Origin of the sequence: Azospirillum himalayense (genome assembly GCF_042657465.1) — a bacterium.
In the GTDB taxonomy this organism is placed as follows: Bacteria; Pseudomonadota; Alphaproteobacteria; order Azospirillales; family Azospirillaceae; genus Azospirillum; species Azospirillum himalayense.
On record NZ_JBHSLC010000112.1, the window covers coordinates 1 to 57,671 of the forward strand.

At 70.5% G+C, this 57,671-nt stretch carries 42 protein-coding genes (1 of these 42 running past the window's edge); 16 read left to right on the forward strand and 26 right to left on the reverse strand.

Annotation, left to right across the window (positions count from 1 at the left end; all coding sequences use genetic code 11):
• The coding region (locus ACFPMG_RS30455; protein ID WP_376998273.1) for a pyruvate formate lyase family protein at positions 1–896 on the forward strand (896 nt) is incomplete at its 5' end.
• A 164-nt stretch (positions 897–1,060) separates the two neighbouring features.
• On the opposite strand, the gene ACFPMG_RS30460 is transcribed toward ACFPMG_RS30455, so the two are convergent.
• Positions 1,061–2,497: a sigma-54 interaction domain-containing protein gene (locus ACFPMG_RS30460; protein ID WP_376999266.1), complete on the reverse strand. Its 1,437-nt coding sequence runs from the start codon at positions 2,495–2,497 to the stop codon at positions 1,061–1,063.
• A 202-nt stretch (positions 2,498–2,699) separates the two neighbouring features.
• Here ACFPMG_RS30460 and ACFPMG_RS30465 point away from each other — a divergent pair, with 202 nt between their 5' ends.
• Both ACFPMG_RS30465 and ACFPMG_RS30470 read left to right on the forward strand, forming a co-directional pair.
• A complete protein-coding gene (locus ACFPMG_RS30465) occupies positions 2,700–3,275 on the forward strand; it encodes a sigma-70 family RNA polymerase sigma factor (RefSeq protein ID WP_376999268.1) in 576 nt (191 codons plus the stop codon).
• On the forward strand, positions 3,272–3,925 hold the full coding sequence (locus ACFPMG_RS30470) for a ChrR family anti-sigma-E factor (protein WP_376999270.1): 654 nt from the start codon (positions 3,272–3,274) through the stop codon (positions 3,923–3,925). Before ACFPMG_RS30465 ends, ACFPMG_RS30470 begins: the two co-directional genes overlap by 4 nt.
• A gap of 69 nt (positions 3,926–3,994) precedes the next feature.
• Here ACFPMG_RS30470 and ACFPMG_RS30475 read toward each other — a convergent pair whose 3' ends face one another.
• The 14 genes from ACFPMG_RS30475 to ACFPMG_RS30540 all read right to left on the reverse strand — a co-directional run bounded on the left by ACFPMG_RS30475 (position 3,995) and on the right by ACFPMG_RS30540 (position 28,048).
• Complete coding sequence (locus ACFPMG_RS30475; protein ID WP_376999272.1) at positions 3,995–5,602, reverse strand: alpha/beta hydrolase-fold protein; 1,608 nt, start codon at positions 5,600–5,602, stop codon at positions 3,995–3,997.
• Positions 5,602–12,768 (reverse strand): amino acid adenylation domain-containing protein, encoded by a 7,167-nt coding sequence (locus ACFPMG_RS30480; protein ID WP_376999274.1) that lies wholly within the window; start codon positions 12,766–12,768, stop codon positions 5,602–5,604. Before ACFPMG_RS30480 ends, ACFPMG_RS30475 begins: the two co-directional genes overlap by 1 nt.
• A 122-nt stretch (positions 12,769–12,890) precedes the next feature.
• A complete protein-coding gene (locus tag ACFPMG_RS30485) occupies positions 12,891–13,097 on the reverse strand; it encodes an MbtH family protein (RefSeq protein WP_376999276.1) in 207 nt (68 codons plus the stop codon).
• Positions 13,098–13,122: 25 nt separating this feature from the next.
• A complete protein-coding gene (gene dhbA / locus ACFPMG_RS30490) occupies positions 13,123–13,878 on the reverse strand; it encodes a 2,3-dihydro-2,3-dihydroxybenzoate dehydrogenase (protein ID WP_376999278.1) in 756 nt (251 codons plus the stop codon).
• Positions 13,875–14,750, reverse strand: a complete 876-nt coding sequence (locus ACFPMG_RS30495) for an isochorismatase family protein (RefSeq protein WP_376999280.1) — start codon at positions 14,748–14,750, stop codon at positions 13,875–13,877. Before ACFPMG_RS30495 ends, dhbA begins: the two co-directional genes overlap by 4 nt.
• Positions 14,747–16,384: a (2,3-dihydroxybenzoyl)adenylate synthase gene (locus ACFPMG_RS30500; protein ID WP_376999282.1), complete on the reverse strand. Its 1,638-nt coding sequence runs from the start codon at positions 16,382–16,384 to the stop codon at positions 14,747–14,749. The genes ACFPMG_RS30495 and ACFPMG_RS30500 overlap by 4 nt, the downstream gene beginning before the upstream one ends.
• Positions 16,381–17,586 (reverse strand): isochorismate synthase, encoded by a 1,206-nt coding sequence (locus tag ACFPMG_RS30505; RefSeq protein WP_376999284.1) that lies wholly within the window; start codon positions 17,584–17,586, stop codon positions 16,381–16,383. Before ACFPMG_RS30505 ends, ACFPMG_RS30500 begins: the two co-directional genes overlap by 4 nt.
• A 231-nt stretch (positions 17,587–17,817) precedes the next feature.
• Positions 17,818–20,967, reverse strand: a complete 3,150-nt coding sequence (locus ACFPMG_RS30510; RefSeq protein WP_376999286.1) for an efflux RND transporter permease subunit — start codon at positions 20,965–20,967, stop codon at positions 17,818–17,820.
• Positions 20,968–21,128: 161 nt separating this feature from the next.
• A complete protein-coding gene (locus ACFPMG_RS30515) occupies positions 21,129–22,229 on the reverse strand; it encodes an efflux RND transporter periplasmic adaptor subunit (RefSeq protein ID WP_376999288.1) in 1,101 nt (366 codons plus the stop codon).
• Positions 22,226–23,476 (reverse strand): enterobactin transporter EntS, encoded by a 1,251-nt coding sequence (entS, locus tag ACFPMG_RS30520; RefSeq protein WP_376999291.1) that lies wholly within the window; start codon positions 23,474–23,476, stop codon positions 22,226–22,228. Before entS ends, ACFPMG_RS30515 begins: the two co-directional genes overlap by 4 nt.
• A 121-nt stretch (positions 23,477–23,597) precedes the next feature.
• Entirely contained in the window at positions 23,598–25,601 is a 2,004-nt protein-coding gene (locus ACFPMG_RS30525; RefSeq protein WP_376999293.1) for a TonB-dependent receptor domain-containing protein, read from the reverse strand.
• 136 nt (positions 25,602–25,737) lie between these two features.
• Positions 25,738–27,378 carry a PepSY-associated TM helix domain-containing protein gene (locus tag ACFPMG_RS30530; RefSeq protein WP_376999295.1) on the reverse strand — a complete coding sequence of 547 codons (1,641 nt, stop codon included), beginning with the start codon at positions 27,376–27,378 and terminating at the stop codon, positions 25,738–25,740.
• A 43-nt stretch (positions 27,379–27,421) separates the two neighbouring features.
• A complete protein-coding gene (locus ACFPMG_RS30535; RefSeq protein WP_376999297.1) occupies positions 27,422–27,739 on the reverse strand; it encodes a hypothetical protein in 318 nt (105 codons plus the stop codon).
• A gap of 3 nt (positions 27,740–27,742) precedes the next feature.
• Complete coding sequence (locus ACFPMG_RS30540; RefSeq protein WP_376999299.1) at positions 27,743–28,048, reverse strand: hypothetical protein; 306 nt, start codon at positions 28,046–28,048, stop codon at positions 27,743–27,745.
• Positions 28,049–28,261: 213 nt separating this feature from the next.
• Between ACFPMG_RS30540 and ACFPMG_RS30545 the strand changes: the two genes are divergently transcribed.
• The 3 genes from ACFPMG_RS30545 to ACFPMG_RS30555 all read left to right on the forward strand — a co-directional run bounded on the left by ACFPMG_RS30545 (position 28,262) and on the right by ACFPMG_RS30555 (position 32,164).
• Positions 28,262–30,331: a hypothetical protein gene (locus ACFPMG_RS30545; protein WP_376999301.1), complete on the forward strand. Its 2,070-nt coding sequence runs from the start codon at positions 28,262–28,264 to the stop codon at positions 30,329–30,331.
• Between the two features lie 146 nt (positions 30,332–30,477).
• Positions 30,478–31,677 carry a DNA polymerase IV gene (locus tag ACFPMG_RS30550; protein WP_376999303.1) on the forward strand — a complete coding sequence of 400 codons (1,200 nt, stop codon included), beginning with the start codon at positions 30,478–30,480 and terminating at the stop codon, positions 31,675–31,677.
• 94 nt (positions 31,678–31,771) lie between these two features.
• Entirely contained in the window at positions 31,772–32,164 is a 393-nt protein-coding gene (locus ACFPMG_RS30555) for a DUF4280 domain-containing protein (RefSeq protein WP_376999305.1), read from the forward strand.
• Positions 32,165–32,307: 143 nt separating this feature from the next.
• On the opposite strand, the gene ACFPMG_RS30560 is transcribed toward ACFPMG_RS30555, so the two are convergent.
• The 11 genes from ACFPMG_RS30560 to ACFPMG_RS30610 all read right to left on the reverse strand — a co-directional run bounded on the left by ACFPMG_RS30560 (position 32,308) and on the right by ACFPMG_RS30610 (position 45,079).
• The gene (locus tag ACFPMG_RS30560) at positions 32,308–32,988 is read right to left on the reverse strand and encodes a toxin-antitoxin system YwqK family antitoxin (protein WP_376999307.1); all 681 of its coding nucleotides are present in this window, start codon (positions 32,986–32,988) and stop codon (positions 32,308–32,310) included.
• 1 nt (position 32,989) lies between these two features.
• Entirely contained in the window at positions 32,990–35,065 is a 2,076-nt protein-coding gene (locus tag ACFPMG_RS30565) for a type VI secretion system Vgr family protein (RefSeq protein ID WP_376999309.1), read from the reverse strand.
• Between the two features lie 16 nt (positions 35,066–35,081).
• Positions 35,082–37,697, reverse strand: a complete 2,616-nt coding sequence (tssH, locus tag ACFPMG_RS30570) for a type VI secretion system ATPase TssH (protein ID WP_376999311.1) — start codon at positions 37,695–37,697, stop codon at positions 35,082–35,084.
• A complete protein-coding gene (gene tssG / locus ACFPMG_RS30575) occupies positions 37,694–38,797 on the reverse strand; it encodes a type VI secretion system baseplate subunit TssG (RefSeq protein WP_376999313.1) in 1,104 nt (367 codons plus the stop codon). The genes tssH and tssG overlap by 4 nt, the downstream gene beginning before the upstream one ends.
• Positions 38,761–40,557, reverse strand: coding sequence for a type VI secretion system baseplate subunit TssF (gene tssF / locus ACFPMG_RS30580; RefSeq protein WP_376999315.1), 1,797 nt, complete (start codon positions 40,555–40,557; stop codon positions 38,761–38,763). The genes tssG and tssF overlap by 37 nt, the downstream gene beginning before the upstream one ends.
• A 14-nt stretch (positions 40,558–40,571) precedes the next feature.
• The gene (gene tssE, locus ACFPMG_RS30585) at positions 40,572–41,045 is read right to left on the reverse strand and encodes a type VI secretion system baseplate subunit TssE (RefSeq protein WP_376999317.1); all 474 of its coding nucleotides are present in this window, start codon (positions 41,043–41,045) and stop codon (positions 40,572–40,574) included.
• Positions 41,046–41,222: 177 nt separating this feature from the next.
• The gene (locus ACFPMG_RS30590) at positions 41,223–41,738 is read right to left on the reverse strand and encodes an Hcp family type VI secretion system effector (RefSeq protein WP_109071735.1); all 516 of its coding nucleotides are present in this window, start codon (positions 41,736–41,738) and stop codon (positions 41,223–41,225) included.
• Between the two features lie 38 nt (positions 41,739–41,776).
• A complete protein-coding gene (tssC, locus tag ACFPMG_RS30595) occupies positions 41,777–43,246 on the reverse strand; it encodes a type VI secretion system contractile sheath large subunit (protein ID WP_040134770.1) in 1,470 nt (489 codons plus the stop codon).
• A 49-nt stretch (positions 43,247–43,295) separates the two neighbouring features.
• Positions 43,296–43,832 (reverse strand): type VI secretion system contractile sheath small subunit, encoded by a 537-nt coding sequence (gene tssB / locus ACFPMG_RS30600; RefSeq protein WP_094306710.1) that lies wholly within the window; start codon positions 43,830–43,832, stop codon positions 43,296–43,298.
• A gap of 168 nt (positions 43,833–44,000) precedes the next feature.
• Positions 44,001–44,636 (reverse strand): hypothetical protein, encoded by a 636-nt coding sequence (locus ACFPMG_RS30605; protein ID WP_353859696.1) that lies wholly within the window; start codon positions 44,634–44,636, stop codon positions 44,001–44,003.
• A gap of 128 nt (positions 44,637–44,764) precedes the next feature.
• Positions 44,765–45,079 (reverse strand): hypothetical protein, encoded by a 315-nt coding sequence (locus tag ACFPMG_RS30610; protein ID WP_014198567.1) that lies wholly within the window; start codon positions 45,077–45,079, stop codon positions 44,765–44,767.
• Between the two features lie 182 nt (positions 45,080–45,261).
• On the opposite strand from ACFPMG_RS30610, the gene ACFPMG_RS30615 reads away from it, so the two are divergent.
• From ACFPMG_RS30615 to ACFPMG_RS30660, 10 genes are all read left to right on the forward strand, one after another.
• Positions 45,262–46,011 (forward strand): hypothetical protein, encoded by a 750-nt coding sequence (locus ACFPMG_RS30615; RefSeq protein WP_376999322.1) that lies wholly within the window; start codon positions 45,262–45,264, stop codon positions 46,009–46,011.
• Complete coding sequence (locus tag ACFPMG_RS30620; protein ID WP_376999324.1) at positions 46,008–47,951, forward strand: hypothetical protein; 1,944 nt, start codon at positions 46,008–46,010, stop codon at positions 47,949–47,951. Before ACFPMG_RS30615 ends, ACFPMG_RS30620 begins: the two co-directional genes overlap by 4 nt.
• Positions 47,948–49,972 carry a SpoIIE family protein phosphatase gene (locus tag ACFPMG_RS30625; RefSeq protein WP_376999326.1) on the forward strand — a complete coding sequence of 675 codons (2,025 nt, stop codon included), beginning with the start codon at positions 47,948–47,950 and terminating at the stop codon, positions 49,970–49,972. Before ACFPMG_RS30620 ends, ACFPMG_RS30625 begins: the two co-directional genes overlap by 4 nt.
• 197 nt (positions 49,973–50,169) lie before the next feature.
• A complete protein-coding gene (locus ACFPMG_RS30630) occupies positions 50,170–50,733 on the forward strand; it encodes a lytic transglycosylase domain-containing protein (RefSeq protein ID WP_376999328.1) in 564 nt (187 codons plus the stop codon).
• A gap of 10 nt (positions 50,734–50,743) precedes the next feature.
• Positions 50,744–51,262 carry an SPOR domain-containing protein gene (locus ACFPMG_RS30635; RefSeq protein ID WP_376999330.1) on the forward strand — a complete coding sequence of 173 codons (519 nt, stop codon included), beginning with the start codon at positions 50,744–50,746 and terminating at the stop codon, positions 51,260–51,262.
• Between the two features lie 217 nt (positions 51,263–51,479).
• Positions 51,480–52,232, forward strand: coding sequence for an SPOR domain-containing protein (locus tag ACFPMG_RS30640; RefSeq protein WP_376999332.1), 753 nt, complete (start codon positions 51,480–51,482; stop codon positions 52,230–52,232).
• 35 nt (positions 52,233–52,267) lie between these two features.
• Entirely contained in the window at positions 52,268–52,699 is a 432-nt protein-coding gene (locus ACFPMG_RS30645; protein ID WP_376999334.1) for a hypothetical protein, read from the forward strand.
• A gap of 27 nt (positions 52,700–52,726) precedes the next feature.
• Complete coding sequence (gene tssK / locus ACFPMG_RS30650) at positions 52,727–54,070, forward strand: type VI secretion system baseplate subunit TssK (protein ID WP_376999336.1); 1,344 nt, start codon at positions 52,727–52,729, stop codon at positions 54,068–54,070.
• Between the two features lie 8 nt (positions 54,071–54,078).
• Positions 54,079–54,960 (forward strand): DotU family type IV/VI secretion system protein, encoded by an 882-nt coding sequence (locus tag ACFPMG_RS30655; protein ID WP_376999338.1) that lies wholly within the window; start codon positions 54,079–54,081, stop codon positions 54,958–54,960.
• A 15-nt stretch (positions 54,961–54,975) separates the two neighbouring features.
• Positions 54,976–57,671, forward strand: partial view of a type VI secretion protein IcmF/TssM N-terminal domain-containing protein gene (locus tag ACFPMG_RS30660; RefSeq protein ID WP_376999340.1) — the 5' portion only. The gene runs 1,438 nt beyond the window's last position; 2,696 of the gene's 4,134 nt are visible here — the first part of the coding sequence; its start codon is at positions 54,976–54,978; its stop codon lies beyond the right edge, outside the window.

The window sequence follows — 57,671 nt, forward strand, 5'->3', positions numbered from 1 at the left end:
AGGTCGGCCCGGCCTTCGCGCCGATCACCGGCGACGTGCTCGACCACGACACGGTGGTCGCCCGCCTGCTGCCGATGATGGAGTGGCTGGCGCGCGCCTACATGAACACGCTCAACGCCATCCACTTCATGCACGACAAGTACATGTACGAGCGGCTGGAGATGGCGCTGCACGACCGCGACGTGCTGCGCACCATGGCCTGCGGCATCGCCGGGCTGAGCGTGGTCGCGGACAGCCTGTCGGCGATCAAGCACGCCACGGTCAAGGTGGTGCGTGACGAGCGTGGTCTCGCCACTGACTTCGTCATCGAGGGCGACTATCCGGCCTTCGGCAACAACGACGACCGGGTCGACGGGATCGCGGTGTGGCTGGTGGAGACCTTCATGGGTCTGCTGCGCAAGCAGAAGGCCTATCGCGACGCGGTGCCGACGCAGTCGGTGCTGACGATCACCTCGAACGTGGTCTACGGCAAGAAGACGGGCAACACGCCGGACGGGCGCAAGGCCGGCCAGCCCTTCGCGCCGGGGGCCAACCCGATGCACGGGCGCGACCGCAAGGGGGCCATCGCCTCGATGGCGTCGGTGGCCAAGCTGCCCTACGCCCACGCCCAGGACGGCATCAGCTACACCTTCACGATCGTGCCCGGCGCGCTGGGCCCGACCGAGGGTGAGCGGGTGGCCAATCTGGTGGGCATGCTCGACGGCTATTTCGGCCAGGGTGGCCACCACATCAACGTGAACGTCTTCGACCGCGAGACGCTGCTGCATGCCATGGACCATCCGGAGCTGTACCCGCAGCTGACCATCCGGGTGTCGGGCTACGCGGTGAACTTCATCAAGCTGACCCGCGAGCAGCAGATGGACGTCATCAGCCGCACCTTCCACGGCGCGCATTGAGAAGCGTCTGAGCAGCGAGGCATTGCCCCCACCCTGACCCTCCCCCGCTGACGCGGGGGAGGGGATGAACTCCCTCCCTTGCGAAGCGGGGGAGGGAAGGGGCCCACGGCGGAGCCGTGGGAAGGGTGGGGGCCCTTGCTCCAGAACCGTCAGGGGCAGCCCCCTCACACCGTCCCCTGCGTGTCCTCCTTGATCCCCAGCGCCTGCATCCGCTCGTAGAGCGAGGCGCGTGAAATCCCCAGCAGCTTGGCAGCCTTCGCCTTCACTCCGCCGGTGCGCGACAGGGCGCCGACGATGGCGGCGCGCTCCGTGTCCTTCAGCACGTCGCTCAAGGGACGGTCGCCACCCTCCGCCAGCCGTTCGCCTGAACCGGCGGGACCCGCCGCGCGCGGCAGGGCGCCGCGGATGTGGTCGGCGGTCAGGACCGTGTCGTCGGTCATCGCCGACACCCGTTCCAGCACGTTGCGCAACTCCCGCACATTGCCCGGCCAGTCGTAATCCTCCAGCACGGCGATGGCCCCGGCGGTCAGTTCCCGCGACGGGGCGGCGGTGGTGAAGGCCAGCTCGTCGAGGATGCGGTCGGCGATGCTGCCGATGTCCTCCGTCCGGTCGCGCAGCGGCGGCAGGGTGATCGGAACCACATTCAAACGGTAATAGAGGTCGGCGCGGAACTGCCGCTCGCGGACCAGGGCATCGAGGTCGCGGCTGGTCGCCGCGATGACGCGCAGATCGACGCGCACGACCTTGTTGGAGCCGACCGCCTCGAACTCCCGTTCCTGCAGCACGCGCAGCAACTTGGCCTGGAGCGGCAACGGCATGTCGCCGATCTCGTCCAGGAACAGGGTGCCGCCGTCGGCCAACTGGAATTTGCCTTCTCGCATCTTGCGGTCGGCGCCGGTGTAGGCGCCGGGGGCGACGCCGAACAGCTCCGATTCCAGAAGGTTCTCCGGAATCGCCGCGACGTTCACCCCGACGAAGGGCGCGTTGGCGCGCGGGCTGGCGGCGTGGATGCCGTGGGCCAGCAGTTCCTTGCCGGTTCCGGTCTCGCCCAGCAGCAGGACGGTGCTGTCGAGCTGCGCGGCGCGACGGGCCAGGCGCTTCACCTCGCGCATGGAATCGCTGTTGCCGATCATCTGCGACAGGGAGTATTTTGCGCGCCGCTCCTGCGCCAGCTCCTGCCGGGCGCGGGTCAGCTCCTCCTGAAGCTTCTGGTATTTCGACATCAGCGGGCGCAGCCGGTCGGCCCGGTCGAACAGGGCGAAGCCGATGGCCCCGATCAGCGTCCCGTCCTCATCGCGCAGCGGCAGGCGGGTGACCACGATGGTCCGCTCCCCGATGTCCATGAGGTCGAGCAGCATGGTCTGCCCGCTCTCCACCACATGGCGCATCTGGCTGTTGGGGATGACCTCCTCCACCGGGCGGCCCAGCGCGTCGTCCGGATTGCCGGAATAGCCGAGCAACTCCAGGTAGCGCTCGCCGATCCAGGCGATCCGCGCGTTCTGGTCGACCACGATCAGCCCGACGCAGGCGTCCGCCAGATGCTGGAACAGCGATTCCACGGCCCTGGCCCGCAAATGTTCGAAGTTCGGTTCGAGGCTCATGCCTTCTTCCTTCTTGGTTGGGGCTTGGTGGAGGGCGTCGCGGACCTAGCATCAAGTGGGGGCACCATACCAGGGAATCCAGTTGGGGGATGCCTGGGCCATACGCACGACGGTGATCCTATGCCGAATTACGCCGTGTGCGGCGGGATACGCTGTTGTATGGTGCGGCACGACGTTGACCGACCGAAGACTTGTCCCTGGCATGCTGCCGAAGGCCGATTCGAACGACCCGACCATGCCGGACCACGAGCAACTGCTGCTTGCCGTCGCGCGCAACCGCGATTCCACCGCCTTCCGCACGCTGTTCGATCATTTCGCGCCGCGGATCAAAGCCTACATGCGCCGTCTGGGCGCCGACAGCAGCGCGGCGGAGGAGTTGGTCCAGGACGTTATGATGGCGGTGTGGCTGCGGGCGGACCGTTTCGACCCGGCGCTGGCCAGCGCCTCCACCTGGATCTACACCATCGCCCGCAACCGCCGGATCGACCGCGTCCGACAGGAGCGGCGTCCCGAGCTTCAGCCTGACGACTTGGTGCCGGACGGTGGGGAGGAGCCCACGCCCGACCATCATTTCGAGGCCGCCGAGACGGCCTTCCGCCTGCGCGCGGTGATCGGCAGTCTGCCGCCGGAGCAGGCCGACGTGCTGCGGCTCGCCTATTACGAGGACAAGGTCCATGCGGAAATTTCCGCCGAACGCGGCATCCCGCTCGGCACCGTGAAGACGCGCTTGCGGCTGGCCCTCGTTCGCCTGCGCCGGGCTTTCGGGGAGGGGGCGTGATCGTGCCGGTCCATCATCCCGCCCCCGAACTGCTTCTCGATTATGCCGCCGGCAGCCTCCGCGAGGTGCAGTCCCTGCTAATCGCCGCGCATCTCGCCTATTGCCCCGACTGCCGCGCGCAGGTTGCGGAGCTGGAGGCCTGCGGTGGAGTCCTGCTGACGGATCTGCCGCCCGAACCGGTGTCCGACTCGTTGTTCGGCACCCTGATGACCCGGCTGGACGCGACGGCCGCCGCTCCGCCGCCCGTTCCCGCGCCGGCCGGAAAGAGCGTGTTTCCCGGCCCGCTGCGCCGCGCCATCGGTGCGGAACCGGAGGCGCTGGAGTGGGTGCGCGTCGTTCCGGGGGTCCACCTGTCCGCCTGGGGCCTCGGTGCCGGAACGGCCTCGGCCTGCCTGCTGCGGATGGCGCCGGGGGCGCGGGTGCCGGCCCACCGCCACACCGACAGCGAGATGCTGCTGGTGATGAAGGGTGGCTTCACCGACGAGTTCGGGGCCTATCGCGTCGGCGACGTGGCGTCCTACGACACCGGTACGCCGCACCACGCCGTGGCCGACGCGGACGGCGAATGCCTGTGCCTGCTGGTGCAGGACCGACCCTTGGTGTTCACCGGTCCGCTCGGCTGGCTGCTCAACCGCGGGTTCCGCTTCTGATCGGCCAGCGCTTGGCCATGCGCGCGATTTGCGACGCCGCGCCGCACACGCCACAACGGAGCCGTCGCCTCAACGCCCGAACAACGCGATCAATCCGTCGCCGAGCGCGCCGCGCCAAGCGAACCGGTCGTGCCCGGCGGCATAGTCGCGGTAGGTGACCTCGTAGCCCTTGGCTTCCAGCACGTCCCGCAGATGGCGGGAGCTTTCCAGGATGCCGATCTCGCCGTCGCCTCCGGTTTCAAACAAGCCCGCGCTGAGAAAGAACCGCACCGGGCGATGGTCGCGCGACGCCACCAGAGCGGCCACATGCTCCGGGCGATCCGGCGGCGCGTCGGCCGGATGCCACCAGAAGGAGCCGGACAAGGAAAGCGCGTTGCCGAACCGGTCCGGATGGACCAGCGCCGCGGACACCGCCGCCAGCCCGCCATAGCTGGACCCGGCCAGAACCGTGCGGTCGGGCCGGGCCCGGATGCCCATCCGCTCTCTCAACCAGGGAAGAAGCTCATCGGCGAGCATCGCGGCGAAAGCGGTGTTGACCGGCAGTTCGCGCTCCCGCGCCTCGGCGGTGGGGTTGGCGATGAACACGGCGACGATCGGCGGCAGGCGGCCATCGCCGGTCAGCCGGTCGAGCATGGTTGGAACCGGTGCGTGCCGGTTGAGATAGTCCGGCCCGTCGAACAGCAGCAGCAGGACCGTGTCCTTTCCCGCCGGATCGACCGCGGGCGGCGCATAGACCGCGATGTCGCGCGTGTTGCCCAGGATGCGGCTGGTGAACCGTTCGGCGACGAGTTGTCCGGCCGGTTCGGCCCACCCGCCTTCGAGGCCGGGCTGGGGTGGGGCACCGGGCAACTCCACCAGGGAGACCTGATTGAAGGGATCGGGCGCGTCCGGCGGCCAGGGGTGTCGGTTCATCGGGTCGGCCTGAAGCTGCGCCATGATCGCCATCCGGCATTCGCGGCAGGTTCCGGGGAAGTCCGGCACGTCCGGCGCGATCTGGTAGGACAGTCGCGTGGAGGCGGGAACGACGAAGCTCTTGAACCAGACGTCGCTCCGGCCCAGCCGTTCGAGGTTCTCGTGGTTGGAGGTCGGTCCTCCGAGCAGGCGCACATTGTGGCGGGCGCCCCGCGCCAGGAAGGTCATCGTGACCCGGTCCGATTCCGGCACGCCCGTCAACGGTTCCACCAACGGCGTGCCGCGCCGGGCGATGTCCTGCCAGAAGGCATCGGTCCCGCCGTCGCGCTTCACCGTTTCCGCCAGGGCGGCGATGGTCGGGCTCAGATGCCCCTGAAGCACAGGATGCTGGTCCGTCACGGCGATGCGGCGGGTCAGCGCCAGCCGATAGCCGCCGGTCCCGCGCAGCGTGACCCGCAGCGCCGCCATGCCGGGCCCGGCGACGAAACGGAAGACCTCCCGCCCCGCCGTGCCGTTCAGGAGCAGCCGGACGGGGCGCCCTTCCTGATCGATCAGCCGCAGCTCCGCGACGTCCGTGCCCGAATCGAGCACGCCCTCCACATAATCGCCGTCGTTGAGGTCCAATCGATGGACGGCGCTGCGCTCCGTCCCGGACACGGGAACGTCCAGGACAAGCGGGGAACTGTCCGGCACCCCCGCGCAGCCGTTCGGAGCCATCATCGCCATTCCCAGGAGCATCAGGCGCTTCACGCGTTCAAAGAGCATCAGGCGCGCCACGCGCCCGCCGCGGCACGGACCGGTTCCGCGTCAGCGGTGGCGGCCGCGATCACCCGGTCGAGCAAGGGGCCGACGATCCGAAGGGAGGCCGGGGCGATGATGTCCTCGTGCGAGCAGTGGGACAGCCGGTGGACCGACAGGCGCCCGACGCGGCCCGTCCAGCTTCCCTCCGGGTCGATCTCCGGTGGGATCGATTTCTCCGCCACGAACAGCGTCAGCTCACCGTCGTAGGACGGGGTTCGCGCCTTCGACAGAACCCGCACGGCGTCCTTGTAGTTGCCGAAGATGTGCCCGAACATTTCCACCTTCTCCCGCCGCAGCGCCTCGTCCATCACATCGGCCAGGGCATCGCCGAGGAACTGTTCCTGCTCCCGCTCCGCCGCTTGGTCGGCGTCGGTTCGCCCGAGGCCGCTCCAGTCGTGGGCTTCCGCCGGGTAGGTGTCGAGCAGGCCGAGGAAGGCCACCCGCTCGCCCAGCCTCCGCAGCCGGACCGCCAGCCCATAGGCCACCGTGCCGCCCAGCGAGTAGCCGAGCAGGTGATAGGGCCCCCGCGGCTGCACCTCCCGCAGGATGGCGAGCTGGCGATCGCACAGGTCGTCGAGGTCGGCGCTGAGAGCCAGCGGGCCGTTGGGGCGCGGCGATTGCAGCCCGACGATGGGCCGGTCGCCGCCCAGGTAGCGCGACAGGACGCTGTATTGCCAGGACAGGCCCGATCCCGGATAAAGGCAGATCAGCGGCGGCCCCGACCCGTCGCGCAGACGGATCACCGGGGCGAAGCCCAGATTTTCCGGCGCGTCGCGCTCCGCCGTGTCGGCCAGAAGGGCGGCCAGCCGGGCCACCGTGGGGGCGACCATGATCTGGCTGACCGACAGCGGCCGCCCCAGGTCGCGGCGGACCCGCGCCGCCAGCCGCATCGCCAGCAGGGAATGGCCGCCGATGGCGAAGAAATCCTCGTCCGCGCCGACGCTCTCCCGTTCCAGAAGTTCGGCGAAGACGGCGGCGAGGCGGCTTTCCAGCCCCGGCGCCGGGGTGCGGCCCGCCCGACCCGTCGTGCGCTCCGGAGAGGGCGGGGGAAGGGCCTTGCGGTCCAGCTTGCCGTTCGGCGACAGGGGCAGGGCGTCCAAGGCCACATAAACGGCGGGCTGCATGTGCGGCGGCAGGGTGTCCCTCAAGGCGGCGCGGATGGCCGTCTCGTCCAGCACCATGCCGGCCGCCGGCACGAGATAGGCGACAAGCTGGCGCCGGTCCATGCCGGGTTCGGAGGCGCCGTCACCCAGAACCGTGGCGGTCACCACCGTCCGGGCCACGCCGGGCAGGTCCGCCAGCGCGCTTTCGATCTCGCCCAGCTCGATGCGCTGGCCGCGGATCTTCACCTGATGATCGGTGCGGCCCAGATACTCGACCGAGCCATCGGGCAGCCACCGGGCGAGGTCGCCCGTGCGGTACATGCGCTGCCCCGGATCCGAGGGATCGGCGACGAAGCGCGACGCGGTCAGGCCGGGCCGTCCGAGATAGCCGATGGCGAGCTGGTCGCCGCACAGATACAGCTCTCCCACCGCGCCCGGCGGAACCGGGCGCAGGGCGTGGTCGAGTATGCGTAGCTGCGTGTTCCACACCGGCTTTCCGATGGGAACGCCGCCGTCCCCCTCGATCCAGGCGCCCGAGGCCGAACAGTAGGTGACGTCCACCGCGGCCTCGGTCGGGCCATAGAGGTTGTGCAGCTCCGCGCCGAAGCGGTCGGTGAAGGCGCGCGACAGGCCGCGCCCCAACGCCTCGCCGCTGCAGAAGACGCGGGTCAGGCTGGCACAGAGCGGGGCGTCGGGCCCGTGGCTTTCGACGGCGCTGGCGGTGAACAGGGCCAGCATCGACGGCACGAAATGGAGCGTGGTGATGCGGTGATCCTCGATCAGCCGGACCAGGGCCGCCGGATCGCGGTGGGCCTCGGGCGGCGCCATGACCAGCCGCGCTCCGACCAGGAAGGACCAGAAGAACTCCCATACCGACACGTCGAAGCCGCAGGGAGTCTTTTGCAGGATCGCGTCCTGCGGCCCCAGCGGGTATTCGTTCTGCATCCACAGGATGCGGTTCACGATGGCTCCGTGCGACACCGCCACGCCCTTGGGCCGCCCGGTGGTGCCGCTGGTGTAGATGACATAGGCCGGATGGTCCGCCGTCAGCCCGTCATCGGGTGTCGGAGATGGGAATGCCGCGTCCTCATCGACGGACAGCACCGGAACCGCGTCGCCGAACAGCGGGCGCGACGCCGCATCGGTCACCAGCGCCCGCGGGCGGGCGTCGGACAACATGAAGGCCAGGCGGTCCGCCGGGTAGCCGAGGTCGAGCGGCAGATAGGCCGCCCCGGCCTCGACCGCTGCAAGGATCGACAGGCTGAGCGCGGCGGAGCGCGGCACGCCCACCGCCACCACGTCTCCGGGCCGCACCCCCAGGGCGCGCAGCCGCCCGGCCAGAGCGGCCACCCGTTGCCGGACCTCGCGGAAGGTCAGGCTCTCACGCTCGTCGACCAACGCAACCGCGTCCAGCGTGCGCGCCGCCTGCGCAGCCAGCAGCGCTCGCAGGGTGGTCCGCGGCACCGCCCGCCCGGTGGCGTTCACCGCAGCGAGGTGCCGCCGCTCCGTCTCGGTCAGGGTCGGCAGGGCGGCCACGGGCGTCGCGGGACAGCGGAGCAGCGCCTCCAACAGGCCGCGGACCCGCTCCGCCAGCGCCCGCGCGCCGGGCACGGCGCCGCGATTCTCCACCAGAAGGGTCAGCTCCCGACCCGGCAGGACCAGCAGGGCCAGCGGGTAATGGCTGTAGCCGCGGTTGTGCACCCCGGTCACCCGGACGCCGCCGAGGCCGTGGGACCCGTAATCGCTGTCCGGGTAGTTCTCCACGACCAGCAGCGTGTCGAACAACGCGCCGCCGCCGGCCATCGCCTGAAGCTCCGGCAGGCCCAGACCGTCATGCTCCATCAGCGCGATGTGGCGCTCCTGGATGGCCGGAAGCTGCGCCCACAGCGGCCGCACCGGGTCGAGCGCCATCCGCACCGGCAGTGTGTTCAGGAACAGGCCCACCTGCTCCTCCAGCCCGGGAACGGCGGCGGAGCGTCCGGAGACCGGTGTGCCGAACAGCACGTCGTCCCGCCCCGCCAGATTGCTCAGCACCAGTCCCCACACCGCCTGCATCAGCGCGTTCAGCGTCAGCCCCTCCGCCCGCAGCCGGGAGAGGAGGGCGTCGGTCAGCTCCGCGGGCAGGGCCAGTTCCGCCTCGTCCATCGGCGCGTCGGCGCCGGGCCGGGCGGGATCGAAGAGCACGGTCGGGGTGGCACCGGCCAGCGCTTCGTTCCAGGCGGCCCGGCTCGCGGACATGTCGCGGGCGAGCAGGCCTTCCACCACCGCCGGATAGCCGATGGCGGGCGGCGTCAACGTCTTGGCGCCGCGTCCATAGGCGGTCAGCAGATCGCGCAGCAACAACGGCGTGGACCAACCGTCGACCACCAGATGATGCACGGCGATCAGCAGCCGGTGACGGTCGGGCGCCGTACGGACGAGAACCGCCTTCACCAGCCCCAGGAAGCGGTCGGTCGGGTTGGCGCATTCCGCCGTCGCCGCTTCAATGCGGGCCAACTCCGCGGCGCGGGCGTCCGGCGTCCGATCCGACAGGTCGTACCGCTCGAAGGGCCACAGCCCGGCGCCGCCGTCCGGCAGGGCGGGAATGACCAGCAGCGGCTCGCCGTGCCCGTCATGGTCGAACAGACCGGCAAGCTGCGGGTGGCGGCGCAGCACCGCGTCGAAGGCCCGTTCAAGCCGCGCCGCGTCCAGCGGCCCGTCGAGGTCGAGCGCGGTGAAGGCGTTGTAGGCGCTGGCCTTTCCGCCGAGCTGGCTCTGGAACAGCATGCCTTTCTGCAAGGGCAGCAGCGGCACCGCTGCCACGACCGGGCCATGGCGGGCCTCCAGCGCGGCGAGATCGGCGGCGGGCCGCGCCGTGTCCGTCCGCTCGCCCGTCGGAAGCGCCTTGAGCGCGAGCGCCATGCGCCGCGGGTCGCGGCCGGCGAAGACGTCGCGCGGGCGCAGTTCGAACCCTTGGGCGCGCAACGCGCTGCCCAGTGCGATGGCGCTGATGCTGTCGCCGCCCAGCGCGAAGAAATCGGAGTCGGCGCCCACCGCCGCCACTCCCAGCACCGTCGCCATGGCGCGGCAGAGCAGCGCCTCCGCCGGGGTGGCCGGAGCCTCGCCGCCGCCGTCCGCCGCCGGGGCAGGCAGGCGGGCGCGGTCCACCTTGCCGTTGACGGTCAACGGAAAGGCGTCCAGCACCACCAGCGCCGAGGGCACCATGTAATCGGGCAACCGCTCGCGCAGGCCGTGCAGCAGGGCGCGGGAATCCGCCGGCACGCCGTCGGCCAGGGTGCAGTAGGCGATCAGCCGGTGACTGGCGTTCACCGCCTCCGCCACCACCAGCGCGCCCGACACGCCGGGCAGGCGGTGCAGGGCGGCCTCGACCTCCGGGATCTCGATGCGGTAGCCGCGGACCTTGATCTGGTGGTCGGCGCGCCCGATGAAGTCGATCTGCCCGTCGCCGGTCCAGCGCACCAGATCGCCGGTCCGGTAGAGACGCCCGCTGGACTTGAAGGGATCGGCGACGAAGCGCTGGGCGGTCAGTCCCGGACGGCCCACATAGCCCGCTGCCAGACCGGCGCCGCCGATGTACAGCTCGCCCACGGCGCCGACCGGAACCGGGCGCAGCCGGGGGTCCAGCACATGGACCCGCACATTGCCGACCGGGCGTCCGACCACCGGCCGCTCCGCCACCGTGACGGGCGCGCGCAGCGTGTCCACGGTGTTCTCGGTCGGGCCATAGAGATTCACCGCCATCAGCTCGGCATGGCCGCGGAGGTCCGCCCACAGGGCGGGGGAGGCCGCCTCGCCGCCGATCAGGATGAGGGTCGGGTGATGGTGCCCCGGCTGCGTCAGGCCGCAGGCGAGCATCTGCGCGCAGAAGGAGGGCGGCAGGTCCATGGCGTCGATGCGCCGGCTCCGCACCTCCTGCACCAGGGCGTGGGCGTCGCGCCGCATCTCCTCGTCGAAGACGTGAAGCTCCTGCCCCAGCAGCATCCAGAAGATCTGCAGCCAGGAGGAGTCGAAGGCGAAGGAATGGGTGTGCGCGGCCCTCAGGGCCCGCGCGCCGTGGCGACGCCGGACGGAGTCCAGCGCCGGGCCGTAGACCGTCGCCGTGTGGGACAGCAGCAGGTTCAGCAGCGCGCCGTGGGTGTTCATCACCCCCTTCGGACGCCCGGTGGAGCCGGAGGTGAAAATGATGGTCGCGATGTGGGTCGGCGTCAGCGGCGCCTTGCGCTCCGCGACCGCAACGGGTCCGCCGGGCAGGGCGGCGCAGGCGGCCAGCAGATCGGCGTCGTCCAGGCACAGCGCCTCCAGCCCGGCGGGCAGCCTCCCGGCCACCGAGGCCCAGGTCAGGGCGCAGCGCGGCCCGGCGTCCTCGCACATCATCGCCAGCCGCTCGCTGGGGTAGTCGAGGTCCAGCGGCAGGTGGGTGGCGCCGCTCGCCAGAACCGCCAGCATGGCGACCACCGCGTCGGCGGAGCGCGGAATCGCCACCGCCACCACGTCGCCGGGACCGACGCCGCGCGCGATCAGCAGCCGCGCCAGCCGCGACACCGCGCCCGACAGCTCCGCGAAGGTGATGCGGGTGTCGCCGAACACCAGCGCCGTGGCTTGGGGCGTCTCGGCGGCTTGGCGGTCCAGAACCTCCACCAGGGTCGCCGGGCGCTCCGGTGCGGCGAAGACGGGACCGATGGACCAGGCGGCGATGGCCGTACCTTCGTCGGCGTCCATCACCGGCAGGCTGTCCAGCGGAGCGCCGATCACCGCGGCGTCGAGCAACCGGATCAGGCGCCGGGCGTGGCGGGCCAGTTCAGCGGCGTCGTAGCGCGTGCGGTCGGCGCGCAGCTCCAGCGCGATGCCGCCGCCACGGGTCATCAGCCCGAATTCGAAGTCATCCACCGGGCCGGTCGCCAGATGGTGGGTGACCGCCTCCACACCCGCGAAGTCGAGGTCGTAATCGAACAGGCGGTAATTGACCACCGGGCCGTAGAGCGCCTTGCCCGACCCGACCTGCCCCAGGTCGCGGGGGATGCGCTCCGCGTCGTAGCGCTGGTGCCGGCGTGCCTCCCGCAGCGCGGCCCGCACCCGCCCGGCGGCCTCGGCCAGCGTTCCGGCTCCGGTCAGGTCGATGCGCACCGGCAGCACGTTGACCACCGGCGCCATGGCGTGGACGGCGGCGGAGCCCATGCGCCGCATGAAGGGCACGCCCACCACCGGGCGGGGATCGCCGGACAGCCGGTGCAGATAGACGGCGATGCCGGCCATCGCCAGATCGGCGACCGACACGCCGCAAGTCTCCGCCAGCCCGGCGAGCGCGCGGGCCAGAGGATCGGGCAGGGCGGCGGTGTGGGCCACCACCTCCGACGTGGCCTGCTGCTCGGTCGGCTTGGCGCCTTGGACCGAGAGGGTCAGCGGCGCCGGAAAGTCCCGGCACAGCCCGCTCCAATAGGCGCGGTCGCGAGGCAGCGCGTCGGACGCGAGATAGGCCGCCTCCTCCTCCGCCACCGCGGCGACGGAGACGAAGGGGCAGGGGGCCGGCATCCGCCCTTCGATCGCCGCGCCGTACAGATCCGCGATGCGGCGGGTCAGCGCGTTGAAGCTGTAGCCGTCCAGCATGATGTGGTGGTAGCGCTGGTACCAGATCCAGCGCGGCGCCCCATCCGCCCCGGTGACGTCGAACAGGATCTGGCGGCACAGAGGGCGGTCCCCGTCGGCGGGCAGGTCGCCGGCCAGATCGTCGGCCATGACGGCGCGCGCCGCAGCCTCCGGGTCGGTGGCCGCGGTCAGGTCCACTCGTTCCGGCTCGGCCACCGCACCACTGTCCGGAATCTGGACGACGCGTCCGTCCCGCTCGGCGAAGCGCGCGGTCACCGTGTCGGCCTCCGCCAGCCCGTCGCGGATAGCCTGCGACAGGCGCGCGGCGTTGATGGCGCCGTTCAACTCGATGGCGTGGGCGATGACATAGGCGTTCTTCCGGGCCGCGACCTGATCCGCCAGCCAGATGCCCAGTTGTGTGCCCAGCAGGGGGATGATGCGCATGGCCCTGTCCTTGATATGAAACGGTGAATCCCATCTCCCCGCTTTCGGCGGACCGAAGGTCCGCCTGCCGCGTCAGCGCAAACGAAGTTTGCGCGTGAGCGGAGGGGATAGGGCTATGAAGCTCAGGCGGCGGCGGGGGTGAGGTCGGTCCAGGCGGCCTCGATGTGGTCGAGGCAGGCGGCGCGTCCGGTGGGGCCGAAGACCGCCGTCCAACCCTCCGGCACCGCGGCGAAGCACGGCCACAGGCTGTACTGGCCGGCCCCGTTCACCAATGCCAGGAAGTCGTGACGCTCGTCGTCAAAGGGATTCACATACTGGTCGTTGGTCATCGGGTGATTCCTGGAAATAAGAGGATCAGCGCCCGAGCGTCGCCCCGCCGTCCACCAGCAGGTCGGCCAGGGTGATGTGGCCGGCGGCGGGGGAGGCGAGAAAGACCACCGTCTCCGCCACGTCGCGCGGGGTGGCGAGCTTGCCGAGCGGGATGCCGAGCTTGTGCTGGCCGGGGTTGCCCTGGATGGTCTGCGCCGCCCCGTCCGGCCCGTTCCACAGCGCGCGCTGCATCGGCGTGTCGGTGGAGCCGGGGGAAACGACGTTGCAGCGCACGCCGTAGGGCGCCAGTTCCAGCCCCACCGTCATGGTCAGGCTGGTCAGCGCGGCCTTCGACGCGCCGTAGGCGGCCATGCCGATCCGCGGCACATGGGCGGCGTTGGACGAGACGCTGACGATGGCGCCGCCGCTCCCACCGCTTTTGAAGGCCGGGATCACCGCCCGCATCATGTGGAAGGGACCGGCCACGTTGACGGCGAAGCTGTCGCGCCAGTCGGCGTCGGTCGTCGTCTCCACCGGTCCCATGCGCAGGATGCCGGCGACGTTGGCCAGCACGTCGATCCGCGTGCCCTCGGCGAACAAGGCCTCACAAGTTCCGGCGACCGCGTCGGCGTCGGCGATGTCCAGCGTCACGGTGCGGTAGGGCCGCTCCCCGCTGTCGTGCCAGTAGCGGTCGAAGGCGACGACGATGGCACCGCGGGCATGGAACAGGTCGGCCACGGCCCGCCCGATCCCTTGCCCGGCGCCGGTCACCCAGGCGGTCCGACCCGCGAAGTCCATCATGCCGCCACGCGCCCGGAAGCGGCCAGCCGGGGCTCGATCAGCGCCCACCAGCCGTTGACGCTCGGCTGCGCGGCCAGTTCGGCGAAGCCGACCTCGACCCCCGCAGCCTTCCAGCGGTCCACCACCTGCATCACCGCGATGGAATCGAGGCCGAAATCCATCAGGTTGTCGTCGTCCCCCGGCACCTCCTCCAGCGAGGCGAGCAGGATGCGCCGCAGCCCCTCCTTGCTCAGCACCGCCGCGGGGGCGGCCAGCACACTGTCGGAATGGATCGTCCGCCCGGCGTTGCGCGCGACGAAGCGCAGCGCCATCATGTGGTCCTCGCGCGAGAAGTCAGCGATGGCGTCGGCGATCAGGAAGGGCTTGATGCCGCGCATGAAGGCGTCCAGCGCCGTCTGCATCACGCCGATGTGCGCGTAGATCCCGCAGATCAGGAGCTGGTCGCGTCCGGCCTCCGCCATCATCTCGGCCAACGGGGCGCGGAAAAAGGCGCTGTAGCGCCATTTGGTCAGCACCCGGTCGTCGGCGTCCGGAGCCAGCGGAGCGACGATGCCCGCCAGATCCGGCTTGGCCGTCAGGCCCGGCCCCCACATATCATTCAGCAGGCCGCGGTCGGCGTCGGACTGCACCGGCGGCTGGGCCGTGTAGACGACCGGCACGCCCAGCGCCTTCAGATGGCGCTTCAGCCGGATGATCCGGTCGATGCAGCTGACGATGGCCGGATTCGCCGCACCGTAGAAGCCGACGAAATAGTCCTGCATGTCGTGGATCAGCAGAACCGCGCGGGCGGGGTCGACGTTCCAGGATACCTTGTCCTGCGGCAGGTCCGCCGCGGTGGGCAGGGCGTAGGGGGCGATGGATCGGATGGTCATGATGCGGTCGTTTCCATGGAGACGTTGTCTTTGCGCGCCCGCTCGCGCAGGGTCTGCTTGTCGACTTTGCCGACGGCGGTCTTGGGCAGGTCCGGGACGAAGACGAAGCGGTCGGGCAGCTTGAAGTCGGCCAGCCCCTGGCCGCGCAGGAAGCGGCGCAGCTCCGACGGCTTGGTGCCGGGCGGGGCGATGACGAAGGCGCAGGACCGCTCTCCCATCAGCGCGTCGGGCATGGCGACGACGGCGGCGTGGCTCACCGCGGGGTGGGCGGCCAGCAGGTCTTCGACCTCCTGCGCGTCGATCTTTTCGCCGCCGCGGTTGATCTGGTCCTTGTTGCGCCCGCAGACGACGAGGTTGCCGCCCGGCGCCAGGCTGACCAGATCGCCGCTGCAATAGAAGCCCTCGGCGTCGAAGACGCGGGCGTTGTGCGCGTCGGCCTTGTAGTAGCCGCGGAAGGTGTAGGGACCGCGGGTCCACAGCTCCCCCACCGTGCCGGGCGGGACCGGGTGGCCGGCGGCGTCGAGAATGCGGATCTCGTCGTCGGGGCTCATCGGGCGGCCCTGGGTGTTGACCACCGTCCAGGGATCGTCGTCGAGCCGCGTGTAGTTCACCAGCCCTTCCGCCATGCCGAAGACCTGCTGGAGACGGCAGCCCAGCCGCTCCGGCACCCGCTCGGCGACGGCGGGGCTGAGCTTGGCGCCGCCCACCTGGACGACGTCCAGGCTCGACAGGTCCTCGGCGGCGGCAGCGGCCTCCAGCCAGACCGACAGCATCGGCGGAACCAGCGCCGCCCAGGTGACGCGGTGGCGCGCGATCAGTGGGAAGCAGGTTGCGGGGCTGGGGTCGCCGGCCATCACCACCGTGCCGCCGGCGTGGAACACGCCGAGCGCGCCGGGCGAGCTGAGAGTGAAGTTGTGCGGCGCCGGCAGGGCGCAGAGGAAGCGGCAGGTTTCGTCCAGCCCGCAGATCTCGACGCTGCGGCGGACGCTGTAGAGATAGTCGTCGTGGGTGCGCGGGATCAGCTTCGGCGTGCCGGTGCTGCCGCCGGACAGCTGGAAGAAGGCCACGCCGGATGGGTCGGCGGCCAAGTCGGCGGACGGGCCCGGTCCGTCGGCATCCTCCGCCAGCGCATCGCCATCGGCCCAGGCGAATCCGCCGACCCCGTCGTCGGATGGAGCGCCGAGCAGGAGCAGCCGCTCCGCCCCGACCGTCTGCGTCATCAGGGTGACCAAAGCCTGGTCCGCCGCCGGCAGGATGGCCAGCGCCGGTTCGATCTGGCGCGCGTAGGCGGCCAGCTCATAGACGCCGTGGCTGTTCAGCGCGTTGACCGGCACCACCCCGCAGCGCAGCAGGGCGAAGAAGACCAGATAGAATTCCGCGCGGTTGGGCAGCCGCACCAACGCCGTGTCGCCGGGCCGCAGGCCGCGGGCGCGGAAGGCCGTCGCCAGACGGAGCGACAGGCGCTGCAGGTCGGCGTAGCGGAACCGGCGTTCGCCGCAGAGGATCGCGGTGGCCTCCGCCGCCGCACCCCGGTGGCGGTCGATCACGTCGGTCAGCGGATCGCCGGTCCAGTACCCCTTGGCGCGGTAGCGCTCCGCGAAGGCGGTGGGCCAGGGCGTGAAGGGAATGGTCACGACGCCAGCTCCACCGGAAGGTCGGTGTTGGAGGGCTGGGCGGACGCGACGCCGAACAGGTTCAGCATGGTGGTCAGCTTGGCCGCCGTCTCCTCCCACTCCGCCGCCGGATTGGAATCCGCGACGACGCCGGCCCCGGCGTAGAGGCGCAGGTGACGGCCCTGGACCAGCCCGCAGCGGATGGACAGCGCCCATTCGCCGTTGCCCCGGCTGTCCATCCAGCCGACCATGCCGCCGTACCAGTTGCGGGCGTAGCCCTCCAGGCGCTCGATGGCGTTGCGGGCGAGGTCGGTCGGCGTGCCGCAGATCGCCGGCGTCGGGTGCAGCGCGTGGGCGAGCCGCAGCGACGACACCGCGGGATCGGCCAACTCACCGGTCAGTTCGGTGGACAGGTGCAGCATGGTCGGGGTGCGGATCACGCTGGGCGCGTCCGGTACGGACAATTGACTGCAATGGCCGGCGAGCGCCGCGCGCACCGCGTCGACGACGTAGCGGTGTTCCGTCCGGTCCTTCGTGGACGCGAGCAGAGCCGCGGTGCGCTGGCGCTCCACCTCGGCGGACGGGCTTCGCGGGGCAGACCCGGCCAGCGGGTTGCTGACCACGGTCCGCCCGGTCCTGCGGATCAGCAGTTCGGGACTGGCTCCCACCAGGGTCTGTCCGTAGGCGACCGGGGCCGCGAAGACGTAGGCGCCGGGATTCTGCCGCAGCAGGGCGCGCAGCAGGCGGCCCGGCGCGAAGGCCTCGCGCGCTTCCACGTCGAGCGGGCGCGACAGCACGACCTTTTTCAAAGCGGTGTCGCGGAACAGGTCGATGGCCTGGGCCACCGCCGCTTCGAAGGCGTGGCGTCCCACCGTCTCCTCGATGGCGTTCAGCGCGACGGGGTCGGGGTCGGCGGCCATACGGACGGCGTCCTCGTGATCGCAATGCTGGGGGATGAACAGGCGGGCGTGCTGGCGTCCGTCGAAGGGGACGGCGCCGACCAGGATGGGATTCTCGACACCTTGGGCCTTGCGGCGGCGGAAGGCGCGGTCCAGCGCCTCCTCCCACCGGCCATCGGCGAAGCTGCGGTCGTCGAGGGCGACGTCCAGCCGCTCATCCACGCCGTAGGCTTTCAGGACACGGCCACGTGAGGCGAAGGCGAAATCCGGATCGGAACGGACGCCGAGCGGCCGCTCCCCGGCGGGCAGGGGTAGAACGTCCATGGAAACACAAGCCTCCACTGTCCATCCGCCAGCGCGGACGACGTTGACATGTTCGGAAAAAGCGCGCCGTTGACGGTCCGGGCGGGCGCGGGAATCGCCACCGGCCTTCTGCCGGGACCGCAGTTTGCGTTCGCATATATTGCGAATAATTCTCATTCGCAATATAGGGTTATGCTTCAGGGTGCGCAAGTATTTTTTGCATTACGGAATATGTTTCTCTCGCTTTCGGACTCAGTCTCCCGCTTCCGCCGTCCTCCGGTCGTGCATAATGGCGCCCAGACGGTCGGACAGGCGGAAGACCAGCGACAACACCACGGGCAGGACCGTCACCGTCACCAGGCTGGAGATCAGCAGGCCGCACAGAACGACCAGCCCCAGCCCGCGGTACAGCTCCGTCCCGGCGCTGGACACCGCGACCATCGGGATCAGGCCGGCGACGGTCGTCACCGTGGTGATCAGGATGGGGCGCAGTCGGCTCTGCAAGGCGTCGGCGATGGCCTCCGCCCCGGACATGCCGTGTGTCCGTCGGTTCACGGCGGCCTGCTCGACGATCAGGATGGGGTTGTTCACCACCGTCCCGACCAGAACCAGGAAGCCCATCATCGTCAGCACGTCGAAGGGCTGGGGTGGGCCGAAGCCTCCGGGCAGACCGGCGGCGAGGTTGTAGAGCCACAACCCGACCAGCCCGCCGCCGATCCCCGTGGGCACCACCGCCATGATGATCAGCGGGTAGCCCCAGTGCGAGAAGACGGCGACCAGAACCAGATAGGTGATGGCGAGCGCCAGCAGGAACCCGCCGGCCAGGGCGGAGCGCAGCTCGTCCAGCGATCCGCCGGCCCCGGTGATGCGGGTGCTCATCCCGTCGGGAATCACGCCCTCGGCGCGCAGCCGGTCCACCAGATCGATGCGCACCGCGGCGATGCCGGATTCCAGCGCCACCGACCGCGGCGGGATGATGGTCAGGGTGACCGTCCGGAACCCGTCGATCCGTGCGATGCTGGAGGAACCCACGGTTTCCCGCAGTTCCGCCAAGCTGGACAGCGGCACCGGGGCGCCGCGGCCGGTGTGGAGCACCAGATCGGCGAAGCTCTGACGGTCGCGGCCCATGCCCCCGGCGACCCGCAGATAGACGTCCAGCGTCTCGTCGTTCAGCAGATACTCGTCGGCGAAGGCACCGTCCGAATAGGCGCGCAGCGTGTAGCCCAGCTCGGCCAGCCCGATGCCCATCTCACCCGCGCGCTCCCAGTTCGGGTGCAGTTCCAGGAAGGGCTGCGACATGGCCAGAGTGGGCGGGGAGGGGTCGCTGTTGACCTGCCCGTCGGGGAACAGATCGCCCGCACGGTCGAGCACCGTCAGCGCCGTGGCGTAGAGCGTGGTCAGGTCGCCGCCGCTCAGCTCCAGCCGGATGGCACGGGCACCGCCGCTGTTGCCGGAGAAGATCGACCCGCGCGCGGCGAAGCCCCGCATGCCGGGAATCGCCCGCATCCGCTTGGTGACGTTGGCGATCAGCGCGTCGGTGTCGGCGGGGTTCATCGGCTCCGTCACGAAGCGGATGAAGCCGGGGCGGATGAAACTGAGATTGACGCGCAGCGGCGGGATGCCGGTCTCGGCGTCGGTGTCCGCAGCACCCACTTGGCGGCTCAGCAGCGGGTCGATTTGCTGCCAGACCTCCTGCATCGACTCCATGCTGTAGCCGGGCGGGGCGGCCATGAAGCTGAAGACGGTGGCCTCCTCGCCCTCCGGCAGATATTCGGCGGGCGGCACCATGGTGAGCATGACGGCCACCATGGCCGCGGCGGAGACGGCGAGGATCGCCAGCTCCCGCCGGGCGCTGCGCAGCATCCAGCGCACCGCCACGCCCAGCGCGCCTTCCTTTGAAGCCTTTGCGGCTGGAGAGGCCACCGACCAGCGCCCGGCGACGACGGGAACCAGGAGCAGGGCGGCGACCATCGACATGACGACGGCGCCGGTGATGGCGATGGCGATGTCGGAATAGAGCTGCCCGGCCTCCGCCGTGATGAACAGCACCGGCAGGAAGACCAGGACGGTGGTGAGGGTGGAGGACAGGATCGCCGGCCACACCTCGGCGATGCCGTCCTCGGTCGCGGCGGCCTTCGATTTGCCCATGCGCAGATGGCGGGCGATGGCGTCCAGCGCGACCACGCTGTTGTCCAGCGTCATGCCGATGGCGAAGGCGACGCCGGACAGCGAGATCACGTTGATGCTGCGCCCGGCTGCCGCCAGGACCAGCAGGGTTGCCAGCGTGCAGACCGGCATGCTGGCCGCCGCCGCCGCGGTCGCCGGGACGGAGCGCAGGAACAGCAGGAGCACCACCGCGGCCAGGACGCTGCCGGCGATCAGGTTGCTCAGCACGTTGTCGATGGACCGTTCCATGTAGCGCACGTCCTCCGACAGCAGCCGCATGGTCAGCCCGCGCTCCTTCAGGGCGTGGCGGTTCAGCTCCTCCACCGCGTCGCTCACCGCCTCCTTGACGGCGATGACGTTGGCGCCGGCCCGCTTGCCGATGGTGACGAGCAGGGTGGGGCGCCCGTCGGCGAAGGCGACGCTGCGCGCCTCCTGGGTCGCCATGGTCACCGATCCGACGTCGCGCAGGTGGATGGCTGTGCCGTTCTCGCGCGCGACGATCAGGTCGGCCAGATCCTCCAGGTCGGCGAAGCGCCCGATGGTGCGCAGGAAATAGCGGCGCTTGCCGAAGTCGCGGTCGCCGCCGGAGACGTCGCGGTTGCGCGCCCGCACGGCGTCGCGCACCGTCCCCACATTCAGATTGCGGGCGGACAGCTTCAGCGGGTCGAGCAGGATGTGGATCTCCTGCGCGGCACCACCGATCACCTCGGCCTTCGCCACGCCGGCCACACGCTCCAGCCGCGGCCGCAGGACGTTCTCAATCCAATTGGTCTCGCGCTGGATGGACACTGGGTCGGTGGCACCATCAAGCCGCTCGACGCCGAAGAACAGGAAAGGCTCCGCCGTCGCGGATTCGGCGACGATGCGCGGGCGGTCCACCGTCTCCGGATAGTCGGTGACCTGCGACAGCGCGTTGTCGATGTGGATCAGCGCCTCGTCGACGGAGGTGCCGGAGGGGAACTCCAGCTCCACCTGACCGCCGCCGAACTCGGCGCTGGAGGACAGGCGGACGAGACCGGGGATGGCGCGCAGGTATTTCTCCTGCTCGATCAGGATTTCCTGCTCGACGTCCTGCGGGGTGGCGCCGGGCCAGTTGGTTTCCACCATGATCCGGCGCGGGCTGATGTCGGGGATCATCTGCACCGGAATGCGGAAGACCGACACCGCGCCCAGCAGGCACAGGATCAGGACCGACACCAAAGCGGCCAGCGGGTTGCGCAGGATCAGGCGGGTCATCGCGACTCCGGATAGGAACTTGTAGTTTTTTTTCCCTCTCCCCTCTGGGGAGAGGGTTAGGGTGAGGGGGCTGTGCTTTTGCCGCACGTTCCGCCGAGCGCACCCCCCTCACCGCCCGCTTCGCGGGCACCCTCTCCCCAGAGGGGAGAGGGCTGAACTCCTCACCCCACCATGTCCGGGACGACCGGCTGGTCGGGGCGCAGGCCCTCGTTGCCCTGGACGACCACCAGATCGTCGGGGCGAAGCTCGGGACTGAGGACTTCCACGTGGTCGCCGGAATGGCGGCCCGTGCGCACCGCCACCGGGCGGGCCACCGCCCCGTCGTCACCGCGCTGGACCACCCAGACGCGGGCGCTGCCGTCGGGATGGCGCTGGACCGCGTCCGCCGGGACCTGGAGCGCGATCTCCGCGGTTCCCGGCGCGGGACCAAGCGCGACGCCGATGCGCGCCGACATGCCGGGCATCAGCCGGCCGTCCGGATTGGGAAGCGCGATGTGGACGCGGAAGCTGCGACTGACCGGATCGGCGGCGGGCACCACCCGCTCGACCGCCGCGGCGATGCCGGCCCCCTCCGGTGCGTCGGCGACCTGAACGGTGACCGGCGTGCCGGCGGTGATTCGCCCGTGCTGGCGCTCCGGCACATCGACGACGACGCGCAGCGGGTCGGTGGCGGTGAGCTGAAGCACGGAGACGCCCGCCCCCACCCATTGCCCGCGTTCGGTGCGCCGTTCGGTCACCACCCCGGCGAAGGGCGCAGTCAGCCCGTGACGTGCCTTCTGTTCCCTTTGAATGGCGACGGCGGCGCGGAGTTGGCGGACCTTGGCCTCCTCGATGGCGGCCTGGGCGAGCTGCGTGCGGTAGCGGGACTGCGAGACGGTCTGCACGCCGGCCAGCGCCTCGGCCTCGCGGGCCAGCCGCAGGGCGTCGCGCTGCAGATGCTCGGCCTCGGCCAGGGAATGCTCCAGCCGCTCCAGCTCCAGCCGGGCGACGGTGTCGTCCAGCCGCAGCAGGGGTTGCCCGGCCTCCACCCGATCGCCGGCCTCGACCATCAGGGCGTCCACCCGGCCCTCGACCTGGGCGGACAAGGCACTGCTCTGCGGCGACACCAGCGTGCCGGGGAGCTGCAGCGTCTGGCGGACGGGGGCGGCGACCACCGCCGTCACCTTCACCCGCGTCTGGGCGGCGGCGGGAAGCGCCGCGGCGAGCAGGGCGGCGGTCAGCAGGATCGGCATGGCGCAGCTCATCATCCGTTTCCCCATCATCCGTTTCCCTCCAGGGCGGGGTCGCTCATCGGCGCTCCGCGCATCGTGGTGGCGGTGGCGGTCACGGCGGCGGCGAGCGCCAATGCGCCCAGGCCCAGCGCCAGGATTCCCACAGCTGGGCTCAGCAGCGTCGCCAGCAGGCCCATGCCGATGGTGCCGGCACCGTCGCCGAACACGTCCTGAGCGGTCCACAGGCTGTTGACGCGGCCCAGCAGCCGGTCGGGCGTGTGGCCCTGGACCATGCTGTATTCGAGAAGCGAGGCGACGGAGGTGGCGTAGCCGAACAGCACCAGCAGCGGCAGCGCCACATAAAGGCTTCCGGCCGCCCCGATCACGGCGACGCAGGCGAAGGCGCTCATGCAGGCGCCGCCCATCGCCAGACCCGGCCGCTCCAGCCGCGCGGCCCAGCCGCTGAGCGCAGCGCCCAGCGTCGCCCCGATGGGAACGGCGCTGTACATCAGCCCGGTTTCGAAGGCGCCGCCGCCGAACACCTCTTCGACCAGAGCCGGGAAGAGGATGCGGATGGAGGTGGCGACCGTGGTCAGGCAACCGAGAGCGACCACGCTCAAGATCACCTTGTGGCCGAACAGGAAGGCGAAGGCCTGCGTCATGGCGCGCAGTGGATTCTCCCCGGCCTCGCCCTGCGGTATCATCCGGGGCAGGCCGAGCAGGGTCAGAACGGTCAGCCCGGTGCCCAGCGCCGTCAGCAGATAGACCCAGCCGACGCCCAGCCCGGCGATCAGCAGGCCGCCCAGCGCCGGCGACAGGATGGTGGCGACGCGCATCGACAGCATACCCAACGCGCGGGCCTGCACCAGATTGGCGCGCCCGACGAGATGAGGCATCGCCGCCAGCAGGGCGTTGACGCCGATGGCTCCGAAGAAGCCGTCCCAGAAGGACAGGGCGTAGATCGCCGGAAGGGACGGGGAGGGCAGCGCCGCGTTGGCCGCCAGCCCGAGGAAGCCCAGGCCGCAGACGCTGCGGGCGAACAGGATCAGCCGGCGTCGGTCCATCCGGTCAGCCAGCACGCCGCCCAGCAGCAGGCCCAGGAACATGCCGACGCCGTCGCAGGCGGCGGCGATCCCGACCTGAAGGCTCGACCCGGTGAGGGCGTAGACCTGAAGCGGCACCGCCACCGACAGCAGGCCGAGCGCCATCAGCGAGATCATCCGGGCGATCAGCACGCGGCGGAAATCGGGGTTGGTTCTCAGAAGGCTGAGATCGACGAAAAGGTTCGACAGGCTCATCAGCGGGCCTTTCCGGGGCGGGCCTTTCCGGCACCGGCGCCCGCGGCAATGGGACCGAGGGCGGCTTTCAGACAGCGGGCGCGCCCGCCCCCGGAGCAGGCCGGGGACGGGCGGCGGCGGATCAGAAGCGGTAGTTGGCAGAGACGTAGTAGTTGCGTCCCACTTCCACCGACGTGAAGTTGACGTTCTTCTCGCTGAGGATGACGTCGGTGATGTTCTTGACGCCGGCCCCGACGGTCAGCGCCTCGGTGACGTCGGCGCTGACGCCCCAGTTCAGCAGGGTGTAGCCGGGCATCTTGCTGGTGCCCTGAAGCTGACGTCCGGTGTAGCTGGTCGACACCGATGTGCTGACGGTGTCCAGCGCCTGCCAGGTCAGGGAGGCGTTGAACTTGTGGCGCGGACGGTAGTCCAGCTCCGCACCGTTGCTCTGTTCGGTGTAGAGGTAGGTGTAGTTGCCCGACAGCAGCAGCTTCGGAGTCAGGCTGACCGAGCCCGTCACCTCGACGCCCGAGATGTCCACGTTGTTGATGTTGCTCCAATTGCGGGCGACGGCCACCGGATCGTAGACCGCCTGGATCATGTCCTTGACCTTGTTGTGGAACAGCACGACGCTGCCGTCCCAGCGGTCATAGCGGGTTTCCAGGCCGATCTCGTAGTTGGTGCTGGTCTCCGGCTCGAGGTCCGGGTTGCCCGACAGGAAGCAGCGGCCGCCGCAGCTCACCACCCGGTATTCGCGGCTGAGCTGGTAGGCGTCCGGCGCCTTGTAGCCCTGGCTGACGCCGGCCTTCAGCGACAACCCATCGGTCAGCGCGTAGACGACGTTGGCGCGGCTGGTGAAGTTGCCGCCGAAGATCTCGTGATGGTCGTAGCGCGTGCCGACCGTCAGGGACAGCCCGTCGATCAGCCCGATCTGGTCCTGGAGATAGACCGCCTTCTGCCCGATCTCCGACTTGCCGGACTGCAGGAAGGTGTTGGGGTCCTCCACCGTCTGCTTGCGGTATTCCGCGCCCGCGGTCAGCCGGTTGAAGCCGAGCTGGAAGTTGCTGCGGCCGTGCAGGAACAGGTTCTTCTCCTTCAGGTGCCGCTGCTGCGGCGCGTTGAAGGACGAGTTGTAGTCGTCGATGCGGCCGTCTTCGTAGTTGGCCTCCACCAGCGTGTCGCCCCAGCCCCAGTTGCCGCGGTGGGCGGCGCCGAAGGTGTTTCGGACGATCTCCTGTTTCTGGGAGGAGAGCCAGCGGTCGTAATAGCCGCGGGGCCGGTTGTCGCGGTTCAGGCCGTAGTTGGCCTCCAGCGTCTGGTTCTCCGTGACGTCCCAGGCAAGCGTGGTCAGCAGGTTCGCCAGGTTCTTCTTTTCAAGGACCGGAACGACGCCGTTGTAGCGGGAGTCGTCGTACCAGGCCTGCCGGTTGAAATACTCGGCGGAGACCGAGGCCGAGACCTTGTCCACGATCGGGCCGGCGGCGTAGAGACCGGTGCGGTACTGGGTGCCGCCGCGGCCCGGCTCGACGACGCGGTAGTCGCCGTTGATCTCACCGGACCATGTGTCGGTCGGCTTCTTGGTGATGATGTTGACCACGCCGCCGATGGCGTCCGATCCGTAGAGCGACGACATCGGGCCGCGCACGACCTCCACCCGCTCGATGGCCGACATCGGGATCGAGTGGTAGTCGAAATCGCCGCCGCGCCACAGCGCGTCGGAGGTGGAGACGCGGCGTCCGTTCACCAGCACCAGCGAGTAGTTCTGGCCCATCCCGCGGATCACCACCTCGTCGCGGCCCGTAGCGTCGGTGCGGTCGTTCACGCCCACCGAGCGGCCCAGGACTTCCGGCAGGCCGGAGGAGGCGACTCCCTCCTTCTTCAGGTCCTCCGACGTGATGACGGTGGTGAAGGCGGGAGCGGTCAGCGTGCTTTGCGCCGTGCCGGTCGCCGTCACCGTCACCGGCCCCAGCGTCTGGACGGCAGCGGGCGACCCTTCCGAGGCGGCCTGCTGGGCCAGCGCCGGCGTTCCCCCCGCCAGCGCCGCCGCCAGAGCCGCACCCACCATGGTTGCGGATTTCACCGCAGCCACCGGACGGCCCGCCGCCGTCCCTTCCTCTGCACACGCCCCCGCTGTGCGAATGGTCATGCTCATATCCCCTGATTAGGCAAATACGTAATTGCTAATGCGAATCATTCTCAACTACGCCTTTCGATTGTTAGTGCATATCCCTTTTCGCTGCAAGGACTATGACTCGGCGGAGTTGTTTTTTAAGCGGGTCCGATCACTCCGCCGGGTGGGCCAGCGGCTGGGTGCCCATCTCCGATTTCGGGCGCTCCACCGCGGCCGCCCAAACGCTGTCCCGCGGGCCGCTGAGGGCGCGCCGCTCCGCTCCCCGGGCCATGGCGGCGAAGGCCAAGGCGCCGGCTAGCGCCACCAGATCGACTCCGATCAGTCCGTCCGACACCCAGAGACCCGGCATGACGAGGCCGAGCAGTGAGGTCGCCGGGATGGCGGCGGTGGCCGCCGCGCTGGCCCACAGAAGCTCCACCCCCGCGCGGGACGCCCCGCGAAGAAAGGCCCAGGCGCACGCCCCCAGGAAGACCGTGTAGTAGACGCCCCAATGCCAGGCGTGCAGGTCGTCCACCAGCCCGCTCAGCCATTTCCCGGCGGCGATGGTCAGCGACAGGCCGGCCACGCAGCCCAGGCAGACTCCGACCGTTCCGGACGCCAGCAGGCGGGTGGCGCGGCTCTGCTCGACCGGACTGCCGGCTGGCCGGCCCTTTGCCTGCCGCTCCGTCCGCCGCCGCGACTCGATCCACAGCAGGTTGCCGGTGTAGAAGAGCGCCGCCCCGGCCAGCCCGAGCAGGAAGTAGGACCAGCGCACGATGCCGCCGCCGAAGCTCCCGAAATGCAGCGCGAAGAAGGCGGAGACGGTCGCCGACCAACCGTTCTGGTGCCCCGGCATGTATTCGGTGTCGATGATCCGGCCGTCCACCGCCCCCATCAGGACGAAGCCCTCCCGCCGCACCAGATAGCGCGGGTCGTGTCCCCAGACGCGCACGGTGGCGGCCCCGGTGCCGGCGTCGTGATACTCCAGGCTGACCGGCTGGAAGCCGGGGGCGAGGCTGTGGACGCGGGTCAGGAACTCCTTGGGCGGCAGCATCCCCGCCGGACCCATATCCTTCGAGACGGTGCGGAAGGGGCTGCTGGCCGCCGCCACGGCGCGCATCTGCCCGCCATAGACCACGCGGTCCAACGTGTCGTAGATGTGGTCGTGCAGCCCGAACACCACCGCCGACAGGGCGATGACGAGGTGGAAGGGCAGGCTGATCAGCCCCAGCAGGTTGTGGGCGTCCAGCCACAGGCGCTTCACGTTCCGGGTGACGCGCAGGATCAGGAAATCCTTGACCAGCGACGGCAGCAGGATGATCACGCCCGACACCAGCGCCACCACATAGAGCGCGCTGGCGATGCCGGTCACCGTCGTGCCGATGTCGAGATCGCCCGGAATGCCCACGGTGCGGTGCAGGAAATCCACCAGCAGCCCGATGCCGGACGGGTTGAGCTGCTCCACCGCCACGCTCCCGTCCGGCGCCAGGGTGGCGGCCCAGGGGGCGGGGTCGAAGCGATCCTCCGTCCAGGTCAGACGCAACGGCGCCTCTCCGGCCAGCGCCGGTTCGACCGCCAGGGTGAAGTCCCGCACCTCCGGCCGCAGGGCGCGCGTGGCGGCGACCAGATCCTCCGCCCGGTCGAGCGTCGCCGGCGTCACCGCCGCCGGCGGCGTGATCCAGCGTTCCAGCGGCTCCTTGAACATCGTCAGGGCGCCGGCATAGAAGCAGACGAACAGGATCAGGCCGGTCAGGATGCCGGTCCAGGTGTGAACCTGACGGTAGATGCGCACGACGTCGGTGCGGATGGCCATGGCTCGGCTCGCGGCTGTGAGGGCGGGACGGGTGGGCGGAGGGTCAATGCAGCAGCGGGCCGCGGGCGGCGAGCAGCGCGGTGTGGGCCAGGACGCTGGCGCAGCCCAGCCACAGCCAGGCTTGGCGCCCGCTGCGGAACAGGAAGCTGAAACTGAACACTCCCAGCCAGATTGGAACGACGAGCCACATGATGAATTGCAGCTTGTTCACCGCGGCCGGCCCGCCGGGGCCGATCCAGGCGAACAGTCCCGACAGAGCGATGGCCAGCGCGAAGCCCAGGACCACCCCGGCCAGGATCTTGCTCCACCAGTCAGGGCGGATCGGCGTCGGTGTGTTGCGGGTGGAGGAGGCGTCGACCAACGCTCAGCCCTCCCGACGTGCGAGCATGGCGCCGCGGGCGGCGGCGGCGAAGGGCAGAATGGTCAGGAGCAGCATCGCCACGGTGAGGCTGGTGAACAATGCGGTCACCGGATGCATCACCACCGACCACAGCAGCCATCCCTCCAGCAGAGCGAGTGTTCCAGCCACGCGGCTGCGGCGTGCTGCCAACGGGCGCGTCAGCCATTGCTGGCGTGGTGCCGAAAGGTAGAAGCCGGTGATTCCGGCCATGGTCGCGGCCAAGGCCAGCCCGTGAAGGGCGGTTCCTGCCATCGATGCGCTGTCAATCATGGCGCGCCACTCCGACATGGTTGATGAGCGTCACGTTTTGCCAATCGGTAATTGAAATTGCAAGTGATTCCTAATTGCACTCATGGGCTTTCCTTCTTTCGGCTCTGCGCGTTCGAGCGAAATTGGTTCTTGCGCCGGTTGGGTTGTCCCCACATGGTCAACCCCTGAGGGTGATCGTGGGGAATGGGCGGCAAGGGACGGGAGGACGGGGGAATGGGTGTGGATGAGAGGAACGAGGCGATCCGTCGGGGGGACCTCTATGCGCTTCTGTCGGTGTGCACCGATTCGGACCTTGAGCCCCTGGTTGCGTGTCTTGCCGAGGCTCAGCCGGACTTCTTCGAGGCGGACGAGGCGTATCGCAGGCTCAAGCCCCGGCATTCGATCTACCATCGTCTGATCGGCGATGCGCTTCGCCGGTGCGGTGATCGTCCCGCAGCCGGTGGAAGCCGTGGGGAAGGGCCCGCCTACGACCGTCTGGTCGTCGACGTCTGCAAGAAGCTCGACGTGCCGCACGAGCCTGGCAACACCGTCAAAAACGAAAGCAATCTCCTCACCCTTCACCTGGGCCAGCAACTGATGGCGCTGGCCCCCGACGAGCAGGCGGCGGTCTTGGCGAAGGCGCGGGAGGAAGCCTCGATCAGCGCGGCCACGATTGTGACGACGGCCAGGGACGGCGCGAACTCACTGCTGTCCCACGCGGCGCATCTCCGTGATCACATTGCCGCGCTGAGCGCGGACGAGCAGACCGCGGTCCTGTCGAAGGCACGGGAGGTCTCCGGCATGGCCGCTTCCGTGGCGACGGCGGCCAAGGCACGAGCCAATTCCCTGTTTTCCCGCGCGCTTCAGGCTGGGGAACGGCTGTCGCCGCTGCGTGCGGAGGACCAGCCGGCCATCGTGGCCAAGGCCGTGGAGTTTACGGGCAAGGCGGCATCGGTAGCGGCCATAGCCTCCGTGGGCGGCTTGCCGGTGCTCTCGCTTGCCGCGCTCCGGTCCTTGGGGCTCGACACCTCGGGGTTCAGCCTGTCAGAACCGCTCTTCAAGGTGACCGTTCCGTGTGTCCTGCATCTCGCTTACCTGCGCAGGAAACACCTGGATCACCTGTCGGCCGGCGGGTCGGCGGTGGTGTCCGATACGGAGCGGACCGATCGTGTCACCGACGACGCGACCGTCCCAGCCGACGCGTCAGCCGCTCGTCTGGTCATCGGCGCCACGGACGGCCGGCCGGTGCTGGCGCTGTCCCGGATTCCCGAGCCGTCGGCGCGAGCCTGGCATCCCGTCTCGGAATCGGACAACGGCATCAGCCGGCTGAACCCGCTGCTCCAGGCGGTTCCGAACCTTGGGACCGCGTTGCACGTTGCGACGACCAACTACATGGAGGTGGTGGTCAACGGGCAACTTGTGCGGGCGGACGGTGGCGGCTTCCGAGGCTGGGTGCACAACGGGAAGGGCGTCTCGGAACAGGCTCGGCTGTTCGAGGCCTCCGACCTGTCCAACATCGTGAACGCGGGGGCCCTGTTCCAGATCGCGTCCGTGGCGGTCGCGCAGAAGCATCTGGCCGACATCAGTCGGAAGCTCTCCGAGATCAAGGCGGCGGTGGACCGCATCCAGCGCTTCCAAAGCAACGAGCGCCGCGCGGTCCTGACCGGTGCCCTCCGCTATTTCGAGCAGATCGCTCCCTCGGTGCTGGCCGGCGAATGGCCAGACGGCATCCGAAACCAGATCGAGCATCACGAGGCGCATCTGCTCCAGGTCCAGGATCATCTGCTGGAGGACATCCGCCACGAAAGCCAGAACATCCTCGATGTCAAGGACAGCGACATGTTCGGCTCGAAGGGCATGCAGGAGGCGATCAAGGCGCACCAGGAACAGCTCGACGATCTGTACCGCCAACTGCTGCTCTGCATCCGCGCCCGCGCTTGCGGCTGGCAGCTTCTGGTCGCTTTCCCGGGCGAGGAGCAGCTGAAGGAGAATCGCAAGCGCAGCATCCAGGAGGCGATCAGGGCGTTGGATGACAGTGGCGATCTCCTCAAGGAGACCGACCGGATCATGCGGGAGAAGGTGAAGGGGCTTTCCTCCCTGTGGAACAGGACGGCGACGTTGAACGAGCGCAAGCTGGCGCTGCTCGCCTGGAACGAAACGCTGGTGAGTGAGGTGGCGTCCTGCCGGGAGCAGATCAGCCTGGACATCCGGGCGGCCGAGACGGTGATGATCGAACGGCTTCAACCGGTGACGATGCTGCTCAAAATCGAGGGCGAACGGGTCGTGGCGGCGTGCGCGACGTGATGGGAGAAATCGTCGCGAACCGGCAGGGACTTCACGCTCCGTTTCACCCTCCTTCCCGCGTTTTAGAACGGTCCTGATCGGAAAAAATGGAACGAGACAGGAACATTCCTGCCCCGCCACGGACGCTCTGCTGCTAGACTGCGGCCATGGCTGTGTTCGACGATTGCAAGGCCCTGTGCCGCGACTGCGCAGCGGCCCTCCGCGGGAGCGAGCCGCGCTGCCCGAAATGCGGCGGCCGGCGGCTGATTCGCCATGAGGAACTGCACGGCCTCGCCATCGGCCACATCGACTGCGACGCCTTCTACGCGACGGTGGAAAAGCGCGACCGGCCCGAATTGGTCAGCCGCCCGCTGATCATCGGCGGCGACCGGCGCGGGGTGGTGGCCGCCTGCTGCTACATCGCGCGGATGGCCGGGGTGCGCTCGGCCATGCCGATGTGGCAGGCGCTGGAGGCCTGCCCGGACGCCGTCGTGCTGCGGCCCGACATGGCGAAGTACAAGACCGTGGGGCGGCAGGCGCGGGAGTTGATGCACGCCTTCACCTCGCTGGTGGAACCGCTGTCCATCGACGAGGCCTTCCTCGACCTGTCCGGCGTGGCCGAGCGTCTGAGCATCAGCCCGGCCCAGGCGCTGGCTGAACTGGTCCGCCGCTTCGAGAACCAGTTGGGCATCACCGCCTCGGTCGGGCTCAGCTACAACAAGCTGTTCGCCAAGATCGCCTCCGACCTTGAAAAGCCACGGGGCTTCTCGGTGATCGGGCGGGGGCAGGCGCTCGACTTCCTGGCGCCCAAGCCGGTGTCGATCCTGTGGGGCGTCGGGCCGGTGCTTCAGCGCAAGCTGCAATCGGACGGCATCCGCACGGTCGGCGACCTGCGCGGCTGGTCGGAGATCGATCTGGTGCGCCGCCACGGCAAGATGGGCCGCCTGCTGCACCGCTTCGCCCGCGGCCAGGACGACCGCCGGGTGGAGCCGGAGTCGCCGAGCAAGAGCATTTCCGCCGAGACGACCTTCGATTGGGAGACCGCCGACAAGGCCGCGCTGAAGGACGCGCTGCTCCCGCTGGCCGAGACGGTGGCGCGCCGCCTGTCCGCCGCGGGGTTGCGGGGGCGCAGCGTGGTGTTGAAGATGAAGACCGCCGATTTCCAGACGATCACCCGCTCCCGCCGCGTCGATCCGCCCGCGCGGTCGGCGGGGCTGATCTGGCAGACCGGCTGCGAGATGCTGGACGCGGAGCCGGCCGGGCGGTCGATCCGTCTGATCGGCGTCGGCTGCACCGACCTGCTCGACCCGGAGACCGAGGCGGAGCCGGGGCTGTTCGACGGACTCGGCCCGTCTCCGCCGGGCTGAAGCGAATTCGGACCATTCCGGTCCAGGGACCGCTTGCCGCGGGGCGGTGGAGAGGCCCACTCTTCCAGCCGTCGTTTCGGGATGGAGGAACGGGATGAGTCAGGCGGTGTGCGCGGGCGCCATGATGAGCTGCAGCTTCGGGGCGGCGCCGTCCGCGCTGGTGGTGCTGCCGCTGAACCGGACGATGGCCGGAGGGCCGCCGATGGCGAACATCATGGACAACAAGCCCATCATGAACATCCCGCCCTTCGGCGTGTGCACCAGCCCGGCCAACCCCGTGGTCGCCTCGATGATTCCGGTGCCGCCGCCGGGCGTGATCAAGCCGCAGCCCTGCGTCCCCTGCACCGTCGCTCCCTGGGTGCCCGGCGCGCCCACGGTGATGGTCGGCAACATGCCGGCCCTGACCTCCACCAGCAAGCTGATGTGCAACTGGGGCGGGGTGATCCAGATCGTCGTGCCGGGGCAGTTCACGGTGCAGACGCCGTGAGGTGTGCGTGGGTTTTGCCCCCACCCTAACCCTCCCCCGCTATCGCAGGGGAGGGGACTGCCGCCGCTTCGCAGAAGGCACCCTCCCCTGCGTCAGCGGGGGAGGGCCGGGGTGGGGGCAACGTCCTCGCTCTCGGAATGCTCTCACCCCGCCGGGGGCTGCAGCACGGCGATCTCCTTTCCGTCCTCCGAATAGGTCCGCAGCGGTTCGATCAGCAGGCCGCGGCGGTAGACGCCGTGCTGCATCAGCGCGCCGGAGGGGAAGAAGCGGCGCAGCACCCCGTCCTGAAGCCCGTCCAGGAAGGCGGCGCGCTCGCTCACCGTGCCGTCGTCGTAATAGCCCAGGACCGGGCCGTGCAGGCGGTCGTTGGCGTAGCTCTCGCGCCGCATCGGACGGCCTTGCGGGCTGTGGAACAGCGCCTCGCCCTCGCGCTTGCCGTCGCAATACTGGAAGACGGCGGCCACCGTGCCGGTCTCGTGGAAAAAGACGGACGGGCCGTTGAGGAGCCCGCCGCTGTAGGTCATGCGGCAGGTCGGGCGGGCGTTGGCGTAGAAGGTGGTCTGGCCGTGCTGAACGCCGTCCGCATACTCCGCCACCTGGACCAGGGCGCCGCCGGGTGCGTAGTTGCGCACCTCCCCGTGCAACTTCCCGGCGCGCAGCCGGGCGCGCAGGATCGGGTGCCCGTCCTCGCCGTAGGCGGTGTAGAGGCCATGGAACTGCTCGTCGCGCATCTCGCCGCTGCGCACGATGCGGCCCTGCTCGTCGCGCTCCTCCACGGGCTGGGGATCGGCAATCCGGGCTTCAGGTGGGCTTTCGTCGGCCATCTCAATTCACCTTCACCAGGGTGCCCTTGACGGTCATGATGGCGCCGGCGCTGACCTCGCCCATGGTCTGGGCCTTCAGGGTGGCGGACAGCCCCTCGGCGGTCAGGGCCATGCCGGCCTTCAGGTTCATCCCCATGCTCGCCTTGATGTCCATGCCCATGCCCGACTTGATCTCCATGGCCATGCCGGACTTCGCGTTGAAGGCGCCGCCGGCGTCGAGCTTCATGTCCGTGCCGGACTTGACGCCGACCTCGCCGGAGGTGGCGGTCACCTTGACCGACTTGCCCTTGATGACCACGTCGCCGGTCACGTCGATGGTCAGGTTGCCTTTCACCGTCAGGGTGTAGTCGCCGTCGGCCTTGTGGATGAAGTCCGCCTTGTTGGTGTGGGTCTCGTTGCCCTTCACCGTCACGGCGCGCGTGCCCTTCGCGACCTCGTGAGTCTCGTTGCCTTCCGACACGGTGATGCTGTGATCGTTCTTCACGGTCAGCTTGCGGTCGTGCTGGATGTCGATGGTGCTATCGTTCTCGACCGTCTCCACCTCGTCGTGCTTCACGAGGCGGGTCACGTCGTTCAACACCTCGACGTTCATGTCCTTCTGGGCGTGAACGAAAATCTCCTCGGCGTCGGCCTTGTCCTCGAAGCGGATCTCGTTGAACTTGCCGGTGCCGTTCTTCGATGTCTGGGTCTTGATGGTGCTCTTGGTCGAATCGTCGGGCAGGGTGTAGGGCACGGTCTGCTCGGCGTTGTAGACGGAGCCGGTGACCAGCGGGCGGTCGGGATCGCCGTCGAGGAAGGTCACCACCACCTCCTGCCCGACGCGGGGGAAGAACATGATGCCGTAGTTCTTGCCCGCCCAGTTCTGCGCGACGCGGACCCAGCAGGAGCTTTTCTCGTCCTTCTTGCCCAGCCGGTCCCAGTGGAACTGCACCTTGATGCGCCCGTACTTGTCGAGCCAGATCTCCTCCCCGCTTTTGCCGACGACGATGGCGGTCTGGGTGGAGTGGATGCGCGGCTTCACCGCCGTGTCGAGCGGGCGGAAGGGCAGGTCGGGCGGGAAGGCGGTGAAATGGGCGTTGAAATGGCCGCTCGCCCCGTCGATGCGCACGGAATACAGGACATACTCGGCGTTCAGGTCGCTCTTGCTGTGGCCGGACACGGTGATGCGCGTTCCCGCTTCCAGCGACCGGCATTCGCCGCTGCCGCGCACCCGGCGTCCGGGGAAGGCCAGCGCCTGCTGGCGCAGCTTGGCCATCGCCTCGCCGTCCGAAGAGGTGGTGTGGCGGCCCATATAGTCGCTGACCGTGCCGAAGCCCGACGCGCCTTCCGCCGTGGCATAAAGGTCGGTCGAGGGCGTCTCGAAATGGTAGCCGTCGATGCCGTAGCTCTTGGTCGTCACGCGCCGCTCGACGCTGAGACCGTTCAGCACATGGTCCTCGTCGTCGTGCCCTTCGGTGGTGCGGTATTCGAAGGCGTCGAGCAGCGTGCTCTTGGCGAAGGCGTTGGCCCCGTCGCCCAGCACCAGCGTGTGCTTCCCGTCCTCATGCGCGAAGTAATAGAAGATGCCTTCCTCTTCGAGCAGCCGGGCGACGAAGTTGTAGTCGGTCTCGCGGTACTGCACGCAATATTCGCGCTTGGCGTAGGTGCCGGTCAGCGACTTCTTGAGATCGGTGTAGCCGGCGCCCTTGCAGACCTCCTCGACGATTTCCGGGACCGTCTTCTCCTGGAAGATGCGGCAGTCGCCGGAATGGGTCAGCATCCACAGCCAAGGGTGAAGCTCCGCCTCGTAATGGGCGACTTGGCCGCGGTCGTCGACATGGGTCAGCTCGATCCGGCCGACGATGGCGTTGATGTAACGCACCGTCTCCTGGTCGCCGAGCGTGATGGCGACGGTCACCGCCTTGCCGACGACGCGGTCGAACGCGATGTCCTCGTCCGACGAGATCATGGTGACGCGGTAGATGAACAGCGACGACAGCCGCTCCTCCCCCACGATGGTGCGCAGCGCCAGCGCGTCCGCCCCCAGCGGGGTGGTGATGGACAGATACTGGCCGTCCTGGGAAAAGCGCTTCGCCATCCTCGCCGCTCCCCGGTCAGGCCGCCGTGCCGTCCACGCCGACGGTGAAGCGGCCGTCCGCGCCGTGGTCCACGGTGATGCGGCCCACCGGCTGGCCGGCGGCGACGCGGTCGAGGATGCGGATCGCCACCTCGGGCACCACGAACTCCGACAGCAGCGTGTCGATCATGCGCGCCCCGGCGTCGGAGTTCAGCGCCCGCAGCACCAGCGCCTCCACCGCCGCGTCGGTCACGGCCAGCTCGGCGCCGCGGTTGCCGGCGGTGCGGCGTTGCAGCTTGTCCAGCTTCATCGTCACGATGCGGCGGATCTGCGCCTCGCTCAGCGGGTAGTAGGGCACGACGGACAGGCGGCCGAGGAAGGCCGGGCGGAAGCGGCGGCGCAGCACGTCGGAGATGGCGGCCAGCCCCTCCTCCCGCGCCTCGCCGATGCGCCCGGCGTCGAGCGCCTCGCGGCCCAGAGCGAACAGCTCCGTGTCGCCGAGGTTGCTGGTCAGCAGGATCAGCGTGTTGCGGAAGTCCACCTCCACGCCCTCGCCGTCCTCCAGCACGCCCTTGTCGAAGACCTGATAGAACATGTCCAGCACGTCGGGGTGGGCCTTCTCGACCTCGTCCATCAGCACCACGGCGTGGGGGCGGCGGCGCACCGCCTCGGTCAGCACGCCGCCGCTGCCGTAGCCGACATAGCCCGGAGGAGCGCCGCGCAGGGTCGCCACGGCGTGGGCCTCCTGATACTCCGACATGTTGATGGTGATCAGGCTGTCCTCGCCGCCGTTCAGCAGCTCGGCGAGCGCCAGGGCGGTTTCGGTCTTGCCGACGCCGCTCGGGCCGCTCAGCAGGAAGACGCCGATGGGGCGGTGCGGCTCGCCCAGCCCGGCGCGGTAGCCGCGCACGGCCCGCGCGATGGCCTGGAGCGCCTGCGGCTGGCCGATGACGCGGGCGGCCATGCGGTCCTCCAGCGTGGCGACCACCTCCAGATCGTCCTTGGACATCGAGCCGACCGGGATGCCGGTCCAGTTCGACACCACGGCGGCGACCACCGCGCCGTCCACCCGGTGCGGGACCAACGGGCTGTCGCCCTGGATCGCTTTCAGCTTTTCCGTCGCGGCGGCGGCCTCCACCGCGTGGCCGGCCTTCAACGCGGCCTCCACCGCATCGACAAGGTCGCGCTCGCGCGTCCAGCGTTCGTCCAGTGCGGCCTTCTCCAGGGCCAGCGCGCCGCGGCGTTGCGAAATCTGCGACAGGCGGGCGTGGTGGGCAGTGCCGGGCTCGGCCTCCAGCCGCTCCGCCTCGCGGGCCAGGATGGCGTCCTCGCGCTCCATCGCCTCGATGGCTTCGGGCTTGGAACTGCGGGCGATGGCGACGCGGGCGCAGGCGGTGTCGAGAACGCTGATCGCCTTGTCGGGCAACTGGCGGGCGGGGATGTAGCGGGCGGACAGGGCGACCGCGGCGGCGATGCCGTCGTCCAGCACGCGGACCCCGTGATGCTCCTCGAAGCGGCGGACGAGGCCCCGCAGCATGGCCGCCGCCGCCGTCTCGTCCGGCTCCGGCACCGAGACGGGCTGGAAGCGGCGGGCCAGCGCCGGGTCCTTCTCGAAATACTTCTTGTACTCGGCCCAGGTGGTGGCGGCGATGGTGCGGAACTCGCCGCGCGCCAGGGCGGGCTTCAGCAGGTTCGCCGCGTCGCCCTGGCCGGCGGCCCCGCCGGCGCCGATCAGCGCGTGCGCCTCGTCGATGAAGACGACCATCGGCACGGGGGAGGCCGAGACCTCCTTGATGATCGACTTCAGCCGGTTCTCGAACTCGCCCTTTACCCCGGCCCCGGCCTGGAGCAGCCCGAGGTCGAGCGTGCGGATGACCATGCCGCGCAGCGGCGGCGGCACGTCGCCCTCCGCGATGCGCAGGGCCAGCCCCTCGACGATGGCGGTCTTGCCGACGCCGGGGTCGCCGACCAGGATCGGGTTGTTCTGGCGGCGGCGCATCATCACGTCGATAACCTGCCGGATCTCGCGGTCGCGCCCGATCACCGGGTCGATCTTCCCGGCCTTGGCCTGGGCGGTCAGGTCCTGGCTGTACTGGTCCAGCATGGCCCGCCCGTCCGACGCGGCGGAGACCGGAGCGGCGGCGGGAGAGGATTCGGATGCAGCGGCGGACGGTCCGCCTTCTTTCAGGACGCGCACCAGCTCCGGCAGGTCGGACGCGGTGCGCTCGCGCGGCAGGGCGAGCAGGGAGGGGGCGGACTCCGTCACCACCGCCCGCACGGAATCGCAGGCGACCGCGGCCCAGAGGATGGCCGGGAGAAGGATCTGCGGGCTGTCCAGATGGGTGACGGAGATCAGCAGCGCCGTCTCCAGCATCTCCGGCACGCGGGGGGAGAAGGCCGGGGTGCGGCTGTTGCCGCGGCGGATGCGGTCCAGCGCCGCGTCCAATTCCGTCTCCAGCCGGCCCGCCTCGACGCCGTAATGGCGCAGGATGCCAGCGACGGTGGCGTCCTTCAGCCGCAGCAGGGCCAGCAGCACATGTTCCGCCTCGACGTCGTAGTGGGTCTGCGAGACGCACAGCGCGGCGGAGCGTTCCAGCACCTTGCGCCCGTCGCGGTCGAGCTTTCCGATGAGGGACTTGATGTCGGCGGTCACGGGACGGCTCCCTGGGGTGACGTTGCGGGCGGGGCGGGGTCGAGGGTCAGGCGCCCGTCCTTCAAATTCGGGCGGCCCGGCGCCCGCAGCCAGGAGGTCCAGCCGAGGCGGCTGCCCTCCGGCGGCTTGGTGGACAGGCGCGTCGGCGGCACCTTGGTGGCTTCCAGCACCAGCACGATGCGGAAGTCCATGCCGTCTCCGGTGTGGAAGCGGGCCAGCGCGCAGAGCGTCTGGTGGTGCCGTCCGTCGGGCAGGAACTCGCGAAAGCGCTCCAGGCTGTCGAGCGTCAGTTCGATGGCGTAGCAGCTCTGCTGGTCCCAGACGCGGCGGCCCAGCACGACGGTGCGGCCGAGGCTGTTGTTGCGCGCGCCGAATCCACCGCCGATGCAGGTCCGGCTTTCCTCGTCCAGCGGCAGCCAACGCCCGACGAAGCTCTCCACCCGTACCTTCACGCGGAAGACGGCGCCGAGGATCGCCTCCAATCCAGCCGACGAGCGGCGCCGGTTGGCGAGGATGCCGGAAAAGGCCAGCAGCATGCGGTCGGGCGTGCCGGGCAGACGCTGCTCCAGGCCGGGCGTGCCGATGCCGGCCAGAGCGCGCAGCACACGCGCCATCAGGGTGCGTTCCGGGTCGCGCTCCAGCAGGGGCAGGCTGCCCTGACGGGTGCGGTAGAAGATCGACATCAGGCGGTGGTTGAAGATGTCGTAGAAGGCCGAGCCCGCCGTGTCGCGCCGGGCCGCCCGCTCGACGAGCAGTTCGGTGGCGACGTAGGGCAGGGGGCCGTTTATGCCCGCCACGCCCAGCACGGGGGAGCGGACGACGCCGCGCCCGTCCTCGGTCCGCCGCGCCTCGACGACGTCGCTGGCTGGGAAGACGAAGCTGGGGTCGTGCTCGATGCGGACGGCCTCCTGCTCCGGGTCGATGCCGGTGCCGAGCGGCGCGTAGCCGGGGGCGGCGCGCTCCAGCAGGGCGATGGCCTGCAGCAGGTCGAAGCCCCAGGGCTCGGTCTCCAGCCGGTCGATCAGGGCGGGAGGGTGGCCCGAGGAGGGGGGAGGGCGCTCCGTCACAGGACCGGCTGGCTGCCGGCAAGGCGCGACCATGCTTTCCACACCCCTTCCCGTTGCACCGAGCGCAGCCGAAGCTGGGCGAAGGCGTTGACGTTGACGTAGAGCCCGAGGAAGCGGCTGAGCACGCCGCCGAAGACCAGCGGGCTGGCGCCGACGAAGTTCCGCTCGTCCAGGGCCACCGTGACCTCCAGGCCGCGCACGAAGCCGCGCCAGGCGTCCTGTCCCATGCGGTGGAGCACCGGGCGGGAGGACAAGCCCTGCACGCCGCGGATCTGGTGCTGGGCGGACGGATCGTCGGGCGCGTGCAGCAGCAGGATCGATTGCAGGGCGCGCAGCCCCTCGGCGTCGCCGGTCAGGCTGAGATGGTTGACCGACAGGTGCGAGATCAGCTTCCAGGCCGAGGAACCGCCCGCCGGGGCGGGGCGGCCGGGCGTCGGCTTGTGCAGGCAGCGGATGGTGGCGATGGGGGCGGATTCCTCGATCATCAGCGCGGCCCCCGCCGGGACCTGCTCGGCCAGCGCCCGGTTGGTGCAGAGGGTGCGCACGAGGAGCGTCTCGTCCGCCGGGTCGGTCGGCGTCAGGTCGAGGTGATGCAGGCTGAGATGCAGGTCGGTGCCCGGCACGTCCTCCCGCTGGGTCGGCTCGCGGGCGGCCAGCCAGAAGCCGCGCGGCTCCGTCTCGGCCTCGGCGTGCTGGTGCGAGAAGAGGGGGACGTAGCGGTGATGCATGCCGTCGCCGTCGCGCAGGCCGCTGACCTCCAGGATGGAGTGGACCTCGGTCGTCCGCTCGCGCAGGGCGTCGGGGACGACGCGGTAGGCGGTGCGCCGGTGGTTCAGCCGGATCGGCTCCGCGGTGCGGTTGAACAGGTTGACGATGGGCGTGCAGCCGAGGACGAAGCTGTCCTTGCGCAGGGTCAGGCGGTTGGGCAGCGGGCGCGACACCGCGATCAGGATGTCGACGACTTCCCCCGACAGCCGCCCCCGGGGAAGCGGCAGGTCGTAGAAGTCGAACTTCTGCGGAAACTCGAAGTATTCCTGCAACAGGCCGTAGGCGGGCTGGGCGTGCCTGGGATGGGGCAGCACCGTCTCGTCCGGACCGAAGCCCACGGGGGCGATCAGGTTCTCGCCGCGCAGCCGGACCGGCGGCTTGCCGGGCTGGACATAGGCGATCTCGACCACGCCGCACAGGAACAGCTCGTGCAGGGCGGAGGTGAGGATCGTCTCGCCGTCGATGAACAGGCGCAGCTTGTCGATCGGCAGATTCTCGAAGGACTGGTTGCGCGTCTCCAGCCGCAGCCGCAGCACCGAGGCGGTGGCGGCGCCGTCGAGGAAGTCGTAGCGGTCGGCGGGCTCCACCGCCGCGTCGGTCACCGCGACCGGCCACAGTGTCACGTCGTAGGCGGTGCGGAAGCGGCAGCGGATGTTGTCCTCGGCCACGGCGTGCAGCGGGGTGCCGCGCGGGACGCGGAAACCGCCGGTCAGCCGCCCCTCGCCGGGTGTCGGCTCCATCCGCGCGATACCCATGGCGGGGATCGGCGCGATCATCTGCGGGTGCAGGATGCCGAGCAGCGCCTCGGAAAAGCGCGGGAACTCGCGCTCCAGATTGAGTTGCAGGCGGCCCGACAGGAAGGCGAAGGATTCGATCAGCCGCTCGACGTTGGGGTCGGCGGCCTGATCCGGTCCCAGCGCCAAGCGGCGCGCGATCTTGGGATAGCTGCGCGCGAAGGCTTCGCCCGCCCGGCGGACGTAGAGAAGCTCGCGTTCGTAATGGTCGAGGAGGTCCTCGCGCCGCATCCTGGTGCGTCCTTTCAGCCGGACTGGCTTGGCTCGGTGGGGGCCGGGCCGCGCAGACCCACGTCGAATTCCAGCCGTTCGGTGACGGTGCCCGCCACGACCTCGCCTGAGATGCTGGTGACCATGGTGCCGCGCCCGGTTCCGGCGCTGACGGTCACCCGCGGGCGCTTCAGCCGCGGCTCGAAATCGATGATGGCCTGCCGCACCATCCGCTCCACCTGACGGCGGTCGGCGTCGGAAGCGGCGTCCAGATGCGTGATGTCGGAAATCCCATACTCCAGCGCCGTTCCGCCGAGGTCGGGGCGTCGGGTGCCGGTGCTGCGGCTGTCGAGGATGCGCGCCACCTCGCGCCGGATCGACGCCTTGAGGTCGGGCATGGACAGCACCGTGGCGGACGGCTCGTCGCCCGTCGGGTGGTCCGGTTCGAAGTCGATCAGCCGTTCGAACAGCAGCGACCGTCCGCCGGTCATCGTCTTGGGCTGGGTCATCGCCGTGTCCGTTGGGGGAGTGAAACGCCATTTTGTAATCCTCTCCCCTCTGGGGAGAGGATGGCCCGAAGGGCCGGTGAGGGGGTTGCGCTTGTGCCGGACGTGCCGACATGCACAACCCCCTCACCCTCCCCTCTCCCCAGAGGGGAGAGGGTTTCCCATCATGGGGAGGCTGGCTCAGCTGTCGGAGACGGTGCCCTTCAGCAGGTTGAACTTCACGCCGCCACCGCCTTCGTGCTTCTGCTCCTCGGTGTAGCGCTTGTAGGTCCAGTAGATCTCGGTGGCGTTGATCTCGATGGTCTCGGTCGTGTCGCCCTCGTTGACGCTCAGGCTGTGCTTGGCGATCAGCGGGTTGGTCAGCTCGATCGTCAGGAACTCGCCCCACTGGTGGGTGTCGCCGATCGGCTTCAGGCAATGGATGGTCCACTGCTTCTTCGCCGTGTCGGAGTTGGCCGAGCGCAGCAGCAGCGAGATCAGCTTGGGCGAGGCCCGGTCCCATTTGCGCTCGAGCGTGATGTTCTCGACCTTCGGGGTGTGGACCGTGCGGCGGGCGTTGGTCGACACTTCCATTTCGACGGTCATGTCCTGCGACAGGGATTCGCACAGGATCATGTCCTTGAACACCACGCCCCCGGCGATCTCCACCGCGGACTCCCCCTGGACGTTGGGGATATCGAGAATGATCATAGACATGCGGATTTACTCCGGACGATGCGTTCGGGGGGAGGGGATCAGGCTTCCGGCGCCGGCAGTTCGGCGACCATGCGGATGGAGGCCGACAGCTCTTCGAGCTGGAAATGCGGACGCAGGAAGATGTTGGCGCGGTAGACGCCCGGACGGCCCGGCACGTCGTAGACGTCGATGCGGGCCTCGCGCAGCGGGAAACGGGCCTTCGTGCCCTGCGACGCCTCGTCGTCCAGAAGGACGTAGTTGGCGATCCAGGTGTTCAGGTGGTCCGTGATGTTGTTGCGCGTCAGGAAGGCGCCGATCTTGTCGCGCAGCATCACCTTCAGGTAATGGGCGAAGCGCGACGACACCAGCATGTACGGCAGCATCGCGGAGATGCGGGCGTTCGCGTTGGCCTCGTCGGTGTTGTAGACCTTCGGCTTGTTGGTGGTCTGGCCGCTGAAGAACGCCGCGTAATCGGTGTTTTTGCAGTGGACCAGCGAGATGAAGCCGAGGTCGTTCAGCTCCTTCTCACGGCGATCGGTGATGGCGATCTCCGTCGGGCACTTCAGGGCGATGTCGCCTTCGTCGGTCTTGAAGGTGTGGCTGGGCAGACCCTCGACCTTGCCGCCGCCTTCGACGCCGCGGATGGCCGCGGTCCAGCCGTGCTTGGCGAAGCTGTCGGTGATGCGCGCGGCCAGTGCCCAGGAGGCGTTGCCCCACAGGTACTTGGAATGATCGCGGCCGTCGGTGTCCTCGACGAAGTTCATGCCTTCGACCGGAACGGTGTTCGGGCCGTAGGGCAGGCGCATCAAGACGTGCGGCATGGTCAGCGAGACGTAGCGGGAGTCCTCCGACGCGCGGAAGGACCGCCACTTCACCATCTCGGCCGTCTCGAAGATCTTCGAGAGGTCGCGCGGGGCGCCCAGCTCGCCGAAGTTCTCCATGTCGAACATCGCCGGCGACACGGCGCTGATGAACGGCGCGTGGGCGGCGGCGGCGAGGTTCGACATCTTCTCCAGCAGGGAGATGTCCTGCGGGTGGCGGCCGAACTCGTAATCGCCGACCAGCATGCTGTAGGGCGTGCCGCCCAGCGTGCCGTATTCGGCCTCGTAGACCATCTTGAACATGGCGCTCTGGTCGAACTCGACCGCGCTGTCCAGGTCCTTCTGAAGGTCCTTGCGGGAGACGTTGAGGACGCGCAGCTTCAGCGTCGTCGAGGTCTCGGTGTTCATGACGAGGTAGTTGAGACCGCGCCACGTGCCTTCCAGCTTCTGGAAGTCGGGGTGGTGCATGACCTCGTTCAGCTGGTCGCTGATCAGCTCGTCGATCTGCGCGATGCGCTGGTTGATCGCCTCGACCACGTCGATGGCGGAGGCATCGCCGGTCTCGGCGAGGACCTGGTCGACGAATTCGGTCAGAAGGTCGCGGGCGTAGGGCCGCTGGCCCTCCTCGCGCGCCATCTTGCCTTCGACCATCATGCGGTCGAGCAGGGACAGACTGGCGGCGCTCTCAACGGACGTTTCCGTGCTCACCTGTTCGCTCCGTGAAGGGGGTTCTGGTTGGGCTTACCGGGAGGGGGGATCAGGCGGGCTCGCCCGCGGGCTCGCCGGCCGGGGTGCCGGCCACCGGGCCGAGGAGCTTCTTCAGCTCGTCCTGCTGTTCGGTGCTGGTGATGACGTCGTTCAGCAGGCCGTTCAGCTCGTCGTTGCCGTCCAGCTTGGCCAGCAGGTCCGACAGCTTCTGCCGGGCTTCGAACAGGCGGCTCAGCGTCGGCACCTGCTTCAGCACCTCCACCGGCTGGAAATCGTCCATGTGGCGCATGTTCAGCAGGATGTTCAGCTTGCCGCCATCCTCCTGCAGCTTGTTGTCCACCTGGAAGGCGAGGCGCGGGCCGACGGAGGCCATCACGTCGTTGAAGTTGTCGCGGTCGATCTCGACGAACTTGCGCTCCTTCAGCTTGGGAAGGGGCTTCTCCGGCTTGCCGCTGAGGTCGGCCAGGATGCCGACCAGGAAGGGCAGCTCCTTCATCTCCTGGGCGCCACCGGTGTGGACCTCGTAGGTGAGCTTCACCCGCGGCGGGCGGACGCGCTCCAACTTCTTCTGACTGCTCTCGCTCATATCTGACGACCTCATAGGGTTGTGCGCGTCGCGCGCCGGCTGTCGAGCTTCGCCATCATTCGAAAGGCACCCCCGCGGAGGCCAGCCGAGATGGACCCCAATTGGACGACATCGCCCCGGAACACCTCCGTTTCGGAGGGAATGTCCGGCGTACGAAGCATCGCCCGCTCAGCTTCGAAGGTGCTGCAAGAGGAAGTTGCGGGCCTCCAGTAGTTGACTCATCCGCTCGGCGCTGGAGAGCAGGCCGGTGTCGGGATGGAAGATCGGGGCCAGCGTGCGGAAGCGGCTGTTGACCGTCTGCGTGTCCAGCCCCCATTCGTGGGTGAAGCCCAGCACGTAGGTGGCCTGCCAGGGCTTGCGGATCGGCTGGCGCAGCGGGCGGAAGGCCAGCGTCTCCAGCGCAGCCGTCAGCTGCTCCAGCCGCAGGCGGCAGCGGCTCATCTCGCTTTCCACGGCGTTCAGCTCGCCCGCGGTGATGAGGTGCGCGCCGTCGTCGTTGCCGATGGTGGCGGCGACCCAGGCGGCCTTGCGCACGGTCGCCGCGTCCAGCGGCGTGGCGTGGCGCACCCGCAGCTTCGGCACCACCCGCACGCGGCGGGTTCCGCCGTTCTTCAGCGTCACGGTGCGGTGGGAGACGTCCACCGGCTCGGGGCTGCCGGGATCGGGCAGATGGGTCAGCGCTTCCGGCCCGACCAGCGTCAGGCAGGAGCGGATCAGGGCGGGCACCGTCATGCCGCGCGCCGCCGCCGCGGAGTCCACGGCGGCGTAAAGGGCATGCTGACAGGGTGCTGTGATGGTGGGCAAAGGGCCTCCGGGTACGCACGGCGGTATTGCCCCGCAAGGTGTGCGATGGCGGCCCGCCGCGGAACGCCTTGTTGGTCCACTCCCGGAGTCACGCCGCCGGAACTGCGTCCGTTGCGGAGCGAAGGCGGTCAGGCGTCCTTGCCGCCGCGGAATTCCTCCATCACGGCGCGGATGCCGGTTTCCAGCGCCCGGACGCGGCGGCGTTGCCGCTCCTCCCGCCGCGTGGCCTCCTGCGCCTCGCCACGCAGGCGGTCCACCTCCTCGACCAGCGAGGGGGCGACGGTGCCGCGGTCGGTGTAGAACAGCCCGACCTGGATGACCTCGTAGAGGGAGGTCCCGGCGGGCATCAGCCGCTCCAGCGCGGAGAGGGCGGCCAGCCGCTCGCCGGGGGAGTCGCTGCGCAGCCGGGCGAGGATCGCGTGCAGGCGGGCATCCCGGTTCATGATGGCCGGTTCATGATGGAGCGTGTCCCTTCTGGTTGGCCGGTCTGGTTGTTTGGTCTGGTTGGTCGGGGGAGTATCGCAGGGGCCGGGGAGCGGCAAAAGCAGATCAGACCAAGTTGGGCCAATCTGAACGGGATGCCCCCGTGGAAAGCCGCTATAGCCGGACCCTTGGGAGGCTGGCCATGCTCTACGGTTTCGGGCGTCTGGCGCTTGTTTTGTGGCTGTGCGCCGTGGGTGGGCAGGCGTTCACGCTGTTCGCCTTTCACAACGCGGTGGCGGAGGCGCACACGGCGGAAATCGCCGCGCGCGCGTCGGCGCTGGCCAGCCGCGTCGCCGCCAGCGCGGCGGAGCGCGCCGCCATCGGCTTTCCGCTCGCCGACCAGAACGACCTGCAAAGGCTGATCGACGTGGCCTCCACCGGCGGCGGGGGCTTGCGGCTCTATGTGGTGGACCCGCGCGGGACCGTGCTGTTCGCCACCGCCCAGGCGGCCGGGACGCCGGTGCCGGTTTCCTGGATGGGTGGCGCCGCGGGGTTGCCGGCGGAGCCGTGGGACCTTGCGGACCGCGACGGCGTGCTGGTCGGCGTGCCGGTGGCCGACGCCCTGGGCAAGCCCGCCGGCGCCGTGCTGGGCCTCGCCCCGCAGCAGGACGCGCGGGTGGAGGTTCTGGCCGCGCTGCGCGAGACGGCGACGGTCACCGCCGTCTTCCTGGCCGCCATCGCGATCCTTGCCGTTCTGGGCACGCGGCTGCTGCTGTCGGGTGTCTGCCGGTCCGTTCTGGAGCGGACGGCCTTCTACGCCGCCGAGGCGCGGCAGCTCCAGGCCGATGCGCCCGCCGTGGCGGTCGCCGATCCGGCGCTGTCCGCCGTCCTGGCTGGGCTGCGCGCGGCGGAGACCGAGGCCGCCCGCATCGACGGGGAGGTGCTGCGATGACCCGCCCGGCGACGCTGTTCCCCCAGCGCAGCGTGTTGCGGCGCTTCATCCCGCTGATGGCGGTGGTGGTGGTCGTGCCCTGGCTCGCCACGCTGGCGGCGGCGCTGATCGCCGCGGCGGGGCTGGCCGACCGGGGAACCGCCTCCCGCGCCGAGATCGTCGGGACGGGCATTGCCCATGACCTGGAAAAGGCGCTGGGGCTCGGCCTGCCGCTCGACCGCATGGCGGGGATGGACGACTATCTCGGCGAGGCCGGCGCGGTCTTTCCGGAGATCAAGCTGATCCTGGTGGTGGACGGGGCCGGGCGCCCACTGTTCCAGAAATCCGACGCGGCGCGCCCCGACCTGTCGGTCCGGCTGGTGCCGGCGGAGACCGATTGGTCCGCGCTGGGGCTGGTCCTGCAACGCTTTCCCATTCGCCAGGGCGCCGCGACGGCGGGCGAAGTTCTCTTGGGCCGCAGCGCCGTGGCGCAGCCGGCCAACGCGCCGCGCATCCTGATCGACTTTGCGGTGGCGCTGAGCATCGCGCTGGCGCTCGGCGGGCTGGCGCTGCGCACCATGCTGAACGCCCAGGTGATGGCGCCGCTGCGGCTGGCGGTGTCGTTGGAGGCCAACCTCGCGCGCTCCGCCTACGACCGCATCGCCCCGCCGGTGGAGCAGAGCCTGATCGGCACTCTGCTGGCCGAGATGAACCGGGTGGTGACCGGCGTGAACGACCGCTTCGCCCGCCTGCGAAGCTATCTGGCCGAGGTGCGCGACCTCAGCTTCAACAAGGACGCCGCGGCGGAGGTGGCGCCGCTGATCGAGCGGATCGAGCGGCTGGGCCGCTTCTCGCCCGACCGGCTGACCGCGCTGGCGCCACCGGACGCCGGATCGTTGCCCTACGCCACCGCCTTCTGCGCCGGTGTGGTTGCGGCCGCCGCCGCGGCCATGGCGGCGCGGCACCTGCCGGCGGGCATCGCGCTTGGCGGGGTGGTTCTGGGCATGGCCGCGGCGGTTCCGCTCGCCTTCGCGCTCGGCCGCCGCGCACCCGTCGCGGGAGCGCTGGCGCTGGGCGGTTGGGCGCTGCTGAACGGGCTGGGCGACGGAGTGGTTGTCTGGCTGAGCGGGGTGGTGCTGGGCGGGCTTTCCGCGGCGCTTCCCTTCCAGGCGGCGCGCCCTGCCGCGGAAAGTCTGCGCGCCGGACCGGCGGTGTCCGCCGCGGGCGGTCTGGTCGCCGGGACGGGGTTGTCGGTCCTGTGCATCGGCGGTGGCGCGCCGGGCGTTCTCATGGCCGGCGCGGTGCTGTTCGGATTGGCCGGTCTGCTGGCCGCCGTCCGGCTGGAGCGGCGGAGTGGTCTGACGCTGCCGCGCGTGACCCTCCGCGCTCTGCTGGCGGTGGACCGTTGGTGGGCGGACGGGACGCTGCGTCCCAAGGGTTGGGGGCTGTGGCTGGTCACAGCGCTGGCCTTGGCGGTGTTGAGCCGGGCCGACGGCGGTGGGGCGATGGACGCCCGCCGGGTCGCGGAACTCTTCTGGCTGCACGCCACCCCGGCTTGGCTGGCCGCCGCGCTGGTCGCGGTGCTGGTGCCGCGGTGGGCTGTGGGGCTGCTGAGTTTGGGTGCGACGGCGGCGGTCGGGCTTCTCCTGGCGCTCGGTCCGGTGGAGCCGGGAACGGCCGTCGCGCTGGGCATCGCCGCGGCGCTTGGCGCCGGCCATGCGGGATTCGCGGCGTCGGGGAACTGGGGTGGGCTGACCGCGGTCCGCGCCGCGCTGACCCTGGCCGGAACGCTCGGCGTGCTGTGGCTGTCCGGCGGGAGCAACACGGTGGTGGCCGCCGGAACGCTGCCCTCCCTCGCCATGCTCGCCGGGATCGCCGCGCTGCCGCCGCTGGCGCTGGCCCTGTGGCGCCACGCCACGCCACGCCGGCGCGTTCCGGTCGAAGGGGAGGCCGCGCGATGACCGGTCTTCGCCAGCGCATGACGGTGGCCGCCGCCGCGGTGGTCCTCGCCGTGCTCGTCACCGCCGCCGTCTTCGCGCTGCTGCGCATCGAGAGCGGCGCCACCCGTCACGCCGAGGATGAGGGGCGGCTGACCCTGCGGCTGTGGGAAGGGCTGCTCGACCAGTCCGCCGCGGCCGCTCGGGTGGCGGTGGGCGATCCCCGCCTCACCGAAGCGCTGGAGCGCGGCAACGCCGCAGCGGCGATGGAGCGGCTCGGCGCGCTGGGGTTTACCGCGGTGACGGTGGTCAACGGCGCGGGGCAGACCCTGCTCGCCGTCCCGGCCGACCAGCCGATCCGCCTTCTCGACGAACGGCGCATCGGGCAGGTGCTGGCCCGCAACGACACGCAGGACGGTCTGGTGCTGACCGGCGGTGCCGCCCAGCTTCTGCTCGCCCGCCCCTTCGGCGCGCAGCGGCCGGCCGACCGGGCGCTGGTCGCCATCCGTCCGCTGACGGGCAGCCTGGAGGCTCTGGCCGGCGTCCTCGGCGGCTCCGCCTTCCTGGTCGGCAGCGACGGCACGTTGTACGGCCACGCCGGGCCGCTGGCCTGGGCCGATGTGCGTCCCGCCGCGGAGCGTGGCGAGGAGGCGCAAGCGACCATCGGCGCCCGCGGCTACGGCGTGCGCAAGCTGCGCCTGCCCAAGGTGGCCGGCACCGAGGGGGACGGCACGCTGTACCTCGTCACCGTGCGCGAGACCACGCTCGCCGCCATGGCGGACAGCCTGCTGGACAGTTCGGCTATTCTGGTGGTGCTGATGGTGCTGGTGGCGGGAACGCTGGGGCTGGACTGGTATTTCCGGCGGGTCTTCACGCCGGTCTACGCCTCGATGTCCGCCTTGTCGGCTTTGGCGGCGGGTGACACCGGCGTCGCCGTGCTGGGGGCGGAGCGCACCGACGAAGCCGGGCAACTCGCCCGCACCGTGGAGGTCTTCCGCAGCCGCAGCCGCGCGCTGCGCGACGCCGAGGAGCGGCGCGCCCGTCACTGGCTGCGCCAGCAGTCCTTCATCCGCCGTCAGATGCTGCGCCTGTCCGAAACCCTGCCGGAGCAGGGCCGGCGGGAACTCCTCGCCGACCTCGCCCGCATCGAGGCCGCGTCGGAGGGCAGGACGCCCTGCGCCCGCACCGACGATCCCGGCGCGCTCGCCGTCGCCTTCGAGGTGATGGCGGAGCGCGTGCGTGACCAGCACACCGCGCTCGACGCCATGGTCCGGCAGCTTCAGTCCGCGCTGGACACCCGCACCGAGCTTGTGGAACTGCAGAAGCAGTTTGAGATCGCCCGGCGCATGCAGGCGGCGATCCTGCCACCCGACCTGACCACGGCCCCCGATCTGGAGGCGTCGGGCCTGATGCGACCGGCGGCGGAATTCGACGGCAGCTTCTACGATTTTTTCCTGACGGCGGACGGGTCGCTGGCGGTGCTGATCGGGCAGGTGTCGGGCGGCGGGCTGGCGGCGGGCTTCATGACGGTGACGGCGCGCGCCGCGCTGCGGACGCTCGCGGCGGCCGGGCTCGGGCCGGCGGCCTGCCTGACCGGTGCAAACCGGCTGCTGGCGGCGGACAACGCCGCGGGCCTGTCGATCGGGCTCGCCATGGGCATCGTGTCGCCGCGCTCGCGCCGGCTGGTCTTTGCCGCCGCGGGCGTGCCGGAGCCCTTCCTGCTGCGACGCTTCGGCGATGTGGTGGATCTGCCGGTGGCGGCAAACCCGCCGCTCGGCCTCGATCCCGTGATGACGGCGGTGGAGACCGCGCTCGACCTGCCGGTGCCCTCGACTCTGGTGCTGTGCAACGGCGGGCTGCTGGACGGCGAGAACCGCTTCGGCGTCGCCTTCGGGCGGGCGCGGCTGAGCGGCATCCTCGGCAACCTCGACGACCTGTCCGCCGCCAGCGTCACCGCGGCGGTGTCCGCCGGGCTGGCCGAGCATGGCGGCGGCGCCGCGATGGCGGTGGACCGGCTGTGCGTCGCCCTGCGGGTGCGGGCATGAGGGCCGGCGGACCTCCATTCCCTCTCCCGTCCCGGGAGAGGGTGGCGCCAATGGCGCCGGGTGAGGGTCGTGCAAGGATGGTGGCGCGGATTCTTGGCCGCACCCTCACCCTCCCGCCGCGACGCGGCGGGCCCCTCCCTCTCCCGGGGCGGGAGAGGGGTTGGCGGGCGGGGCGCCTTTTCGCCGGTGTTCTGGGAATGATGGGCGCCCTGCTTGCCGGTCCGGCGGCGGCGGAACTGGCCCCGGCGTCCGACGGTGGACCGGCGCTGTTCCAATGCAGCCGCTACCTCCGCAACGGGGAGGCGCTCTACGGCATTCCTCCGGGCATTCTGCACGCCATGAGCGTCGTGGAATCCGGGCGGGCCGGGATGCCCTGGCCCTGGGCGCTGAACGTCTCGGGGCGCCCGCACTATCCGTCGACGCGGCGCGAGGCGCTGCGGCTGATGCAGGACGGCGAGGGGGGCCTGCGCGGCGACGTGGCGGTCGGCTGCATGCAGATCCACACGCGCTGGCACGCCGGTTCCTTCGCGGGGGGCGAGGACATGCTCGACCCCGCGGTCAACGTCGCCTATGCCGCCCGCTTCCTGCGGGAGCTGTACGACCGCCACGGCTCCTGGACGGAGGCGGTGCGCCGCTACCACGCCAGCGACCCGACGGCGCAGGACACCTACCTTTGCCTCGTGCTCGACCGGCGGGTGCGGCTCGGCTATCAGCGCGAGACGGCGGAGATGCGCCGGCTGTGCGGCGGCCCGGAATCGTGAGCGCGGTGCCATGAAGAAACTCCTGGTCGGCGTGCTGGCGCTGCTCCTCCTCCTGGTGGCCTTCGCGGGCGGCTATTTCCTGGCCGGGGGCAGCGTGCCGGGAGGCGCGGAGGACCCCGCGCCCGCCGAGGCGAAGGCAGCGCCCGCCACGCCCGCCGCCGCCGCACCGCAGGATGCGGCGAAGGCCGAGCCGGAGAAGGCTGCTCCGGCCGCCGTCCCGGTCCGTCCGGTCGCTGCCGTGAAGGCAGCGACGGCGCGCTTCTCCATCGAACTCGGCGTTTTCCGCTCCGCCGGGAACGCCCAGGATTTCGCGGCGGCGCTGGCCGGGCGGGGCCTTCCGGTGGAGATCGTGGAGACCATGGACGCCGCCGGCGGGCAATGGCACCGCGTGCGCGCCGGCGCCTTCGCCGACCGTTGGCAGGCCGAGGCGCGCCGCCCGTCCTTCGAGCGGACCGCCGGGATCGGCGGCGTGGTGGTCGAGGAGCCGCTTGCCGCCGCCCAGCCCGCGAAGGCCGGCGGCGGCGAATGATCCAGTTCGGACCAAGGGGGTAACCCGCCGGATTTGCGGGCTTCTCCGCAGGACGGGGTGGGCTTCCGGTCCATCGCCGCGAAACCCCCGCCGGACTACGCCAGAACGAACCAGACAGCGCGCGGATTTGGGCCGCCGGGATGCTTCTATCAGGCTGGGCCGCCACCCTGCACGGCGAGCGGTCCGCCCGACGGTTTCTTCCCCAGGAATTCCCGCGATGACCACGATCACGCTCGGACGATGGCAGGTGGCGGCTCTGGCCGCCGGCGTCGCCGTGCTAACCGTCGTGGCCCTCCTGCTCGGCGCGGTGATGGCGGCGCTGATTCTGACCGGCAGCGGTGACGCGCCCATGGCGTCGGTCTCCGCTCCAGCCGCCGCGTCTGCCGCGGCGCCCGCCGCTGGCGGCGGACTGGGCGCGATGGCACGGAGCAACATCGCCGACAGCTTCGAGGCCCGCCAGGGCGTGATCGAGACGGCCGACATCTTCAGCGACGAGGCGCGCGGACGGGCGATTTCGGCGACCGAGCCGGTGACCCGCAGCGCCGCGGACGCGGCCCGCCGCTTCCTGCCCGGCTGGATGGCGGGCACCGCCGCCCACGTCATCGAGAAATCCGCCTACCGCGTCACCGAATTCGCCGGCAACAGCGTGGAAGGCGTCGTCGAGGACACGCTGAACGACCGGCTGGACGCCCTGAAGGAGGATGGCCCGGCGCCGGTCCGCCACTACGCCATCGAACTCGGGCGCTTCGCCACGCCTGCCAACGCGGAGTCCTTCGCCGCCGCCGCCGCCCAGCGCGGCGTGCGCGGCACGGTTGATTTCGCGCCGCTGCCCGGCGGCAACGCCCCCTACGCCGTGCGCACCGGGCGCTACGTCGCCGCCGACGAGGCCGCCCGCGCGCTCGACGCGCTCATGCGGGCCAACGGCGTGTCCGGAACCGTCGTCACCCTTGCCGATGCGGGAGAGCGTTGAACGCCATGATTCCGGTGAACGGAAAACGAATGGGAATGCGATTGGGAACGGCCGGCGCCCTGGCGCTGGCGCTGCTCGCCGCCGGCTGCGCCGAGAAGCCGCGCGCCGCGCTGGACAGCGTGTCCTTCACGGTCGCCCCCGCCGCCAACGACACCACCCCGGTCGCCATCGACCTCGTTGCCGTCCGCGACAAGGCGCTGGTGGACAAGCTGGGCGCGCTGACCGCCGCGGAGTGGTTCGGCCAGCGTGAGCAGTCCATGCGCGACCATCCGACCACGCTCGGCGTGACGAGCTGGGAGCTGGTCCCCGGCCAGACGCTGAAGACGGACCTTCCGCCGGGCGAGCCGGCCTGGGCACTGCTGGTCTTCGCCAACTATTCCACGCCGGGGCCGCACCGCCTGCGCGTGCCCGACACACGAACGCTGACCCTCACCGCCGGGGACAAGGATGTCGAACTGGTTCCGTGATGTTCTTTCCTTCTCCGTGAGGGCCGAATGACCGAGGCGCGCGACATTCCCGACGCCATCGACTGGCACGACGGGATGCTGCTGGCCCCGCAGCATTTCCAGCAGCAGGCGCTGCGGCACGAGCGGCAGCTGACCTACCATGTCCGGCAGGCGCGGCCCTTCCATTGGGGCGTCGTCCATCTCCAGGTCGACCGCGTGCAGCTCGTCTCCGGGCTGGTCCAGGTGCGGGAGCTGGAGGCGATCCTGCCCGACGGACTCGTCGTGGACTACCGCGCCGGGATCGACGAGCCGCTGGAGGTGGACATCTCCGCCTACGCCGACCCGGTGGGGCAGACGCAGATCACCATCCACCTGATCGTTCCCGCCGCCCGCGGCGACCGCGCGCCGGGGCCGGGGGAAACGCCGCGCTACGTCTCGGTCGAGGGCGCGCCGGTCGCCGACCAGCATGGCGGGGAGGAGCTGTCGATCGCCCGGCTGCGCCCGCGGCTGGCCCTGTTCGCCACCACCGGCCCGACGCAGAAGCCGCCGCAGAAGTTCGTCTCGATGCCGATCGCGCAGGCGACCTTCCGCAACGACGCCTTCGTGCTGACCGACTTCGTGCCGCCGGCGCTGACCGTCGCCGCCAACGCGCCGCTCGGCCGGCTGGGGGCGGAGGTGGTGCGGCGCGTGCGCGAGAAGGCGCTGTTCCTGGCCGAGCGCTCCGGCGTCGGCAACGGGAACCCGGCGACCGAGCTGGCCGAGGCGGCGCGGGCGGAGATCCGCAGCCTCGTCACCGGCCTGCCGCCGCTGGAGGCGCAGCTCGGCGTCGGCGTCTGCCACCCCTTCGACGTCTACATGTCGCTGTGCACGCTGGCCGGGCACCTGTCGGCCTTCGCCAGCGGCGCCGTGCCGGCCAAGCTGTCGCGCTACGACCACGACGACCCGATGGCGAGCTTCGGCGAGGTGCGCGACTTCATCCTGCGCATGATCGACCGCGTGAAGGAGGGCGTCGCCCGCATCCCCTTCACCTTCGAGGACGGCATGTTCGGGCTGCCGATGGACGAGGCCTGGCTGAAGGGCCGGCTGGTCGTCGGCGTGCGCGGCCCGGCCTCCGCCCCGGTCAGCGAGGTCGCCGCCTGGATGGAGAACTGCATCGTCGCTTCCCGCTCGCGGCTGGAGACGCTGTCCGGCCTGCGCGTCAAGGGGGCGGAGCGCGTCGCGCTGGACGACAGCGGCGAGGGCGGGGTGGCCGCCCCGCGCGGCGTGGTGCCGTTCGAGATCAAGGTCGATCCCCGCTACATCGTCCCCGGCGAGCGGCTGGAGATCTGGAATCCGGACTCGCTGGGCAGCCGCTTCCGCCCCGTCGAGATCACCCTCTTCGTCAGCGCCTGAGGCTGGGAATGACCGCCATGCTGCACCGCCGGGACTTGGTCGATCACTTCCTCGCCTTCGCGCGGGAACTCCGGAAGCACCGCGCCGCGGTCGGGGCGGGTCGTCCCGCCGCCGCCGCGAAGCCCGAAGGCGCCGCTGGGGAGACGGCGGACAGCCTGCCGGCCTTCCTGACCGAGGACGCCCTGGCGATCCCGGCGCCCCGCGGTGCCGCCGCGGCGGTCCCGGCCCTGGCGCTGGAGCCCGACGCCGAGATCATCATCCGCCGCCTTCAGGACTTCCTGGAGGCGCAGGCGGTCCAGGTCGGGCGCACCGGCACCGACCTGATGATCAGCCAGCACCGCGAGGCGCAATACGCCATGGCGGCGCTGGCCGACGACCTGTTCATCCACGACGTGGAGTGGAACGGGCGGGAGCTGTGGCGCAGCGTGCTGCTGGAGCAGGCGGTGTTCCGAACCCGGCTGGCCGGCGAGCGGGTGTTCGACCGCATGGAGGCGCTGCTCGCCAGCAACGACCGGCGGCTGGTCCAGCTCGCGGCGGTCTATCTCTGCGTGCTCGGCATGGGCTTCAAGGGGCGCTGCCGGGTGCCGGGCGGCGAGTCCACCCTGCGCGACTACAGCGCCCGCCTGTTCGAATTCATCGCCGGCCGCGAGTCCGAGCTGGGCGCCGGGGTGCTGCCCGGCGGGCGCACGCTGATCCCGGCCGCCTACGCCTGCACGCTGACCGACGGCAAGGCGCGCACGCTGGCGCGCGGGCCGCGCTGGCCGCTGGTCCTAGGGGCCATCGCCGGGCTGTGGCTGGTGCTGGGTCAAGCGCTCTGGTGGATGTCCACCGCACAGCTTTCCAACGCGGCGGACGCGGTGCTTCAGGCATCGGTCCGCGTGACCCGCTGACGGGAGAGGACGGTCATGGAACTCCTGGCAGCGGTCCTGTCCGGCATCGCCGGCAACCAGATCTGGGTCTTCGCGGGGCTTCTCGTCCTCGTGCTGCTGATCATCGCGGTGATGGCGGCGATCCTGCTGCGTGCCCGCAGCGCGGCGCCGCCCGCCCCGGCGGAACCGGCGGCCCTGCCGCCGCCCGACGCGACGGCGGAGGAGGGCGGGGCGGTCCCGGCGCTGGCCGCCACCGCGCCGGACGTCACCATCCGCGACATCCGCCGGCTGTTCCGCGACGGTCTGGCGGCCTATCGCGAGACGCTGTCGCGCAACGTCTATCTGGTGCCCTGGTACCTGCGCACCGGCGTCGCCGCGTCGGACGACGCCGGCCTGCTGTCCTGCGCGGAGGAGGTTCGTCCCCCGGTGACCGCCGAGCGGCACGCCGGCTTCTCCTGGCGCTTCTACGACCGGGCGGTGGTTATCGACGTCGACGATCCCCGCGCCGCCTGGGCCGGCGTGCTGGATCTGCTGGGGCGCCGCCGCCCGATGCTGCCCGCCGACGGGCTGATCCTGACCATCCCGCTGGCCGAGCTGGACGATGTGCGCCGCGCCACCGCGCGCGGGACGGAGCTGTACTCCCGGCTGTGGGAGATCCAGCGCACGCTGGGCTTCGCCCTGCCGGTCTATGTGGTGGTGACGGGCTGCGAGGAGGCCCCCGGCTTCGCGGCGCTGGCCGAGGCTCTGCCCCCGACCCTGACCGGCGGGATGCTCGGCTGGTCGAGCCCCTACGCGCTGGAGACCGCCTTCTCCCCCGACTTCGTGAGCGAGGCGCTGCAGTCGCTGGCGGACGGCCTGCTGGCGGTGGAACTGGAGGTGTTCGGTGCTGCGGCCACGCCGGACGGCGCTCCGCTGTTCGCCCTGACGGAGCGGCTGACCGGGACGGAGGCGGCCTTGCGCGCCCTGCTCGGCACCGCCTTCAAGCGCACCGCCTATCAGGAAACGCTCTACGTCCGCGGCCTCTACTTCACGGGCCGTCCCGATCCGGACGCGGCGGCGCTGTTCGGGCGCGACCTGCTGAACCGCAAGATCTTCCCCGAGGCCGGCCTGCCCAAGCCGACCCGCGCGCTGGCCGCGTCCCGCGCGTGGCGCCGCTATTCCTGGCCGGTGGGGACGGGGGTTGCCGCCGTGGTCGCCGTCCTGCTGCTGTGGATGGGGGTGCAGCGCGCCTCCACCCTGTCGGACCGGCTGGTTCCGGTCCTGGCCGACATTCCGGGCGGGCTCCAGCAGCTCGCCGACCAGCGCCCGGCGGTCGAAGCCGGGGCGCCGATGACCGCCGCCTACGGCGATCCCGCCGCCCGCTTCGTGCAGGGCGTGACCATGCTGCCCACCGACTGGACCTTCAACCCGCTGCCGGCGTCGTGGATCAGCGGCGTCCCGGATTCGGTGTCGGGGGCGTTGGCCGTCGGCTACCGCCGGCTGGCCCTGTCGACCGTGCGCGATGTGGCCGAGGACCGGCTGCGCCGCCTGACCCGCGATGGCGGGGTCGGGCCGGCGGGAGCGGGCGCCTTCGAGCGGCTGCGCGCCTTCGCGGGCGAGATCGGCATCGCCGAGGGGCTGGCCCGCGCCTACAACAACGTGGACGCCCGCGATCCGACCCTGCCGCTGGACGAGGTGCTGGACTTCGCGCTGGGCTCTGGAGTGGCGCGCGGCTTCTCGGCGCGGCTGCACGGCTGGGAGATCGACCAGCCGCCGGGCGGCACCGCCATCCCGGCGCCGGGACCGGGGGCGCAGCGCCCCATTGATCTGACTGCCCACCGGGCGGAGGTCAGCCGCCGTTTCCGGCAGTACGCCGACGCTTATCTGCGCGACCTCGCCATGGGCGGCCTCGCCGCCGCACGGCTGTCGGTCGCCGCCAGCGAGCTGGAGCTGCTGGCCGGCGGGGCGCGCTCCGGCGCCGACGCGGCGGCGGCCTACGCCGAGGTGCTGTCGAGCCTGGAGGACGCCGCCCGCGGCCTGGGGGCGGAGCGTGGCGCCTGGATCGGCGCCAACGGCCCCGTCCTGCCGCCGGAGTTCGAGGCGCTGCTGGGCCGGCTGGAGAAGTCCGACCTGCTCGGCCCCAATTTGCGTGCCGACATCCTGGACTTGGCGCAGCGCCGCTACGACGAGGCGGGCGTCGGCGCGCGCAGCCTGGACTCCGTGATCGGCCGCCTGCTGGAACAGGCGCCGAACGGCGGCGCCCGGCTGGCCCCGGCGGCGGAGCAGCTTCGCCGCACCCTGGCGGTGTGGATGGCCCGCCGCTTCATGAAGACGGACGACAGCGGCGCGCTGGCGATGCCCGCCGTGGGCGCCGGCTGGGACCGCGCCGCGCTGGACAGCATCCCGCCGCTGGTCGAGGACTATCTGCTGTTCGACGCCAAGGACCTGCCGCAGGCGCCGGCCATGCTCCGCACCTCCATGCGGGCGGCGGCGCAGCATCAGCTCCGCCAGGGGGTGGAGCGCATCCTCGCCCGCGCTTTGGCCGGCAGCCCGGCGGGCGGCGGGGTGGACCGGGCGGGTGGGCTGGCGCAGCTCCGCGCCTCGGCCCACGCGCTGCGCACCGCTTTCCCGGTGCTGGCCGAGACGATGCAGTCCTTCCGCCAGATCGGGCTGACCACCTCCGCCGACACCATCCGCGACACGGTCGCCCGGCAGGCCAACGCCGTGCTGGCCCAGGCCGACCGGTTGCTGGA

Coding starts and splice junctions, on each gene's coding strand:
- ACFPMG_RS30460 (WP_376999266.1), bottom strand. CDS start 2,497: ATGAGCCTCGAACCGAACTTCGAACATTTGCGGGCCAGGGCCGTGGAA.
- ACFPMG_RS30465 (WP_376999268.1), top strand. CDS start 2,700: ATGCTGCCGAAGGCCGATTCGAACGACCCGACCATGCCGGACCACGAG.
- ACFPMG_RS30475 (WP_376999272.1), bottom strand. CDS start 5,602: ATGCTCTTTGAACGCGTGAAGCGCCTGATGCTCCTGGGAATGGCGATG.
- ACFPMG_RS30480 (WP_376999274.1), bottom strand. CDS start 12,768: ATGCGCATCATCCCCCTGCTGGGCACACAACTGGGCATCTGGCTGGCG.
- ACFPMG_RS30485 (WP_376999276.1), bottom strand. CDS start 13,097: ATGACCAACGACCAGTATGTGAATCCCTTTGACGACGAGCGTCACGAC.
- dhbA (WP_376999278.1), bottom strand. CDS start 13,878: ATGATGGACTTCGCGGGTCGGACCGCCTGGGTGACCGGCGCCGGGCAA.
- ACFPMG_RS30495 (WP_376999280.1), bottom strand. CDS start 14,750: ATGACCATCCGATCCATCGCCCCCTACGCCCTGCCCACCGCGGCGGAC.
- ACFPMG_RS30505 (WP_376999284.1), bottom strand. CDS start 17,586: ATGGACGTTCTACCCCTGCCCGCCGGGGAGCGGCCGCTCGGCGTCCGT.
- ACFPMG_RS30510 (WP_376999286.1), bottom strand. CDS start 20,967: ATGACCCGCCTGATCCTGCGCAACCCGCTGGCCGCTTTGGTGTCGGTC.
- ACFPMG_RS30515 (WP_376999288.1), bottom strand. CDS start 22,229: ATGATGGGGAAACGGATGATGAGCTGCGCCATGCCGATCCTGCTGACC.
- entS (WP_376999291.1), bottom strand. CDS start 23,476: ATGAGCCTGTCGAACCTTTTCGTCGATCTCAGCCTTCTGAGAACCAAC.
- ACFPMG_RS30525 (WP_376999293.1), bottom strand. CDS start 25,601: ATGACCATTCGCACAGCGGGGGCGTGTGCAGAGGAAGGGACGGCGGCG.
- ACFPMG_RS30530 (WP_376999295.1), bottom strand. CDS start 27,378: ATGGCCATCCGCACCGACGTCGTGCGCATCTACCGTCAGGTTCACACC.
- ACFPMG_RS30540 (WP_376999299.1), bottom strand. CDS start 28,048: ATGATTGACAGCGCATCGATGGCAGGAACCGCCCTTCACGGGCTGGCC.
- ACFPMG_RS30545 (WP_376999301.1), top strand. CDS start 28,262: ATGGGTGTGGATGAGAGGAACGAGGCGATCCGTCGGGGGGACCTCTAT.
- ACFPMG_RS30550 (WP_376999303.1), top strand. CDS start 30,478: ATGGCTGTGTTCGACGATTGCAAGGCCCTGTGCCGCGACTGCGCAGCG.
- ACFPMG_RS30555 (WP_376999305.1), top strand. CDS start 31,772: ATGAGTCAGGCGGTGTGCGCGGGCGCCATGATGAGCTGCAGCTTCGGG.
- ACFPMG_RS30560 (WP_376999307.1), bottom strand. CDS start 32,988: ATGGCCGACGAAAGCCCACCTGAAGCCCGGATTGCCGATCCCCAGCCC.
- ACFPMG_RS30565 (WP_376999309.1), bottom strand. CDS start 35,065: ATGGCGAAGCGCTTTTCCCAGGACGGCCAGTATCTGTCCATCACCACC.
- tssG (WP_376999313.1), bottom strand. CDS start 38,797: ATGGTCGCGCCTTGCCGGCAGCCAGCCGGTCCTGTGACGGAGCGCCCT.
- tssF (WP_376999315.1), bottom strand. CDS start 40,557: ATGCGGCGCGAGGACCTCCTCGACCATTACGAACGCGAGCTTCTCTAC.
- tssE (WP_376999317.1), bottom strand. CDS start 41,045: ATGACCCAGCCCAAGACGATGACCGGCGGACGGTCGCTGCTGTTCGAA.
- ACFPMG_RS30590 (WP_109071735.1), bottom strand. CDS start 41,738: ATGTCTATGATCATTCTCGATATCCCCAACGTCCAGGGGGAGTCCGCG.
- tssB (WP_094306710.1), bottom strand. CDS start 43,832: ATGAGCGAGAGCAGTCAGAAGAAGTTGGAGCGCGTCCGCCCGCCGCGG.
- ACFPMG_RS30610 (WP_014198567.1), bottom strand. CDS start 45,079: ATGAACCGGGATGCCCGCCTGCACGCGATCCTCGCCCGGCTGCGCAGC.
- ACFPMG_RS30615 (WP_376999322.1), top strand. CDS start 45,262: ATGCTCTACGGTTTCGGGCGTCTGGCGCTTGTTTTGTGGCTGTGCGCC.
- ACFPMG_RS30620 (WP_376999324.1), top strand. CDS start 46,008: ATGACCCGCCCGGCGACGCTGTTCCCCCAGCGCAGCGTGTTGCGGCGC.
- ACFPMG_RS30625 (WP_376999326.1), top strand. CDS start 47,948: ATGACCGGTCTTCGCCAGCGCATGACGGTGGCCGCCGCCGCGGTGGTC.
- ACFPMG_RS30630 (WP_376999328.1), top strand. CDS start 50,170: ATGATGGGCGCCCTGCTTGCCGGTCCGGCGGCGGCGGAACTGGCCCCG.
- ACFPMG_RS30635 (WP_376999330.1), top strand. CDS start 50,744: ATGAAGAAACTCCTGGTCGGCGTGCTGGCGCTGCTCCTCCTCCTGGTG.
- ACFPMG_RS30640 (WP_376999332.1), top strand. CDS start 51,480: ATGACCACGATCACGCTCGGACGATGGCAGGTGGCGGCTCTGGCCGCC.
- ACFPMG_RS30645 (WP_376999334.1), top strand. CDS start 52,268: ATGCGATTGGGAACGGCCGGCGCCCTGGCGCTGGCGCTGCTCGCCGCC.
- tssK (WP_376999336.1), top strand. CDS start 52,727: ATGACCGAGGCGCGCGACATTCCCGACGCCATCGACTGGCACGACGGG.
- ACFPMG_RS30655 (WP_376999338.1), top strand. CDS start 54,079: ATGACCGCCATGCTGCACCGCCGGGACTTGGTCGATCACTTCCTCGCC.